30 protein-coding genes and 2 pseudogenes are annotated in these 42,166 nt (G+C 66.7%); 19 read left to right on the top strand and 13 right to left on the bottom strand.

Annotated elements, in window-relative coordinates:
- The first annotated feature begins 313 nt into the window (after nt 1-313).
- The gene (locus tag ACFW3D_RS28455) at nt 314-1,015 is read left to right on the top strand and encodes an alpha/beta hydrolase (RefSeq protein ID WP_500508593.1); all 702 of its coding nucleotides are present in this window, start codon (nt 314-316) and stop codon (nt 1,013-1,015) included.
- Nucleotides 1,016-1,300: 285 nt separating this feature from the next.
- Here the strand turns inward: ACFW3D_RS28455 and ACFW3D_RS28450 are convergent.
- Nucleotides 1,301-1,504: pseudogene (locus tag ACFW3D_RS28450) on the bottom strand (alpha/beta hydrolase); the annotation flags it as partial.
- Nucleotides 1,505-2,162: 658 nt separating this feature from the next.
- Between ACFW3D_RS28450 and ACFW3D_RS28445 the strand changes: the two are divergent.
- Nucleotides 2,163-4,313 (top strand): protein kinase domain-containing protein, encoded by a 2,151-nt coding sequence (locus tag ACFW3D_RS28445; protein WP_500508592.1) that lies wholly within the window; start codon nt 2,163-2,165, stop codon nt 4,311-4,313.
- Nucleotides 4,314-4,539: 226 nt separating this feature from the next.
- On the opposite strand, the gene ACFW3D_RS28440 is transcribed toward ACFW3D_RS28445, so the two are convergent.
- Entirely contained in the window at nt 4,540-4,698 is a 159-nt protein-coding gene (locus ACFW3D_RS28440; RefSeq protein ID WP_500508589.1) for a hypothetical protein, read from the bottom strand.
- Between the two features lie 365 nt (nt 4,699-5,063).
- On the opposite strand from ACFW3D_RS28440, the gene ACFW3D_RS28435 reads away from it, so the two are divergent.
- From ACFW3D_RS28435 to ACFW3D_RS28405, 7 genes and pseudogenes are all read left to right on the top strand, one after another.
- Complete coding sequence (locus tag ACFW3D_RS28435) at nt 5,064-5,642, top strand: RNA polymerase sigma factor (RefSeq protein ID WP_500508587.1); 579 nt, start codon at nt 5,064-5,066, stop codon at nt 5,640-5,642.
- Nucleotides 5,639-7,474 carry a sensor domain-containing diguanylate cyclase gene (locus ACFW3D_RS28430; RefSeq protein ID WP_500508584.1) on the top strand — a complete coding sequence of 612 codons (1,836 nt, stop codon included), beginning with the start codon at nt 5,639-5,641 and terminating at the stop codon, nt 7,472-7,474. Before ACFW3D_RS28435 ends, ACFW3D_RS28430 begins: the two co-directional genes overlap by 4 nt.
- A gap of 227 nt (nt 7,475-7,701) precedes the next feature.
- Nucleotides 7,702-8,835 (top strand): hypothetical protein, encoded by a 1,134-nt coding sequence (locus ACFW3D_RS28425; RefSeq protein WP_500508582.1) that lies wholly within the window; start codon nt 7,702-7,704, stop codon nt 8,833-8,835.
- Nucleotides 8,836-8,973: 138 nt separating this feature from the next.
- Nucleotides 8,974-9,072 (top strand): annotated as a pseudogene (locus ACFW3D_RS28420) (transposase); the annotation flags it as partial.
- Nucleotides 9,073-9,514: 442 nt separating this feature from the next.
- Nucleotides 9,515-11,236, top strand: coding sequence for a hypothetical protein (locus tag ACFW3D_RS28415; protein ID WP_500508580.1), 1,722 nt, complete (start codon nt 9,515-9,517; stop codon nt 11,234-11,236).
- Nucleotides 11,237-11,350: 114 nt separating this feature from the next.
- Nucleotides 11,351-12,730 carry an AlbA family DNA-binding domain-containing protein gene (locus ACFW3D_RS28410; protein WP_500508577.1) on the top strand — a complete coding sequence of 460 codons (1,380 nt, stop codon included), beginning with the start codon at nt 11,351-11,353 and terminating at the stop codon, nt 12,728-12,730.
- Between the two features lie 459 nt (nt 12,731-13,189).
- Nucleotides 13,190-14,920 (top strand): SIR2 family protein, encoded by a 1,731-nt coding sequence (locus ACFW3D_RS28405; protein WP_500508575.1) that lies wholly within the window; start codon nt 13,190-13,192, stop codon nt 14,918-14,920.
- 70 nt (nt 14,921-14,990) lie between these two features.
- On the opposite strand, the gene ACFW3D_RS28400 is transcribed toward ACFW3D_RS28405, so the two are convergent.
- Together ACFW3D_RS28400 and ACFW3D_RS28395 are read right to left on the bottom strand one after the other, a co-directional pair.
- Nucleotides 14,991-15,803 carry a DUF8758 domain-containing protein gene (locus ACFW3D_RS28400; protein ID WP_500508573.1) on the bottom strand — a complete coding sequence of 271 codons (813 nt, stop codon included), beginning with the start codon at nt 15,801-15,803 and terminating at the stop codon, nt 14,991-14,993.
- An 89-nt stretch (nt 15,804-15,892) separates the two neighbouring features.
- On the bottom strand, nt 15,893-16,579 hold the full coding sequence (locus tag ACFW3D_RS28395; protein ID WP_500508571.1) for a DUF488 family protein, N3 subclade: 687 nt from the start codon (nt 16,577-16,579) through the stop codon (nt 15,893-15,895).
- A gap of 105 nt (nt 16,580-16,684) precedes the next feature.
- On the opposite strand from ACFW3D_RS28395, the gene ACFW3D_RS28390 reads away from it, so the two are divergent.
- A complete protein-coding gene (locus ACFW3D_RS28390) occupies nt 16,685-17,146 on the top strand; it encodes a GNAT family N-acetyltransferase (protein ID WP_500508570.1) in 462 nt (153 codons plus the stop codon).
- 14 nt (nt 17,147-17,160) lie between these two features.
- Here ACFW3D_RS28390 and ACFW3D_RS28385 read toward each other — a convergent pair whose 3' ends face one another.
- Nucleotides 17,161-18,786, bottom strand: a complete 1,626-nt coding sequence (locus ACFW3D_RS28385; RefSeq protein ID WP_500508567.1) for a hypothetical protein — start codon at nt 18,784-18,786, stop codon at nt 17,161-17,163.
- A 174-nt stretch (nt 18,787-18,960) separates the two neighbouring features.
- Between ACFW3D_RS28385 and ACFW3D_RS28380 the strand changes: the two genes are divergently transcribed.
- Complete coding sequence (locus ACFW3D_RS28380) at nt 18,961-19,917, top strand: endonuclease VII domain-containing protein (protein WP_500508565.1); 957 nt, start codon at nt 18,961-18,963, stop codon at nt 19,915-19,917.
- Nucleotides 19,918-20,420: 503 nt separating this feature from the next.
- Here the strand turns inward: ACFW3D_RS28380 and ACFW3D_RS28375 are convergent.
- Genes ACFW3D_RS28375 through ACFW3D_RS28365 form a run of 3 tightly spaced genes read right to left on the bottom strand, consistent with a single transcriptional unit; the run spans nt 20,421 to nt 24,512 of the window.
- Nucleotides 20,421-21,461 carry an ATP-binding protein gene (locus tag ACFW3D_RS28375; RefSeq protein WP_500508564.1) on the bottom strand — a complete coding sequence of 347 codons (1,041 nt, stop codon included), beginning with the start codon at nt 21,459-21,461 and terminating at the stop codon, nt 20,421-20,423.
- A 1-nt stretch (nt 21,462) separates the two neighbouring features.
- The gene (locus ACFW3D_RS28370) at nt 21,463-23,862 is read right to left on the bottom strand and encodes a transposase family protein (protein WP_500508562.1); all 2,400 of its coding nucleotides are present in this window, start codon (nt 23,860-23,862) and stop codon (nt 21,463-21,465) included.
- Nucleotides 23,859-24,512, bottom strand: a complete 654-nt coding sequence (locus tag ACFW3D_RS28365) for a TnsA-like heteromeric transposase endonuclease subunit (protein ID WP_500508650.1) — start codon at nt 24,510-24,512, stop codon at nt 23,859-23,861. The genes ACFW3D_RS28370 and ACFW3D_RS28365 overlap by 4 nt, the downstream gene beginning before the upstream one ends.
- 313 nt (nt 24,513-24,825) lie before the next feature.
- Here ACFW3D_RS28365 and tap point away from each other — a divergent pair, with 313 nt between their 5' ends.
- Nucleotides 24,826-26,865, top strand: a complete 2,040-nt coding sequence (gene tap / locus ACFW3D_RS28360) for a telomere-associated protein Tap (protein ID WP_500508648.1) — start codon at nt 24,826-24,828, stop codon at nt 26,863-26,865.
- Between the two features lie 66 nt (nt 26,866-26,931).
- Here tap and ACFW3D_RS28355 read toward each other — a convergent pair whose 3' ends face one another.
- Nucleotides 26,932-27,990 carry a TniQ family protein gene (locus ACFW3D_RS28355; RefSeq protein WP_500508560.1) on the bottom strand — a complete coding sequence of 353 codons (1,059 nt, stop codon included), beginning with the start codon at nt 27,988-27,990 and terminating at the stop codon, nt 26,932-26,934.
- Between the two features lie 47 nt (nt 27,991-28,037).
- On the opposite strand from ACFW3D_RS28355, the gene tpg reads away from it, so the two are divergent.
- From tpg to ACFW3D_RS28340, 3 genes are all read left to right on the top strand, one after another.
- Nucleotides 28,038-28,610, top strand: a complete 573-nt coding sequence (gene tpg, locus ACFW3D_RS28350; protein ID WP_500508559.1) for a telomere-protecting terminal protein Tpg — start codon at nt 28,038-28,040, stop codon at nt 28,608-28,610.
- A 235-nt stretch (nt 28,611-28,845) separates the two neighbouring features.
- Nucleotides 28,846-30,588, top strand: coding sequence for a hypothetical protein (locus ACFW3D_RS28345; RefSeq protein ID WP_500508557.1), 1,743 nt, complete (start codon nt 28,846-28,848; stop codon nt 30,586-30,588).
- A gap of 27 nt (nt 30,589-30,615) precedes the next feature.
- Nucleotides 30,616-32,460 (top strand): hypothetical protein, encoded by a 1,845-nt coding sequence (locus tag ACFW3D_RS28340; RefSeq protein ID WP_500508554.1) that lies wholly within the window; start codon nt 30,616-30,618, stop codon nt 32,458-32,460.
- A 666-nt stretch (nt 32,461-33,126) separates the two neighbouring features.
- Here ACFW3D_RS28340 and ACFW3D_RS28335 read toward each other — a convergent pair.
- Nucleotides 33,127-33,669, bottom strand: a complete 543-nt coding sequence (locus ACFW3D_RS28335) for a hypothetical protein (protein ID WP_500508552.1) — start codon at nt 33,667-33,669, stop codon at nt 33,127-33,129.
- 235 nt (nt 33,670-33,904) lie between these two features.
- Complete coding sequence (locus tag ACFW3D_RS28330) at nt 33,905-34,585, bottom strand: hypothetical protein (protein ID WP_500508551.1); 681 nt, start codon at nt 34,583-34,585, stop codon at nt 33,905-33,907.
- Between the two features lie 551 nt (nt 34,586-35,136).
- Between ACFW3D_RS28330 and ACFW3D_RS28325 the strand changes: the two genes are divergently transcribed.
- Nucleotides 35,137-35,715 (top strand): restriction endonuclease, encoded by a 579-nt coding sequence (locus tag ACFW3D_RS28325; protein WP_500508548.1) that lies wholly within the window; start codon nt 35,137-35,139, stop codon nt 35,713-35,715.
- Between the two features lie 131 nt (nt 35,716-35,846).
- Here the strand turns inward: ACFW3D_RS28325 and ACFW3D_RS28320 are convergent, their stop codons facing one another.
- Nucleotides 35,847-37,475: a serine/threonine-protein kinase gene (locus tag ACFW3D_RS28320; protein WP_500508546.1), complete on the bottom strand. Its 1,629-nt coding sequence runs from the start codon at nt 37,473-37,475 to the stop codon at nt 35,847-35,849.
- A 365-nt stretch (nt 37,476-37,840) separates the two neighbouring features.
- The gene (locus ACFW3D_RS28315) at nt 37,841-38,365 is read right to left on the bottom strand and encodes a hypothetical protein (protein WP_500508544.1); all 525 of its coding nucleotides are present in this window, start codon (nt 38,363-38,365) and stop codon (nt 37,841-37,843) included.
- A 205-nt stretch (nt 38,366-38,570) separates the two neighbouring features.
- On the opposite strand from ACFW3D_RS28315, the gene ACFW3D_RS28310 reads away from it, so the two are divergent.
- The 3 genes from ACFW3D_RS28310 to ACFW3D_RS28300 are packed head-to-tail and all read left to right on the top strand — an operon-like array spanning nt 38,571 to nt 42,062.
- Nucleotides 38,571-39,173 carry a helix-turn-helix domain-containing protein gene (locus tag ACFW3D_RS28310; protein ID WP_500508542.1) on the top strand — a complete coding sequence of 201 codons (603 nt, stop codon included), beginning with the start codon at nt 38,571-38,573 and terminating at the stop codon, nt 39,171-39,173.
- Between the two features lie 22 nt (nt 39,174-39,195).
- Nucleotides 39,196-41,352 carry a hypothetical protein gene (locus ACFW3D_RS28305; RefSeq protein WP_500508540.1) on the top strand — a complete coding sequence of 719 codons (2,157 nt, stop codon included), beginning with the start codon at nt 39,196-39,198 and terminating at the stop codon, nt 41,350-41,352.
- Nucleotides 41,352-42,062, top strand: a complete 711-nt coding sequence (locus tag ACFW3D_RS28300; RefSeq protein WP_500508537.1) for a helix-turn-helix domain containing protein — start codon at nt 41,352-41,354, stop codon at nt 42,060-42,062. Before ACFW3D_RS28305 ends, ACFW3D_RS28300 begins: the two co-directional genes overlap by 1 nt.
- Nucleotides 42,063-42,166: the final 104 nt, after the last annotated feature.

Genomic DNA, 42,166 nt, shown 5'->3' with positions numbered 1-42,166 from the left:
GCGGGCACAGGCCGCACCCGGCGGGCACAGGCCGCACCCGGCGGGCACAGGCCGCACCCGGCGGGCACAGGCCGCACCCGGCGGGCACAGGCCGCACCCGGCGGGCACAGGCCGCCCCTGCCGCGTCAGCCCAGTCTCGAGCGCAGGTTTCGCCCAGAGAATGCGGCCGCCTCCAGGTCGCAAGGTATGTCGGACGGACGGACATGAAGCCCGGATCACTGAGCATGGCCAAGCGTGGGATGACGCGCTTAACGTCCAGGAGGGTCACGCACGGCCCGGTATGTTTTGTCCTCCACGCTTCCAAAGGCGCATCATGACCAGCACTGACCGCAGCACATCCACCATCCTGCTCGTCCACGGCGCCTGGCACGGCGCCTGGTGCTGGGAGAAACTCGTCCCCGAGCTCACCGCGCTGGGATGGCACGTGGAGACGGTGAACCTTCCAAGCGCCTCGGCCGACGCAGGGAACACCGCCGGCATGTACGACGACGCACGCGTCATCCGCGAGCGTCTGGATGCCCTTGAGGGGCCGGTGACCGTCGTGGGTCATTCCTACGGCGCGATCCCCGCCACCGAGGCTGTCGCCAGCGCGTCCAACGTGGCGCGTCTGGTCTACCTCTCCGCTTTCATGATCGATGCGGACGAGTCCATCGACAGCCTGAGCGGCGGCAAGGTCTCCGGTAGCGGCGCCGTAACGCTCGACGCGCACGGGCACTACGAGGACCCGAAGACCGCCTTCTACTCCGACGTGGACCCGCAGGACGCCGACCACGCCACCAAGCAGTTGGTCCTGCAGTCAGCGCGTTCCTTCTGCGAGCCGCTCACCACTGCCGCCTGGAAGACCGTGCCCTCGAGCTACATCATCACCGAGAACGACACCGCGCTGGATTCCGGCTTCCAGGAGGCCATGTCCGCCCGCGCGGAGCGTATCTACCGCTTGGCCTCGGGACACTCCTCCTTCCTGTCCCGGCCCGCACAGCTGGCCCAACTGATCGACGCCGACGCCCGCCAGTGAGCAACGCACAGTCGGGCCTGCGGCTCCTGGCAGCAGCCAGCCCGGCTGTGCTGCCACGCGGTTGTCCATAGTGGTAAGCCGGCTCGGCGGGTGGACGTCGTCCACCAGACGACCAGAGGCCGACAGCCGACTCCCCGGGCTGACGTCCGGCAGATCCCCAGGCGCAGCCCACAGGTCCAAGCCCCATGACACCTGCAGCCCTCGCCATTGTTTCTAGTAGGAGGCGTCCCGCACTTGCGTGGGCCAGAACGGCCTCGCGCAGGGTGTCGAGGTCTCGGCCCTGCCTCACTTCAAATGTCGGATGAAGAACTGGGCCGCGGCGTCTCCCGCGAACTGCAGGAGGCCGGTGTGCCCGCCCATGCTGGCGTGCAGGGACTTCTCCTTCGAGCTGAAGGCGTCGAACAGGTTCAGGGCCGCCTGCCGGTCGTTCCCTTCATCGTCCCACTGCAGGAGGACATGCAGCGGAATGGCGACCTGGCGGGCCTGCTGTTGAAGGACTGGTCCCCTCCGCTCAACGCCCACCCAGGTCGCGGGACCCGTGGTCGGGGGTAAGACGCTAGTTGAGTGGCCGTCGCTGTCAGTGCCAGCCGCTAGGGTGCCGCTACCGCCTCACTAGGGAGCACCCATTGGCTGTCAGTTACCTGTGTAGTTGCAACATCACCACCGCTATGACCTCGTGTACGGCAGTTTCATGGGTAGCAAGTTGTAACCGTCTGGCCTGCAGTGATGTCACCCCATGATTCGTGATCATGTGATCTACGTGCGGTGCGTTAAGTATTTGGAGAGTTGTTGCAACTTCAGCGGTAAGTCATTGGCGAATAGCCGCTTGGTTGAGGACCCGGGTCGGCGGAGTGGGTTGGTGCCTTCAGTACGATGCGGGGCGTTCTCCGCTTCGCTTGTAGTGGGTCGTCATGCCGATCGCCCCTGCTCGCTGTAGGTCGGCCCTGTTGCCGATGTGACGTCACAGATTGCCGGTCGATGGGCGGTGCCGCGCCTGGGCCGGACCGGTTGGAGTTCTCCGGGTGGTGCCAGAAGGTTGTCGGGGTGGGTGTGCCATGTGGCTGGCGCTTACGGCTGTCTCGCGTTTGGCCACCAGCAACTCTCCATGGCTGGGGCGCCTTTGTGTCCATGGTCTAGGGTGTGCCCCGTGACTGATCGGGTGGAGTGCACCGATGCTTACGGTGGGATTCCCGAAGCTATCGGGCCGTACACTGTGGAACGCCAACTCGGGGCAGGCGGCATGGGTGTCGTCTACTTGGCGTCGTCGCCGACTGGGCGCCATGTCGCGTTGAAGGTGATCCGACCGGACCATGCGGAGAAAGCCGGGTTCCGTAGTCGGTTCACGCGCGAGGTTGCTGCCGCCCGTTCTGTCAGCGGAGCCTTCACCGCCTCCGTGCTGGATGCTGACACTGAAGGCGACTGTCCCTGGTTGGCAACGGAGTTCTTCGATTCGCCAACATTGGACGTATATGTCCGAACTCGTGGGTCGCTTCCGAATGAGGACGCTTGGGCGCTCGGCTACGGACTGGCAGAAGCGCTGAAGGACATCCATCGGGTCGGAATCGTTCACCGCGATCTGAAGCCCTCCAACGTGATAATGGCTGCTGACGGCCCGCGAGTGATCGACTTCGGCATCTCCCGCGTACAGGACTCCACGCAGCTGACGACGGACGGCCGGATCGTCGGAACTCCTCCCTACATGGCCCCGGAACAGCTCCAAAGCGCGGCCGAGGTCGGGCCGGCCGCAGATGTGTTCGCGCTGGGCGCGGTACTGGTGTTCGCCGTTGCGGGCCATGGACCCTTCGATGCCGAGAACGCCTTTGCCACGGCTTACAACGTCGTCCACGAGGCCCCAGACCTCTCCGGGGTGACCGAGCCGTTACAGTCGATCGTTCGTCTCTGCCTGAAAAAGGATCCGCAGGATCGGCCTACACCGGAAAGGCTGTTGCACCTGCTGGCGTCACGTCGGGAGCGGCGGCAGTTTCAGGTGGCAGAACGCGGCCGCGCTCTCGGCAAGAACCGACGCAGACGCGCTGTCGCGGGTTCCGTGGCGGTGGTGATCCTGGCTGTCGCCACCGCTGCGGTGATCGCCAACTCCCCGGGCAAAGTAGGTAAGGGCTCCTCGACGAGCACCCTGTCGGCGACGCCCACTTTGAGGAAGCCCGCGGCAACCACGACGCTCAGGGAGCCAGCGGCGGCGCTGCGGCCAAGTGGCTGGGGCACCTGGAACACTGATCTCCCGCGAGACCCGAAGCATGCGATCGAGTACAGCGGCGCCCCGGTCTGCAAGCCGGCGGTGGGAGACGTCGTGTGTACAGACAGCCGTGCGCTCTACTTGCTTGACGGACGCACAGGACGCATTGTGTGGCATGAAGAGCCGCTGTGGAGCGTTAACGTGGTCGGTGTATCTGCACGCACGGGCGTTGTCATCATCGACGTTCCGCACGGAGGAAGCGACCCCGGAAGCGACCTGCGGGGCATCCGCCTGAAGGACCAGAAAACCGTGTGGACGCTGCCGCACAGCGGGGCCAACTATTCCTTCCTTGGGGAGCTCAACCCCTCGTGTATAGTCCTCGCCTCTGGTAGCGACATGTTGGCGGTCAATCCCATCGACGGGAACACATGCAAGGTGCCGACGCCGCTTGGGGGAATTCCGGTTGCGGCCTCCGATGACCGCATGCTCTTCGTAGATGACGGCAAGGATGAATCCCGCAGCGGCATCCTGTATCACGTGAACGTGCGAACCGGTAAGACGGTTCAGACCGGACGAATACCGCGAAACCGCGTTCCCCCCGAAATTGTTCCTGGGCCTACGAATGGCGCGCCAACGAACTACCTTGTGCAGACCACCCCGCTCGAATCCTCACCGGTGCAGTACACCTCCCTCATCCACCTGGATAACCAGACTGGCGCCGCCACGAGCGTAACCCTCCCGAGTCATCTGACCGGCCCGGTGGTGATGGCAGAGGACAAGCTCATCGTGCTGCGGGCTGACGGTCGAGTGACGGCCGTGAATGCTCAGCAGGGGAGTGTTTCGTGGACAAAGGACCTGCCCTGGCCAGCGGTCCAGGAAGGTTCCGGTCCGGTGGTCGCCGGAAACAGCGTCCTCGTTCCGCTGCTCGGAGGCCGCGTAGCTGCCCTGGACGCCGCCACGGGCCGGGTCATGTGGATCAGCGCCGCGCGCAACGATCCAGGAGAAGCCCTCGCGGGTGCGTCCCAGTGGATCGTCACCCTTGGCAGCCGCGTGCTGGCGGAGACAGACTCGGGTAGGATTTACGCCTTCCAGCCACCGAAGTAACATTCGAGTTCGCGTACGGTGACGTGTAGTGGTCGGCGACCACAGGGTTGTCGGTAGGCTCCTCGAGTTAGAGCTCGTAACACGATCTTTGTGTCGGCGTTGCGGCCGGCCGCGCCGCCGCGCAGGGTGGCCCGCTCCGGGGGCGCTCCTTCCGTTGGTAGTGCAGCCGGGCTTGGGCCGACCTCCATCGAGGTCGTGGCTTGAGGCGCAGAGGCAACTGCCTCAGCTATGCGCTCGGACGCTTTCTGTAGTAGGCGCTCACGGTTCTGGCCAGCTTCCGCTGGATCCCCCTGAGGATTCTGAGAGTGGCGTCGTCATCCGTCCCTGTGGTGATTGGCCACTCGACGCCCGAGCCGACGAGGTCGCGGACGAAGACGATCTCCACGGCCAGAAGAGTCCGCGCCCAGTCGACCAGCTTGAGCGGAACATCGTCCGGGACAGGACTTTGAGCGCGAAGCTTCCGGCAGACGGCTGGCGAGCAGGGCAGAACCTGCAGGAGGCCTGCGGCCAGAAGCCGCGGTAGTCGGCTGTTCGGGATTTCGGCTCGCAGGGGTACCCGTTTTCGCTGCGTTGAGGGACCAGGTATGTGACGGGCCGTTAAGCGGAGCCCAAAGGAGGCGCCACGATGCCTGAACCGGTCCGGTTGCTCAGCGAGGGCGGCGCGGGAGCCCGCTATGCGCGGCGGCTCGCCGGATGCGGTTCGGTGCCGGCGCCCAGGCAGCCGGCTCCGGGAACGGGGGATAGCGGACATTGAATAGTGCCCAGCCGCAGAGGGCGGCCGATGGTCACGCGGATCCGCGTGCGGTGCTGTATCGAGCGCAGCACGAGAGGCTGTTCAGGTACGTGACACGCCGGGTGCGCGACGAGAACGCCGTCGCGGACATATGCCAGAACGTATGGAAGGCCTACTTTCACCGTTTCGACCGATGGCAGCCCTACGACGACCTTGCAGCGCCGCTGTTCGTCATCGCCCAGCGACGGATCGTGGACTGGTACGAGGAACAGAACCGGGCTGCTGACTTGCCGGGAGACGAGATCCTCACCGAACGCCTGGCGCAGCTCACGCAGCAAGGAGCTGACACCTGGGGTCCCGTTGACTCACGCCTGGACTTGGGACACGCGCTGGACAGGCTGACACAACGCCAGCGAGAAGCGCTGTGCCTGCGTTACGTCGACGGCCTGGACCGGACCACGGTGGCCAGGCTGATGGGGATCAGCGTCGACGGCGTGAAGAAATTAATTGCCACAGCGGTCAAAGAATTGCGGAAAATGCCAGAACTTGATGGTTATCGGCAGACGGTCACCGCGCGCGGGGAGGTGCGCAAGTGAACCACGACGATCGGCCCGACCGTAGCCACCCGGTCGAGAGGCTGCTCGCTGCCCTGGGTGAGGATGGCCCGGGTTTCACCGACGCGGAACTCGACGACGGCTTCGCCAGCGTGATGTCCGCACTCGACGATCTCAGCCCTCCGGATCAGGAAGCCCTTGATGTCCTGGCTGTCGGTGCCGAACTCGGGCACGACGCGCTTGCCCTGGGCATCGAACACCTCGAGCGCGACGACCTGCAAAGGGCCGCCCATTGGCTGCGGATCGCTGCCGACTACCACGTACCCGGTGTCGAGAGGCTGCTTCATCGACTTCGTCAGCTCAGCGAAGGGGTTCGCCCCGACCCGGTGCGTATGATCCCGGACCCCGAAGAGAGATTCGGCGCTTCGCCGGGATCCCTTGCGCGGCTGCACGAAGCCATCGCCAAGCTACACGCCGCCCAGAGCCTCGCCGAGACCTTGCAGACGGTCGCCGATGGGCTGATCAGTGGTCTGGATTACGGGCTGGGTGGTGTCAATCTCGTGCGACCGGATGGCAATCTGGTCATCGCCGCTATCGGAGGAAGTGAGGCTGCCGAGGCCCTCATGATCGGACGCGCTGGACCACGGGAGCAGTGGGACCGACGTCTTTCCATGGGCCAGGAATGGGGCAGCTTGCGCTTCATCTCGCATGAGATCGGCTGGACACTGGACGGCGACGGCGTGCCCTCCTGGACAGGCGGCGGCCCCGCCCCGCAGTCACCCGAACATTGGCATCCCGAGGACCGGCTCATCGCCCCCATGTACGGCACAGACGGCGAACTGCTCGGCGTGCTGTCGGTCGACAGCCCGCGCGACGGACTGCTCCCCGACGTGTGGGATCGAGAAGCCCTGGAGATGTTCACCTTCCACGCGGCCGTTGCCATCAGCAACGCCCGACTGCGAGCAGACACCCAACGCACCCTGGTGCGCCTGGAGTACGAGCGGCAGGCCCTCACAGCAGGCGGATACAACCTCCAGCCGACCATCGAGGACGCCCCTCGCGGCGTGGCGGTAGCCGAGATCGGCGAAGGACGACGCGGCAAACTGAGCCGTGTCAACGACACTCTCTGCGACCTGCTAGGCCGGCCCGCGATCTCGCTGAGCGATTTCTCCTTCGAGGACCTGGTCCACCCCGAGGACTTGGACCTGCTCCTGCGCATGCCCTCGGACGCCGGCCAGGCCGAAGTGCGCCTGTCACACCGCGACGGCAGCTACATCCCGGTATTGCTCAGCACATCCGTCGTCACCCACGGCACCGAGGCCTCCTGTTACCGGCTCACCTATGTGGACGATCTCAGCCCACAAGCCCAGTCCGCCACGGTCGATGAACTCACCGGCCTGGCGAACGGCACCGAGCTACGTCGTCGGCTGACCGAGGCCTGCCAGATGCCGCACGACGACCACGCTGAGGCGCGGACCGCAGTGCTGGTCTGCGGCCTCAACGACTTCGCCGCGGTCACCAGCCGACTAGGCCGGGAGCCGGCGAACATCGTGCTGAGGGAAGTGGCCGGAAGACTGCAGCGCGCCGTACGCAGCGGCGACATCGTCGCCCGCCTGGGCGACGAAGAGTTCGCGGTACTGGCAAGCGACTGCACGCGAAAAGGGAGCCAGGAACTCATCGCCCGCCTGAACGCGTCACTGGCTCCACCCATCCGCCTCGGCAAGGGCGCGGTACGCGTCGGCGCCAGCTTCGGCGTGGGATGGGTGACACAAGGAGCCAGCCCCGACCGGATCCTTCACAGCGCCGACCAAGAGATGTACTTCCAACAGACGCTGTGGAAGACGACCTGCCTGGCACGAGTGCATGCCGGCTGACGGCCGTATACAACGTCCGGCAGAACACCCCCGTACGCCGGTCCTGATCCTCGCAGGGCCAGGACCGGCCTCGGACCCGAACACCGAGCAAGGCGCGGTAGCCCTGAAACCGGCTACCGCCCGGGACAACGCACCCGGCTGCGTCCACCCCTCTACTCCCGTGACGGGCAAGGGGCGATACCAACGCGCGTCTCGTAGTGCACGACTGACATGGAAGTGGGGAGCGGATGACACTGGAACTGCGACGCCAGGGACTGGTCGAGGACGACCTCGTCTTCTTCGCCATGCCATACGAGCTCAAACAATTGCCCGACGGCCGTACCGAGAACTTCGACGTCCTGTACGAAGGGCACTTCAAGGACTGGCTCAGCAACTGGGGGCTACGCGCTGAACGCGCCGATCGGGTCTGCGGCACCACAGAGAGTGTGCTGGGCGTCTCATGGTCTGGAATCGACCGGGCAGGGATCGTGGTCGCTGACCTGTCGGTGCCCTCCACGTCGGTTGCCATGGAACTGGCATGGGCACTGTGCCTCAAAAAGCGCCTTGTGGTGATCGCGCATGAGGGAGCCGAGGTCCCCACCAACGTACGCGGGCAGCTTCGTGTCGTGCGGTGGGAGTGGAGCTTCAAAGGCTTGGCCGACTTGCGGACCCGCCTGCACGCTGAACTCCATGACGTGCGCTGGCAACGGCGGGAACCGGAGATGGACCTGCGTCCTTGTGCGCCAGCCAGCCTGTGGGCCACGGCCAGTACGGAGGAGATTTTGCAGGGCGGTACCCGGGTGCGCGACCTGTGCGATATGCGGCGCAGCGCGGAACACCACGCGAGTGACAAGGGTTCCCCGAACCTCGTCCCGCTCGGAACGTCGCACGGACTTGCCGGAACGGGAACCTTCGGCTCCTTCTTCTACCAGGACAATGTCCTGGTCCTCACACAGCAAAAAGACACAGACCCCTGGGACGTTTGGGAACGCACCTATCAGCGGGGCAGTAGCTTCACCGCAACCGTCTGCGAGATCAACAGCAAAGGCGTCTGGGTCGCACTGCCAGGCGGAGGACACTCTCGGGTACGCGACGACGAGGCTGAAGGCCTTCAAGAACATGACGAGGTGCCCGTCGTGATCCGTTGCGTCGACCGGGCGCGTCGGCGCATCGACATAGCGTGCGCGAGCCGGTCGGCGGCCTCAGCAACAGCCACCCCTTTTCGTCCCCGCCGCGACTCCTCTCCGAGGGCCGATACCCCCACGCTGCAGAGCACTACGGCGCAGGAGCGATCTTCCCTGCACGTCGTTCGCCTCTCCCCGGCTGGAGCGGTCCCCACGACACTCCCGACCGCAGACGATACGCGGCCTCCCCGGTCCTGACGGTCGAGCAACCGGACCGGGGACAGCTCAGGAATCCAGCACGTCGGTCACCTCAACGCCGTCAATAGAACCTGCCCTCCGCCGCCCGCAGTTGCAATCCAGGTGGCCCACGGCCGGGCAGGCCCGTGGACGGACCAGATGATCGAGCGGTTGGTGACTCGGGCTCAGGCCGAGGGGCTGCAGGGGCTACTTCAGCAGTTGACGAAGCGACCGCCGGAATCCGCTCTGGAAGGCGAGAAGCGTCACCGCTCCAGACCTGCCGCACTCCCTTTCCGCCGGCTCGCACCCCACCCGACCGTCGGCCTCTCACAGGCTGCGGGTCCGGGGCGTCGGGGGCCACGCTGGCCCGCTGTGGCCCATCTAAACAACCGCCCTGGCTGCTCCGCAGCCCCACACACCCAATCGGGTCACATGTTGCCGCAGGTGGATGGCCGTAGGTGAGCGTAGTGAGATCATCCGCTCGATCGGGAATTTGCATTGTCCGTGTCGGCCGCAGCAGCTCGGCCCGGACCGCTTCTCGTCCCGCGGGTCTCGGATGCCTCTGCCGCGGCGTCGCCCACGCCCTCCTCGATGACCAACAGGTCCAGGGTGTGGCCAGTCCCGCTGCAGGACTGGTTTTCAGGAATGAGCGGTGTGCGGAGCCCTAATGGTGAACGCTCTGTCCTGGAGGAGGTTCATCATGGGTGAAGCGTCCCGGAGGAAGAAGCAGCGCGGGGCAGTCCCGTCGCCCCAGCGGCGTAGTCGAGGGCTGCAGCCGCCCTCGCGCGAGGAAGCCGAGCGCGCGTTGGAACGCTTGATGCGGGCCAACGCGCCAGGAAAGATGAGCCTGGCCGGCGCCTACGCCTTCGGCTACGGCGTGCTGGGATTCGCACAGACCCAGGACGAGGAACCAGACTGGTACCAGGGACTCGACCCTCTCGACGCCCTGTTCCTCGGGACCGCATTCCCGGGCAGGTTCCGGGACGAATACGAGTTCGCCAATGCCCGCAACGCCTGGCTAGAGCTGCTGCGCGGCACGGTGCACTGGGCCGGGATCGAGGGCTTCGTCCACGAAGTTGTCGCTGCGAGTGAGGAGCACGATCTCCCCGTCGATGACGGACAAATGATGATGCTGCTCCACGGGTACCTTGAAGACATTGGCCTTGACCAGCGCAAACTGCCTCGCGACCTGCTCCCCGCAACAGCGTTACATGCCGCTCGCGCCATCTATGGCCCATCGCGCGATGCTCAACTACCTGCTGCGCCGGATGATGCATCGGAGCAGGTCGCCCAGTTCTGGCACAGCACCACGGTCGAACTGCCCCACGACGGAACGGCACTCGATGCTCTGCGCGAGGGGATCAATCTCCTGGACGAGGCGGGCCTGCCCGTCCGTGAGGAGGCGGCCCTCCTGCTTCCCGCGCTATACCTCGCGCTTGTGGCTGCCGACGACGAAGACCTGGAGGAGGCAGGAGCCCGCGCGGCCGCCTGGGCCTGTGGCCTTCCCGAACACTCGCCTCTGCTCCCCGTCGTCGATCTGCTCCTGATCGCCCCCGACCGTGGTCTGGCGGTCGACGAAGTCCTCACCCGCCTTCTCGTCCTCCCGGCGAGCACCCAGCCAGTGGCACCCGAGGACCGGCTCTGGCGCAGTTCCCCGGGGCGAGCACTGACCGACCTTGCCTTCGGCCTTGGGTACGCTCAGGTCGTCACTCGAGATGGCACCATCACGAGGATCAGTCAGGATGCCTCGGCTGCTCTGCAGGCGCAGGTACGCGCATTCGAAGAGAAATTCGGGCGGCCCCCGAGCGGTGACGACCCGATCTTCTTCGACCCCGACGCAGACTCTCCGCAGACGCTCTCCCTGGCAAAGGTCGAAGAAGAGGGTACGGCCCTGCTCAAGACGCTGGGTCTGTCGCCCTCGTGGATCTATGCCTATCGGCAAACCGACGGTCTGCTTCCGCAGCCAGACGGCACGTTCCGCACCGAACGGGACGCCGCAGAATGGCAGGAAGCCCTCGACAGGTACACCGCACTCCACGGTGATCAGGGCAGTAGTGAAGAGGACAACCTGCCCCTGCTCCGAGCCCAGCTCATCTCCGGCCAGCTGGTGACCGCCGCCAAAGACCCCCAGTACGGCGCCGCCCTGGTGCAGATGCTCCACAACGGCAGCGGAAGCGACCTGCTGAACGCCTACCTCCACCAGGCAGCTGACGAACTGGCCGCCCGATTGCGTGCCGAGCCTGCACTGCAGACCTTGGCACGTGAATACGCCAGAGCCTGGGGCGGCTTGCCGTACGACGAACGCGTTCAGGTAGCAATCGGCGCCCCCGACTCGGCGACCGCGGACACAGCCGTCCTTCTCGTCGCCGCGGTCGCAGCCATTGGTCTACCCCCGGAACCAGACCGGCAGGGCAGAGGCTGATTGCTTGCCTCACGACCGTTCGGCGAAGGTGATGGTCAGGCGGCCGCGGGTGCTGAGACGGACCCCGCCGCAATCCCCTCGCGGCGAGTGGCTGGGTCGGCTACCGTCCCGGACATGCTGTATCGCTCGCGGCGCCTGGAGGCGCTTCTTGGTGGCCCTCTGGATGCTGTCACCTACGCCGATCTCATGGCTTTGGTGGACAATCCGGAAGCGGCGGAGGCCGAGGACCTGGACTTCAAGCAGGAACTGCTCGCGGACACCGAGGAGAAGAAGGCGGAACTGGCCAAGGACGTGGCGGCCTTTGCCAACCATGTCGGCGGGGTGCTGGTCGTCGGCATGGCCGACGCTCGAGGGATTCCGTCGAAGGTGATGGATGCCGACGTCTCGGATCGGCTGCGGCGTCACCTTCAGCAGGTTGTTGCCGCCAACACCGCGCCGCCGGTCCGTTTCGACATGCGGCCGGTGCCGAATCCCGATCCGACTGCCGACGGGCGGGGTTTCCTCCTGATCGCCGTACCGCGCAGCCCGCACGGCCCTCACGCGGTCACCGCTCCGCTGGCGAAAGCGACCAAGGAGGCTCTGCGCTACCCGCGCCGCGCAGCCAGTAAGACCGACTGGCTTACCGAAACCGACGTCGCCACCGCCTATCAGCGCCGCTTCACCGCCAGCGCGGACCGCACGGACCGCCTGGCAACAGTGGAGCGCGAGCTCCTCGCCGCGCTGCCGCCCAGCAACCAGCCGCACTTGATCGTCTCGCTCACCCCCGAGGTGCCCGGCGACATGACGATCAACCGCCAGACCTTCGCCCGGTATGAGCAGGAGCTTCTGGACACCAAACTCTTGATCCAAAGCCAGTCGGCGTTCGACAGGGTCCGTATCGGGTCCCGCCGCCTGATCACCACCGGCGGAGACCCGAACGGCTACCACTACAGCCATTGCGACCTGCACCGCGACGGATCAGCATCGTGGGCGCTGCACGTGGCACCGCACACCAGCACTGTCGATGGCACGGAGTTCTGCTGGACCGAACCCGACACGGTCGTGTGGTTGCTGATGTCGGCCCTCCATGTGCTGGCCCTCCACGCTCGCGACCGGGCGGGAGCGACAGGCACTGCCCTGGTCGAGGCCGCTCTGGTGGAAGCTCCCCACACGCATCCGGCAGGGCCGCCCCGACCGCAGATGGTTCCGATGCTCCCCCTGCGCATTGACGGCATGCGCATCAACGGCAGCCATCGACTCCCGCTGAGCACGCAATTCTGCGCCTACGCCGACGGTGATGCCGCGGCGCTACTGGACGACCTTGCCGAAGAGGGACCAGCCCTCGTCCAAACCACCTCCCTCCTCGCGGACGAGATCGTCCAGGCGTTCGGCATCACGGAAGCTCCGCCGATCACGCGATCCGGCAAGCTCCGGCAATCCGGCTGGGGCCTCCAACTGCGAACACACATGGCGAAGTGGGCCAACGACCACGGGATTGAAGTTCTGTCGTCGTAACTGACCAGCTCACGCCCCCAGGCGTCGTCTGGGGCGAGTGGAGCGTGCCGCCCGGCGCCTTGGTCAGCCATGCGCTGCTAGGGCGCACGCACGGTTCCGGCCCCTGCCCGACGGAAAGTCGGGCAGGAGCCGGATATTCGTAGCGGGGGCGGGATATGAACCGCGCGACCTGTGGGCCCAGCGAACCACCGAGCTGCTCCCCCCCCCGCGCCGGTACGCCCGCCCTAGTTACTCGGGCTGGCAGGGCCGGGTCTACCGCTGCTACATAGCCTGCGCCTTGCCAGAAGGCTGTCCATAATCCGATACGCGTCGACGCGACAGCCGACCCTCATGCGGACCCGAGTCGCCACTATGGCGAAGGCCTAGCCCCACACTTTTCGTCTATCTGACGTAAACTGAGAGAAGGGCAGGCTGATCGGCAGCCGGAACCTCGCCATGTTGATGCCTGGAGGATGACTGATGGAGACGATGGAACCGCATGTACGGCTCGCGTTCGCCATGCACGCTGCGCCGGGCGCGTTTGCAGTGCTTCTCGGAGCCGGTGCCTCGATCGGTGCAGGAATGCCTTCTGCTTGGGATGTGCAGCAGGACCTCATCCGGCGCATCGCCGCCGCCGACAAAGCTAAGGAGATCGGTGACCCGCACGCCTGGTATGAAGACCGATTCGGTCAACCAGCCAGCTACGACAGTCTCCTGGCCGCCTTGACCAGCACCCCATATGAACGCCAAGCGTTGCTGAGTTCCTTCTTCGAGCCCAACGAACAGGAGCGGGTGGACGGACGCAAGCAGCCCACGGCTGCACACCACGCCGTTGCCCGGCTCGCAGCCGCCGGCGCGGTACGCATCGTGCTGACCACAAACTTCGACCGACTCGCCGAGACAGCGCTGCGTGAAGCCGGCATCGAACCCACCGTGGTGGCGCATCCCGACGACATCGCCGGCCTGGCTCCGCTGCACACCATCCGCTGCCTGGTCGTCCACGTGCACGGTGACTATCTCAACCCCACCAGCATGCTGAACACGCCAGAAGAACTCGAGCGGTACGCACCAGAGGTCGACGCCCTGCTGGACCGCATCTTCGACGAGTACGGCCTGGCCATCGCCGGCTGGTCCGCCACATGGGACCCAGCCCTGCGCAACGCTTTGTCCCGATGCCCAACCCGCCGCTTCGCCACCTTCTGGGCCGACCCCCGCTCCCTGTCCACCACCGCACAGGACCTGCTGACCCGCCGGGCCGCCACCCACGTAGCCGCGGACGCCGACACCTTCTTCGGACAGACCGCCGATGCCGTCGACGCGCTCGCCGACATCGCCCGGGAACACCCCGTCAGCGTTGCCATCGCCGTAGCCTCCGCCAAACGTGCCCTGTCCGGCACCCAGCAGGCCATCTCGCTACACGACACCCTCCGCAAAGAGTTCACCCGCATCGCGGCCCTCCCCATGCGCCGGGGCCCCTGGCAGGTGGCTGACGAACGAACCGAACACGCCCACCGGCTGAAGACACTCCAAGCGGAGTCCGAACGCCTGCTCGCTCTCGTGGCCACCTGCGCGTACTGGGGCACCAACGAGACAGACCGATGGTGGATCGGCGACATCGAACAACTCGCAGAACCGAGCCGGGACGGCGGTTTCACCTCACTCCTCAACCTCGTCCGCGCCCCCGCCGTCATGGTCACCTACGCGGCAGGTGTATCCGCCCTGGCAGCCGAACGTTGGGGGACGGTGGTCCGCGTCCTGACCGAACCCCACACGCCGGATCGTCGCCGCGAGGGCAGCGCGGACCCGGTTGCCGTCCTCCTCAGCCCGTACGAGGTGCTCAGCGAGCAGAAGTCCGCCGAACTTCTCTATCAGCAGCTGCAACCTGTCTTCACCGACCACCTGGCACTCGGCCAGGCCGCCTACACCGATGCCTGGGAACGCTTCGAATACTTGCGGCTCATCGCCCGCTACGCGGCAGGGCACAGCCTTGACGGAGCCCCTCACATACGCCGGACCGGAGGACTGGGCGCCTATCAGCCCCTACCGGCCGCCTGGCTCGATCGGCAGATCACCCGCGCCGACGCTGATCATCCGCTGTTGCTGGGCGGCTTCCTAGACGGCGATGTCAAACGGCTGGGAGAAGCTCAGCAGCAGCTCGCCGCCGACTTCAGCGACTGGGCCAGCCGGGTGGCGTGGGGGACGACGCATTAGGGTTCGTCGGTGGGTGGCCCTGCATCGAAACGAGATGCTCGCCAACGTGGCCCCGCCGACGGGCACACCCTTACAGAGAGAACAGGTCGTCCTGGGCGTACTCGGTAACCTTCCGTTGGGGACGGGCCAGACCGAGGAGCATGAAGGTGCGGGGGCGGGCGGCGATGTTCCCGACGAACGCGTGGACGGCCCGATCAGGGGTGAACATGCGGGTCAGCCACCGCTCGAGCAGCTTCTGCCGCACCTGGTGCACGCCATAGGTGCGGAGGAATTTGCGGTAGGACTCGCCTGCCTCCCAGTCTTTCAGGTGCATGTCATGTCCGGGACACTCCGCATCCGCGCAGGAGAACCTGTAGCGCAACTGCACCGGCACCCACTCCAGACGCTTCAAGTCCTGCTCGAAAAGGTCCATCTGGTCAGTCAGGGCAGACTTCGAGTCGGGCCACGGCTCGGCGTCCGTCAGCTTCAACCCGGGCGTGGCAGGGATATGGAAGAGTCCCAGCGAGGTGCCGCGAATCTCCTGGTCGCGGCGTATCGCACACAGGGACGGTGCCACCAGCGGCCGCAGATACTGCCATCGCCGGACCCAGCCATCGGCGGGGGAGAGCTGCTCGATGACTTTCAACGTGTCGAGGATCGGGCGCAGGCTCTCCGGGCGCCGGTCATTCCGGTGCGTCTCGACGTCGACTTCGATGACGGAGTACTTCGCAAACTTCGCCTGCTGCTCCAGCAGCCGGAACGGCACCGGGAAGAGCCGCACGTGCCGCGGCTGACCGAGGTCGAGGCGGACACCGGCGACACAACTGGTCTCCCGGTACTTGGCGGACAGTTCCGGATAGGTCTTCACCGTGATCATGATGCGAGCCCGTTGCCGTTCGCCCACCGTTGCCTCCCCAGCCCGATGTGACCCCTGAAGGCCAGATTGGACGCAACAGCGCGGTTTGTTAAGAGGGCCTGCTCGCGGCGGAACGCTCAGTTCAGAGCGGTCACCGTTACGTCAGCCTGCCGCAGGACCTCCTCGACGACCACAGTGCGGTGACAGCGCTCGGCATCCTGCTCGAAGCACAGCACCGCCACACGCGATGCCTGGGCACGCTCGGCAAGGCTGGCAAGTTCTGCGACGGCCTCCTGCGACTCCAGGAGACCCCTGAACCGTGCCCGCCCCTCGGTCAGACGTCCTTCCCAGAAGGGGGCACGGTTGTCCTTGGGATTCCCCAGGGCCCGTAGATGCACATACTCGATCCCCGCCCCGTTCAAGGCCTCACGCAGTCGCGTCTTGCTGAAGCCCGGCTTGCGGCTGATCGGCGTCAGCCGTACATCCGCCACAGCGTCGATCTGCGTGTCCACCAGGGCCGTAACAAACGATCCGATGTCCCGGCCCTCATAGCCGGCTGACCACAAACCGTACGTCGGCTGAGCTGCACGAAACAGTTCATCCAGACTGATCTCCAACGCCCCAGCCAGCGCCCCCACGGTGAAGAAGCCCGGCTGAACAGCACCCTCACTCTCCAGGCTAACCAGAGTCCGCGTATGCAGACCTGCCTCCTTCGCAAGCCGCTCCCGTGTCCATCCGCGCGCCTCACGCAACGCACGTACTTGTCGAGCCAACTCCTGCGCCCGAACCCGATCCTGACGGCTTGCTGCCGGTCGACCTGCCATGGGCGGGGATCCTAACTTCCATTTGAATGGAAACGCGAGTCAGCACGCCGCAACAGCGGGAATCAACAGGAAGGGACCGCGCCTTCCACCGTCTACCCTGGCGGAATGACGCTTGAGGTCGCGCCGCTGACTCACACGCACGTGGACGCCCTCCACGAGCTACTCGTCACCGAGGGCTGGACCAACCTAGCGAGCGAGGTCGAGCGCGGCGTGCAACCGCCGAGGGCGCTTCGGTACGTGGCCCTGGCCGACGCCGAGGTCGTCGGCTTCCTGGAAGGGACCTTTTGGGACACCAGCGAGTTCGCCTGCGGTGCCTACCCTCCGCCGCGGGCACGAGTGTCGTACATGCTCGTTGCACCCCGGGCTCGACGGCGAGGAGTTGGGAGGGCCCTTCTCCACCAGTTCGTCGCAGACGCCCAGGACGCAGGACTCCACAGCGTCGCGCTCTTTCCCGACCCCCGTGAATCCGGGGACAGGCTAGCCTTCTTTGCCGCCTGCGGACTGGAGCAGGTAACAGGCGAGCAGCTTTGGGCAGCGCCACTGACGACTGCGACTGACCTGACCTGATGCAACATTGAACCCTAAGCGTCTCCTTTCTCGCCCGACTGTGCCTGGTCCTTAGGGGCGCTGAAGGCCGACCAGTCGATTCTGCTGATGACCCAGGCAGGCACCGACCACACCCCATGAGAACCTGGCAGACCGGCCCCATACGCCGATACCCGGTACGCGTTGGGGCCTTGGAAGCCTTCTCGACTGCCACCCCACCATGAGTCCGGGTCGTAGGTACACCTCACCTCGACCGACTCGTCCCGCTCGAGCTCATCTCCGGACTGGACGCGGTGCCAGAAAGCCACCTTCATCCTCCAGGCGCTGCTATCACGCTTCACGTCCACATGGACCTGGCCGTGGATGCCGCGGATCAGGCCAGTCAGGTCCGCGTTCGCATAGCCGACAGAAGCTAGATTGAGGTCGAGCCCAGGCACACAGGCCAGCGCCTCAGCAAGGGCGCTGACAGCGTCGTCGTCATCGTCGTATGCGTCCCTAACGAGCATGGCGGTTGCATCTGCCTCGGCCGCCACTGCGGTGATCGCACCATCGGTGAAGCGGAAGCTGAGTTGCGCCCGGACCAGGATGTTGTCGTACGGGATCACGGAGACTTCGGGGTCGCCGCCGTTGTAGAGCGTTTGCACCGTTGCTTCGCCCTCTGCCAGGAAGAACACCTTCGCATAGGCGACGTCGTGCTTGGGTGGCCCGAGTTCGCCCGGCCGTGACCGGCCCGGGTAGTCGTTCTCCGGGGAGAGGACGTCATCTGGGACGTCGTGCTCGATCCTGACTTCGTCAAGGCCTGCGAGAGCCACGAGCCCTGTCACGCTGGCTCCATAGACGCTGAGACTGGTGCCGTCACCGTCGGTCTCGTTGGTGATCGCGGTCTCCAGCCCCACGATGCGACCGATGTCGAAGCTGGTGCCATCGCCGTCGAAGCCGACGGCGGGCAATTGGTTGAGGAGGTAGCGCGCGATGGACGACTGGGCGTGTCCGTCATCGACGGTGACGTCGAACAGCGTCGCCGGCAGTTCCTTTAGTTTCCGTATCAGCGGCAGTTGCTTGCCCCATGCCTTGAAGGCCGCTTCCACGTCGGTGTCCGAGGACACGATGAGGATCTCTTCAGAGGATGCGAGGGCCAGTACGTCGCGCAGCCATGCACTGTCGCTTGCACCGGTCTTGACTGCACTGCCCGGCTTGCCGCTATCGCCCTTAAGTTTGGCTGGGCTGCGTTGGAGGACCTGGTCCTTCAACGCCTCGGCGGCGCTGCTTCCCGTCAGCGAGATGATTCTTACGTGCGGGACTGTGCTCAAGTTCGCTAGCACAGTGTCGATGACGGCCTCCCGGCTACTGTAGAGCGCTCGAGGCACCTCAGTTTCCAGGCCGGCGCGTTTCATGCTGTCGCGCTCCTGTCGCCCGGCGTTCTTGAGCGCCTGCCAGTCACGAGACACATGTTCGGCCCACTCCCAGGCTACGGGCTCTGGCACCCATGTCTCGATGCCGATTCCGGCGAGGCGGGCCGCTAGCCTCGTCAGATGCTCGATGTCTGGACGGGCTTTGCCATAAGCGTTGGCATCGAAAACGACAGCCTTCAAACGCTCTCGGACCGGCACGGTCAGCCGGAGGTGGGCGTCTTCAGCAGGTCCCGAGACAGCACGCGACATGTACCGCATCGTGCCAGACCGGCACGCTCTCCGCAGCCACTCTTGCCGGTGAGGAGTTCCCTACGACTGGGGTTGGATTCCCCACACGCATCCGCACTGCGACCACTAGGATCTTGGCCCTACCACCGGAGAGATCAGCGGGTCCGACCTCTCCTATGTCTCGGGACAGTGAGCATGACAGAGAGACTGCAGGCGCTTTGTAGCGAGGGCGATGGCAGAAGGGTCCATAGCAAGGGCCTCTGCCAGGCCTGTTATCGCCGGATGCGTCGGAACGGCACCACGGAGAAGCGGGGGCCGAAGATCTTGACATTTCAGGTGATAGCCAACTACACCGTCTTCTCAGCCAGCGGTTGCCAGTTGTGGAGCGGTACCACTGACTCCACGGGGTACCCCCGCTTCTACGTTACAGAGGGGCAGAAGTTGGTCAATGTCCGCCGCTGGCTCATGCGGGAGCTCGGGCATGACATCAACGGCAAGCATGTCGAGGACACTTGTGAAAGCAAGGCGTGCATCCTCCCGGACCACTTGGTCGTCGTAGAGCCCCACACCACGATGAAGACGCAGGCGGGAAGGCAGCACATGCGGGCAATCGAGCGCGGTGACGTCTGCGAAAACGGGCATCCGTGGCTCCCGGAGACGACGTACTTCTACCCGGAAAGGAGTTCCTTGGCAGGGAAGAAGGTTTGTAAGATCTGCCGGGTCAACTGGAACCGAGCGCGTCAGGGGCTTCATCCGGTCGACTCGATAGGCCCCTGGAACCGAGACAAGACCCACTGCCTGAAGGGGCACCCCTTCGATGACGAGAATACCCTCGTCAAGCCGGACGGCGCACGCGGATGTAAGAAGTGCAATAACGACAGTCGGCGTCGGGCTATGTACGGTACAGAGCCCGAAGGCTTTCTTCGGCTGCTGGAGGACCAGGACAACTGCTGCGCTGTCTGCGGCGTGGGGTTCGCCGACGACAATAGACCCCATGTTGATCACGACCACTCATGCTGCCCCGGAAAGAAGTCATGTGGAAAGTGCGTTCGAGGCCTCCTATGCAACAACTGTAATAACGGGCTTGGCCGGTTCAAGGATTCCGTGAACTACCTTCGGGCCGCTGCTAGCTACCTGGAGTCCTTCCAGTAGTTTCGGGTCTCCCGACGTCTCCTCCGCAGACACGTTTCGGCTGTCGCACCGCTTTGGGTCTGCTCGACGTCCTCCCCGACACCTTTGACAGGCTTCCCGAGAGCTTGGACGCGGCGTCCAAGAGGAGCGTCGTCAATCGCATTGAGCAATCGGTGATGCAGCGTGACCGGCGGGCCGCAAACGTCGCAGGCCCGCGGTTCCCGGAGCCGTCGTGCGACGAGGACACCCACTATGTCGGTGCTGCCGTCACCAGGAGTCAGCAGGGGCGCCGTTGGCTGTCAGCCCGTTGGAGAGCATTGAACGCCACATCCGATTACGGCATCGGCTGCTCGCTGGCCGGCCAGTTTTTCCAGTGTCTGCCGGTCGCCTCCATCCGTTGCGCGCCGGGCAGAGGGCAAGTGCGACAAAGTGATTGCATGTTCGACAAGCTCCAGGGTCCGTGAGGCTTGGGACCGCGGCCTGTTGCGTCAACTGTCTCGCGTCTCGCCTGAACCTCCAGGTGCTCAGATTGAGATCACGCGGCCGACGGTGAGGGTGTCGAGGAGTTCTTCGGTGATGCGTTCTTGTTTGGTGAGCATGGCCTGTTGTGCGGCCTGGCTGATCAACTGGGACAGGGCTCGTAGGTAGCCCTTGCTGCGCAGGTGCAGGATGGGGGCGAGCTTGGTCAAGTCGCCGGGCTCGTGGTGGAACAGCCGTAGGTCCTTTTCGAACTCGTTGACGATCCGGCGGAAGCGATCTTTGCCGGTCTGGTCGTAGCCCAGGCGGCTGGTGACCAGGACCGGGTGGTCACCCCACGGGTCCTCGTTGTCCTCCAGCTTTGTTTCGCGGTCGCGGAGCATGGGGTCGACGATGGAGCGGCTGCCGCGGCCGCAGTACACGAACGTCGCGCCGGTCTCGTCGCTGATGTGTTCCAGGAATGCGAATGACTGCTGCACGTCGGCGCCGGGCTGGAGCCGGTCGATGCCGTCGATGAGGACGAGCTTGGTGCCCGAGTGCCGCATCACGTGGCAGATCGACCGGGTCGGGTCGGCTCCGCCGTCCCGCTCCAGGCCGAGGAAGTACGCGAACGCCGCCGCCCAGTTCCGGGCCCCGCCGCGGCCTTGGGCCGGCACGCTCAGCGCGATCACCGGGATACGGTTCTCGTCCGGCTCGTACAGCTGGTTCAGGCGAATCTCGTGGTGCCAGCCGATGTACTGCATCAGCGTGGTCTTGCCGGTGCCGCGTGGGCCTTCGATGACCACCCCGATGCGGCCTGTGTCTCGCTGCGCGTTGGCCTGCAGTTGGATCTTGACCACCTTCAGCGCGGCGTTGATGGCCGGGGTACGGACCGGTCGCATCCGGCCGTGGAACAGGAACCGCGGGTCGTCAGCGGCGAGTTCGATGTTCAGCGGGGCGCAGTCGGCCAGGTTCGGCGGGTCTGGGAACCGGTTCACGGAGGCACGCCAGTTGCTCAGCGTGTCCCGCCATTCGGGCTCTGGAGGCCTGCGCCGTGTCGGCCCGTCGACCAGCCCCCGGACGGTCGCTTCGTCGATGCGGTCCTTCACTTCAGTCCTCCTCGAACTGTTCGATAGAGCTGAAAACTTCGTCGGTTGTCACCGCTGGCCTGGGCGGGGACGGATCTGTGGTGTCGTCGGCGGCTTCGTCTTCCAGCGGCGGCAGGTCGTCGAAGTAGGTGTCCTTGAATGACGCCACCGCCTCGGGGCTCCAGGAAGCCCCGGCACGTGCCGCGGCGGGGGAGAGGAACAACGGGTCACCGCCCGGCGCCCGCCGGGAGAGGTCTGCCGGCCCGGGCAGCGTGTACATGCCCGCGTCGTCCAGGTCCAGCACACCGCCCGGAGCGCTCCGGGCAGAGTCCTGGCCGTAGGGGTCGAACACGCGCGGGGCTGGTGCGGGCAGTGCCGGGCCCCAGCCGTCCGGGACGACCGCGGCCGACGCCTCGTCCGGGCCGCGGCCGGCCCGCTCGAGGAGCTCGGCCAGGGCCTGGGCGATCGCCAGGTCGTCGTCCTTGCGGCCGCCGCGTTCCACGTGCTCGGCGGTGGCGATGTCCCACAGGTACTGCGTCCACGGTGCCCCGATGAGGTGCTGATGCCGGAAGGCAGCCTCCACCCAGGTGTTGTTCTCGTGGTCGTACAGCCACACGTGCTCCGGCGCGTACGGGTTGTACCGCAGCTCCCAGCCGCCGCGCCGCTTGCCGCCCAGCCCGGACCGGCGGCGCCGGTAGGGATCGAGCTCACCCTTGGCGTTCTCGTACACCCGGTTTTTGAACGTGATGCCTTCGTCGGTGACCCCGACCCAGGCCGTGGGCAGCAGCCGCAGGTAGTCGTCCCGGCCCAGCGGGACCGGCACATACCCGGCGACCTGCACGTACGCCGAATACATCTGGTTCGGGGTCAGTGGCGGCAGGTTCGGGTCGTACGGGTCACGCAGCTCGTCGTGCGGGCGGCTCTGCCAGCCCAGCGCGATCCACTGCTGCAGCAGGTTGTCGAGCTCGGCCAGCGTGAACAGCACCTCGCCGTCCAGGGTCCGTGCCCGGCGGGAGATGTCGTTGCCGGTGTAGGTGTTGACGTGCTGACTGAACAGCGACTTGATCGCCCCGAAGGTCCGCTCGACGATCGCCTTGTCGGTCGGCGTGCGCCGCCTCGCCGGCCGCAGCGAGATCCCCAGGTACTGGCACGCGTCGAAGAACGCCTGGCCCGCGAACACCGACCCGTGATCGATGACGATCACATCCGGGATGATCACCGGCCGGGCGGCCGCCTGCGCCATCCGCGGGTCGGCCTCCAGCAGCTGCTCATACGGCAGGTCCGAGGCACTGGCGTGAACCTGCGGGGAGAACCCGGCCCGCATCGGCGCCGGCACCAGCCCCTGCGCCAGCAGCAGGGAGGCGTCTACCGCCTTGGTGGCGCGGGCCCCGGTACGGCTGGACGCGATCAGAGCCAGCCGCTGCTGATTCTTCCTGCGTCGCCCACGCGCTGTCTTCGGGCGGATGATCGCGGCGATGATGGACCGCGTCGCCACATCCACCATGGCCGTCAGCTCCACCGACGTGGGCTGCCCGTCGTCGCCGAGGACCTTCACATCCAGGTCCGTGGAGTCGATCTGCACCAGCTCACCCGGCGCCAGGGCGGTCGTCACACCGAACGGCGGCCCCGGCCGGTTCGAGCGGTCCATCCGGCGCCGCGTCGGAGCCCGCAGATCCTTCACTTTGATGCCCAGCCGGTCCAGCAGCTTGTACAAGGTGGTGTCCGGCGGCACCGTGACCGTGTCGCCGTAGCGGGTACGGACCTCACGCCGCAGCAGCACGAACAGCCCCGAGGCGGTGATCGCGGACTTCCCCGACCGGGCGTCGATGAGCGCCAGCAGAGCGTCCACCACCCGCGGATCGTTCCGCCCGTGCAGCGAAGGGGTGCGGGTGCGCCGCTTGTCGACCAGCCCCCAGATACCGTGCTTGTGGTAGTCCAGGCGTTTGCGCTGCACGGTGTGCCACGACACGTCGAAGTCGAGCACCGCGTTCAGCTCGGCGGCCTTCGTCTTGTACCGCTCGATCAGCGTGAACGCATCCGGGTCGTAGCCCGGGCGCGGTGTCGCGTCCTCCGGCTGCCCCGGCAGCAGGCCGGTGTCGATCTCCAGGACGTGCCGCTCCCAGATGCGGGCCTCACGGGCCGCGTCGCTGTTGATGCCCTCCAGCCGCGCCCAGTCAGGCAGGGCCTGGCGTGCGACGGGCTGCCCGGCCGCATCCAGCACCGCGAAGTCGGCAGCCGAGGCCAGCAGCGGCCACGCCAACTGCAGCAGCGGAAACTCACTGCCCGGCCGCGGAGCAAGACGTACCGACAATCCATCGAGGTCCAGGACCGTGTACGTCTCGCCTAGCCAGCGCACCGTGTCGCCTTCGGCGAGTACCCCGTGATGCGCACGTGCCGCCCGCGGCCGCAGCGGCCCGCTCATGACGCATCCACCGTGAACGGACGCTGCATGGCCTCTGGGCCGCCACTGCCACGCCTCACCACGGTTCCCGGCCCCAGCGGCGTACTCCAGTCAACGGTCAGCTCATGTCGCCACAGCAGGTGATACAGCCGCGGCAGCACCTGCAACGCCGGCGCCGCTACGCCCTGCACTCCCTCCAGCAGCGGCCGCGGACCGTCGAAAGCATGCAGCAGAGCCTGCTCGATGGCGCGGCTCCCGTTGCGGGGATGCCGGTACCGGGAGATCCACCGCAGGTTGGCCAGCGCGGTCTTGTGCGGCAACCTGGGGGACCCGAACTCCCAGCCAGCCTGCTCGCAGACCAGTTTCAGCACGTCCGCCTGTTGCTGCCAGCGGCTGCTGGGGCCCGAAGCCGGCGGACAGCTGACCACCACGGTCTGTCCTGCCGCAGTGCGGGCGAAAAAATCGGGCACGAAACGCCGGGTCCTGCCGCGCTCGGTCCACTCCAGCCGCGCTGTCCACGCCGTGAAGTTCACGACCTTCGGATTGAAATCCAGCAGCATGGCCACCGACAGCCGGTCCAAAGACCGGCACCCCACCAACTGCCGGGTCGTCGCTGACCACCACCAGGTGACGATGCTCCGCTCCGACGGATGCCGCGACGGCTCCCACACCGGTCTGCCACTCAGCACGGACGCATTGGCGGCCTGATCGACAGGGACACGGATTTCTCTACCGGACCGGTCCCGGTGAACGATCCGTAGATCCTTGACCACGCGCCCGCTCTCCACTCATGCCCCACCCCAAGAGGCGCCCACCGTACGTCAGGGGATCGATTGTGTGATCGATTCCCGGTCGCTCTGCGACAGACTATCCCGGCCCGTTACCCGGCCCTCTTCCGGGCTGTGACCTCGTAAAACACCCCGCCGACGGCCCGCAACAGCACCGCCATTACATTCACCAACTGTGAACGACCCTACGGCCGAGATGTTCGCCCGCGTCGATGCTCTCCTGGAACACGTCGCTACCCGCCTACCGGAACCAGGCGAACGCCGCCGGCTACGCCAAGACGCCGCCCTGACCCTGGATCAAGTCGCCAAGGTCATGGACGCCAGCGCGGACCTGGTCGAAGCGTGGGAGAACGGACTGGTCGAGCCCGACGGAGCCCAGCGCGCCGCCTACGCCCGGCTCCTGGACGGCCTGCACGCCCGCGAGCAAGCCCGCCCCCAGGGCACCACCAGCCCAGCCGCACCCGCCTCCGAGGTCCCGCGCAGAACTACGCCCCCTGCACCGGCGACTCCTGCTCCCACCCGGTCACGGCGGACCGCACCAGCCGCAGCGTCCCGCAAGCCCGCCACCACCTCCGCGGCCAGAGCAGACGAAGCCTTCCCGGCCGGACCCCTTGCCGTGATATCCCACGACGAACAGCTCCTGGCCCACCTGACCGACGGCACCGCCGTGCCCTGCCCCGCCGTCACCCTTGCGGACCTGCTGCACTGGGGCCTGAACGCCGGCCTCGGCCAGCCCCGCCTGGCCACCTACGGCCGACCCGCCGACCCGCTGCTCGTCCTCACCCCCTCAGCAGCCAACTACCTGGGCCTGCCGCTCGAAATCAACGACCGCGCCGCACAGCAACTGTCCGCCCCCAGCCCCCACCACACCGCCCTGGCTGCCGCCGGATGGAAACTCACCCAAGCCGGACTCGGCCCCTGGGCGCGCATCTACCAAACCCCGCACGACAACCAGCGCCGCTCCATCCAGCTGGCCATCCTCCCCTGGGGCGCCCTCACACAAGGCGGCTGGAACCCGCCGCCCGACCTGACCCCGGCCGCCCTCGCCACATGGCTGGGCACCTACGCCGAACGCGTCCTGACCCCGCGCGGCAGCACCGCCGTGTGCGGGGAAGCACTCATGACCGTCCTACGGCCCCCCACCCGCCCTGCCGCCAATCCCGACCCCAACGCGCCCGCCAAGCGCTACATATCAGGCGACAGCCCTGGCGCCCTGTGGGCCCCGCTCGACCCCGCACCCCCAGAAGCCCACGACGCCCACCCCCTCGCGCAGGGCCGCACCCCCGACCAGGCTCTGGACGAAGAAGCCTGGGACTGGACCCGCTTCCCCACTGCCGACGAGACCGCGCTGTTCCCGCACGTCGTCGGACTCGACACCAACATGGCCTTCGTTGCTGCCGCGACCAGCCTCAGCGTCGGCCTCAACAGCCCACCCCACTACGTCGAGAACCCCGCCTTCGACGCCAAAACACCCGGCAGCTGGTACTGCGACCTCACCCACATCCCGCACGACCCCCGCCTGCCCTCACCCTTCACCTCCACCGGAACGCCCCCCACCCAGCCCGGCTGGTACACCACCCTCACGCTCGCCTACGCCCAAGAACTCGGTGCCACCATCCAGCCGCGTGCGGCCTACCTGCGCCACGACTCCGGCCGCTACCTCGACCCCTGGTACAAACGCCTCCGCGACGCCTACCTCGCCACCATGAACGACCTCGGCGTCCGAGAAGACCTGTCCGCCGGCGAGTTCCTCGCCGCGATGAGCCGTCTCAAGACCGCAGACCCCGCGCTGCTCGCACTGGCCTCCGCCATCAAAGCCACCGGCAAGGGCGGCATCGGCAAACTCCGGGAAGGCCCCCGCGACCCCCGTCGCGCCCCCTACGAACCCTGGCCCGCGCTCAGCAAACCCACGTGGCGCCCCGACATCCGCGCCACCGTCATCGCCCGAGCCCGCACCAGCATGCACCGCAAAATGCGCCGCACCGCCGAGGAAACCGGCCTCTACCCCCTGGCCGTCCTCTCCGACTGCGTCATCTACCCCGCCACCAGGCCAACCGCCCTTGCCGTCGTCCCCCTCACCCCCAACGGCAGCGGCATTTCAGGCACCTTCCGTCTGGGCGTCAACCCCGGCTGGATGAAAGAAGAAGGCGTCCAGTCCATGGACTGGTACCAGCACCTCCTCACCGACGACCTCAACCCGGCAAGCCACATCAAAACCCACCCCCACACGCACTGACCGGCAACGCACCCGTGAACGATCAGCCCCACCCCTGCCCTCGCACCCCAGCACGGCCTGCGGGCTTCACCACCGCGAGGCGCTCGTCATCGGCGAACCCAGCCGCCACGGCAGACACGACACCGCCTCCAGCTCACCAGCCGCAACCTCCCGATGCGGCTCCAGCATCCGCAACGGCACACTGCGATAACCCGACGGCCGCGGCGGCAACACCAGCCGCTGCACCACCGGCATCGTGTTGCGGTGCTTCACCAGCCACGCCCGCAAAGCACGATCCCCACCCGACTCCATCTCCTGCTCCATCCCCAGCCGCTGTCCCACCCACCGCACCCAACGCCCCGTGGTCCAGCCCGCAGGACCATCCGCGAAACTGCGCCCTACAGCCCGCTGGCGCTCCCGCACCGTCATCGCCTCGGCAACCGTCATCGCCTCCGGATAGACCAGCATCGGCACCGCCCACAGATCCTCACGCGTCACTCCCAGCGCCCGCTCCCGCTCGCGCCATACCCCCTTCGACGCCATCTGCCGGCACTGCCACCAGTACACGGCCACCTGCACCGCATCCGCGACCAACGCCTGGCCGTACGCACCGGTCTTCCGCTCCAGGCGCAGCCGGCGCTCATGAGCCCCGGCAACTTCCGGTATGGACTGCACACTCAGCTGCACCGTGCCCTGAGCCTGCCCCATCCATCGCTGGTGCCGCAGACACACCAGCCCCGCCTCCCGGTCCACACGCCACACAGCGACGCCATCTGACCGTCCGGCCACACACAGGTCACACGCGCGCACCGGCTCACGGCCGGCCGGATACTCCCGAAGCTGCACTTGCCGGCGGGCCCGCGCCGAGATCGAGGACTGGGAAAGCGACGGCAGAGCCTGCTCCAGCCGCCTGGCCGGCCACCCCGTTACCTCTGCTAGCCGCTGCTTGGCCACCGGCCCCAGCCACACGTCAGCCTGCCGCGGATCCACCTCGGTCACATCCCGAGGACCACCGATGTGGCGAGACAGGTCACCAAACGACCAGCCGTTTTGTCCCGCCAGCCGCACCAGGAACGAAGCCGTCGACTCGCCAGCGATCAAAGCAGCTCGCCGCGGCAGCCGGGGCAGCACGTCTCGAATGATCACGGTCTGATCCTGCCATCACCTACTTCGTCCCCAACGAAAACGAAGCCATGACGATCGACTACAGCGCCACCACCGTCCAGGAAGCACTCGACCTCGCCGACGCCCGGCACTGGACCCAGCAGCCGCCCCGATCTGACCGGGCACGCCTACGCTTTCTGCTTCGGCGCAACGGCCACGATCCCAAGGCGCTTGCTGCCCGACTCGGTACCACCGCCAACACCCTGGAACAGGCACTGCAACAGCGCCGGATCGGCGACCCCCAGCTCCAGCGATCTGTCCAACGCGAAGTAGTACGCCTCTGGCAGCCACGCGTCCGCCAACAAGCCCATGCCGCGATCATCCGGCACGACGGAGAGATGACGATCGCCTTCCGGGCATGGTTCGGCTTCACGGTCGCTGCAGGGTCAAGCGACGACCCCCGCCTTCGCTTCCTGACAGTCCAGCTCAAGAACCCCTACCCGCGACTCCTCTTCGACGCCCGGCATCGCCAAGCCGACGAGCAGGAGTTGCAGCGCATTCTTGCTGACGCCCTTGCCGTGTCCTACTTCAAGCATGCGAGGACGACCACCCTCCAATCGGTCAGCCTTACCAACATCGACTACCTGGAGTTCTACTACTGACCGCGAACCCAGCGATTTCGTAGGCCATCGGCCCAAGTGGCACCGTCCACAACCCAACGCCGCAGGCTGCTCCGCCCCTGTGGCCGGAGTGAGTTCCGGGTTCATCCGCGTGAAGCCTGTCCGCGTTTCGATGCCACAGTGACAGGGGTGATGGAGGCATACGGATGTGAATACACCGATTTGCGGAATCTCGAGGCGCAGGCAACTTTGCTCGCTAACGTGGGGAGCCGACACCGTGACGATGGGGGGCGCCATGGGGACGGATCCAGGAGTTGCCAAGGAAATCATTGCGTTCGGCGCGGCCGACGACGGAAGGAAGGCTGCGCGCATCACGTATGACGTGCCCCTTCCTGGACAGCAGCGGGGCCGCCGCATTCTCAAACTTGACGGGCTTGACGTTGCCGACACGAGCTGGAACGACGGCGCCAAGGGGTCGGGCGTCGATCTGGTTGCCGAGGTAGGCCTGTGGCAGTCCACGGGCGGCGCATTCGTTTTCGACGAGATCAAAGCGAAGAGCCTGTTCGTACGCCTCGCCCGTGCCCAGGGCATTCGAGGTGACCGGATCACGTCGTTCGAAGCAACTCACACCCCCGCTGCCCCGCCTATTCCGGCACTTCGCTCCCCGGCCCGGACGGCCGGACTGACTCCGGTGGATCCGGAGGTGCTGGGACCGTGGGGCCTGCCTGAACTGTTCGAGCAGTTCCGTGATCGGTTGCGAGAAGGCAAGCTGCTGATACCTCAGGCCAGCCCGTCCGGTGAGGCTGCCGACGGCACCGAGCAGACCCCCGACGAGGAACGATTCGAACCGGCGCTGTTCCTCGTCGAGCATTTTGCCCTGAGTTCCTTCGCCGGTGACTACGGTCTGGGGCGAACGGTCAAGACCTACACGCTGCTACCCGGCGAACAGGTGACCCTGAGGATCCGCAACTGGCGATCCAGCGAGGCATCGGTCAAGGAGTCCTCCAGCGTCTTCGACAGCGCATCCGAGGAGGCCCGCAGCCGGTTCCACAGCCAGGTCGTCAACGAAACCACGGACAAGGCCTCCCAGTCCAAGAGCGAGGAATGGCACGCCGAAGCCAAGGTCTCCGCCGGCTGGGGATGGGGATCGGCCAGCGTGTCGGGAGGCGGAAGCGGCCAATACCACTCCGGCCGGGAGCAGTTCGCCAAGCAGGTCAACGACGCATCCCGCGAACACGCGGCCGAGTCATCCAGCAAACGCGACACCACCGTCACCTCAAGCAGTGAGCACACCGACAAGACGGAGAACGAGGAGAGCACCGAGCGTGTCATCCGGAACGTCAATCTGCGGCGCGCACTGAACTTCGTGTTCCGGGAACTCAACCAGCGCTACACCACCAAGGTCCACCTCACCGAGGTGACGGTCGGCTTCACCAACGGCCAGCCCGGCAGCTGGCGAGAAACACCGCTCTCCGGCCTCCACGGGTTCCTGCACTCCCTGCTCGAACCCACCACCGCCGACGCCGTCGCCCAGCACATCCTCGGTCTGGTCAGCATCGTCTTCGACCACAGCGACACCCCCCTCCCTGTGCTGGAAACCTTCACCATGTCCGACGACGGCCAGTCCTGGACCAAGGGCGCGGCGACCATCGATCAGCAGACCAAGAAGTTCCCCGCACCATCGCCTCACCTCTCCTACCGCTTCAACCGCGCACCCCTCGGCCAGGACGACGAAGCCGACCAAGTGCCCGGCGTGGTGCTGAAGAAGGACGAGATCGTTCTACGCACAGACAGCGTCGTCGTTGAAGCACTCCTCGGACAGGCCGACGCCCTGGACGTATATGCCATGGCCAGTCAGGAAGCCGACGCAGAAGCGAAACTCCTGGCCAACCGGCAAACCAGGGCACTCATCGAAGCCCTGGAGGGGATCGCGGACGGCAAAGAGCGCCTGGCAGCCCTCGCTGCCCTGCAGCCCACCAGCGACGCTGTGCGGATTCGCCTGGACGGCCAGTCCGGTTAACCCCTTCCCGAAGGGCGGAGCGACACCGTGGCAGTTCCCAGCTCGCAGCCGTCACGGCGCGTGGAGTTTGAGCCCGACTACATCACCGGCACAGTCGAGACCACCACGGCCGACGCCGTACTCCAGGACGCTGCGGCACGCGGCGCCCCGGTGACCGAATACCCGCAGGACGTCTGGCAAGAGGAAGTCATCGTCGCCGGCCCGATCGCCGGCCAGGAGGCCGGCGCGGCCCACGCCCCCTACCCACAGCTCCTCGACCCACCGCTTGTACCCGCAAAAGCCCCACCCAGCGTCTTAGCGCCGCCACCGTACAGTGAGCTACTGAGCGGTCCCCGCCTGCCAGCTGTGACCCCGGACGTTGCTGCGTCAAAGGAATCTCCCGCCAATCCGGTCTACACCCAGATCGCCGAAACCGCGCGGCGAGGCCCCGGTCCAGGGCTGGGAAGCCTCATGGAGGTGGTGCTGCGAGACTGGCCGAGCAACGACGCCGGTCTGGCCCAGCTACGCCAACAACTCGACCGCGACGGCCTGCTCCAGCAATTCTTCGACTTCGCCGTGTACGACGACGTCTGGAACCTGTTGGTGCAACGCGGGGTCACCGCCGACATGCTCCTCGACAGCGTGACCGCCTACGATCCGCGCTACAGCATCGACCTCTTCGCCGGATTCCTCACTGGTGCAGGCGCTCAGATGCTCAGCATGCCCGCAGACCTCCTGCAGGCACTACAAGCAATCACCGGATCCATCTGGGACCACACGCTTGTCCAGGACACCAAGCAGTTCACCGCCGCCCTCCTCAAGCTGTTGACCGAACCACAGATCGCCAAATCGCTCGGTGAACAGTGGTTCCAGGACTGGACCCGCGCGCTGGCCCGCCGGCAGTACTTCCTGGCCGGCGCCGAACTCGGCTCGGCCGTCACCTCGGTGATCGACCTGGCCCACTCCCTGGTCGAGCTGCCCGGGCAGCTCGCAAAAGCAGGCCGTGCCGCTACCGCTGTCGGCCGAGCGCTTGCACGAACCAGCGTTCGCTCCATCGTCCAGAAGCTCTCACGCGTGGACCTTGCCGCGGTGAAGGCAGCGCTGACACAGCGGCTGGCCCGCTGGACCACCCCCTCGGGGACGGCATTCGAACGCGCCGGCACGGACCTCGTGGTGACCTCCCCTTCCGGGGAAGTACTGGGACAGCTACCCTTCGCCGACCTGACAGAGGCCGAGATTGATGCCGCACTTGCACGGCTCGACCAACTAGCGGCAGCGAACATCGGGGAGGCAGCAGCCCAACTCGAGACCGCGATCGATCCGCTAGAAGGCCTGCGAATGGACCAGCTCACCGAGTACGTCGCCCAGCAACTTCCCAGCCAAGGACCGATGACACCGCAACTCGGAACGCGCCGCCACACCCTACTGTTCGAACTCCTCGAGGCCATCACCGCCAAGAGCGCCCCTCAAATAGCACACCACATCGACACTCCCTTCCGTCAAATGCCCGGCATCAATGTGCCGCTGCCCGATCAGAAGGTGGCAGACTTCCTCAAGGCCCGCGGCATGCTCGACGAGTTCCGCACTCTGGGCTCCGACGTACTAGACAGCGTCGTTGGCGATATCAGGCCGGATCTGATCAGCCTTGACACCGTCACCGGCCACGCCATCGTCTGGGACATGACCTCCATCCCCCGAAAGCCACACCTGACGAAAACCATGCTCGCTGCCCTGATCCTTTCCGAGGCATCCCCGGGGTACATCCGGATCGCTGAGAGCTACCACGGTGACATCTCCGCGGCGATCCGAAAGGGAAGCCTGAGCTACGAGCGTCAACTGGCCCGCATCCGACGGGCTGCGGAGGCGGTACAGAACGGCGAAGGTGACAACTGAGAGCCCTGTCGCATGGTCCGCGACTGACCTCCCAAAACAACGAAAGAAGGTCTCCTCCTCCGCAGTGACCTACCACGCGGTGCGCCGCTGATCCGGCCATGAGCGAATGCCCCGACAAGGAGCTGTTCCCCGAGCCGCACCCAGGTGTGGTCGACATCGTGCTGGTTGGCCCGGTCGAGCAGGTTGCGTAGGTACGGGCATGGATTACTGCACGGGCCGGAGGCGAGGGCGGCGGCAGCATGCAGGTCGTCGCTTCTCACGCTGACACCCCAAGAGTCTCCGGGACGTATGCGCGAGCCGGGAGCGTAGACCCGAGCCGGATCCGGGCTTCCTGACAATGATCCACCAGCCCGGCCTTCGCGGGCCCCCGGCGGTCCTGGCCCATGTCGGCATGGGTAACCTCGCTGATGGCCGCATGGCCGGTGCGCGGATGCCATTCGGATAACCCGTCCGTGCAGGGCCAGGTCCCCTCGAGCGATCGCGGGGGCCTGGCGTCATGCCAGCCCCTCGCTCTGACCCACCCCGCCGGCTGCTACTGCGGCGGCCGGCTGCGAACCGCCGCTTCACAGTTCGCGCGGGCACCCGCATCCGTGGGACCCGGCTTGCAGCAGCGATGCCAGAGGCCGACCTACAGGCGCCGGCCACCGTACGCCGCACAGTGATCCTTCACGGGGCCTGCTGGCCGGCAGTGTGACCCGGGTGGCCAGCGAGGCCATCCGACGGCTGCTCTCCACCCGGGGCGGACGCGCCCTGCCCCTGCTCTTGCCGAAGACGCTCAACCACCTCACGGAGCTCCGTGGCGTACCAGGACAGTCGCCGCTCGAACTGCAGGCGAATAGGGGGACTCGTCTCATACATGGACCGAACGAGAGAGTGCCAGGCCGCACGGTTGCGAGGACTCACGTTGTGGGACTGTTCCATGATCTCCTGGAAGTAGATGCAGTAGAGCTCGGCAAGCGAGGCGATCCTGCTCGCGTCCGGATGATTGGCCGGGACCGGCGCATCGTCAAAGAAGAACGGCCGCAGGTGCGGGTACTCGATCAGGGTCAATTTGATCTGGACCCCGATGCCGTACGTCGCCTGGCGGGCGGAGGAGCGTAAGCCCTCTGTCAGGTGCCGCAGTTGCACCACCACGCTGACCAGCCCGACAAGTGCCACCGCGCTTCCTATCACCGCGGCGAAGGCTTCTGCTTTATCCGTCCACTGCACAGCGAATCCCCATCCTGCCCGGGTCATGCGCTGCTCATGACTTGCCGCAGACCCAACGGACTTCAAATGCCCCTGGGTGGCGGCTCGTCCTGCCAAGGCACCCGCGAACGGCGTATCCAGGGGCTCAACTATCGAGCAAGCAAGAGGGAGTTGAGAAGAAGCAAACTGGGCCAGGGCCGGCGGATGTCACGCCTGTGGCAGGAGACGCACCGCCTCCTGCCACAAGGGCTTGAGGTCAGGCCGATGCCGGGACGGGCTCTGCGGCCTCGGACGATGCTGCCTCCACCGCGTTACCGGCGCCGGTCGCGGGCGACGCGACAGGGCTGTAGAAGACGCTGCCCTGCTGGCGGGCACGCTCGGCGAGGCCCTTGGCTACCAGCGACTCCAAGGTGTTGCGCACCACGGGGGCGCTCGGCGTGGCGCGATCGGGGTGCTGCTTGGCCAGGGCGTCGACGAACTCGCTGACCATACGCGGTTCGCTGCTCGCGGCCAGTATGTCCACGACCAGGCTGCGCAGTGTCGGCTCCTTGCTCGACCGCGAGCTGCCGGGCTTCGGCTTCCCGCCGTCCTTGGGAGACGTCGTCTTCTTCCCGGTTTTGCGGGCCGCCGGCTCACCGGCCGGCTTCTTCCGCCCGCGCGGACGGGGCACTGGCTGGACCGCCGGCGTCACCTCCGGCTCGTCGGCCGAAACGCCGGCAGACGTTTCACCGGCCGGTTGCTCCGGCGCAGCCGCGTTTGGCGCACCGGCCACCGTTCCCTGCAGTTGGGTCAGCCACGCCCACTCCTGTTCGAGCTGAGTCAGCCGGCTCTGGAGGTCCGCCAACTGCACGCGGACCTTTTCCTGCTCGTTGGCGTTGTTGTCCAGGTCCTCTGCGAGACGCGTCGCATACCGGTCCTGAATGGTGTTGTTGGACACGACAGCCGCTTCCTCGAGTATCGGGTGTTGCTGCCGGATAGTACCTACCCGAGAGTCAATGTGCGTTGTTGCCGTATGCGAACACCTCATATCGAGCCTCCCAGGGCAGCCTTGTTGTGCCCCGCGGAGCGGTATGGAGGGCATTGATCAGTGTGGGCAGCGTCCTTGGAACAGCAGCCTCTTGCCGCCTTTCCCGGCCCTCCCCCACTGAGCTGGTGGCTTGAAGTCGGATGGGAATGGAGCTGGTTGGCCCGATGCATCACCGGAAGAGAAACGGCCCGGTGACGGGCTGAGCTGATTTCGGATGCCCTGATCTGGACGAGCGTCACACCCGACGAAAGCGGGCACTGAAACACGCGAGCATCCACGAGATCGGCCGGGCACACACGCAGAACCGCATCCCCGGACTACACAGCACAAGCCTCTCCACCAGGGGAGTCGGCGCTGTCTCGAAGCCGTGGTCAGCCCAGTCGTGCCTGGGATAGACCGGGACTGGGATGGGGAGAGGAGCGTGAGGGGCGCGGAGCCGGCGCCGGGGGAGGGGACGGGTCATGGTTGTGGTCTGGGTGGTGGTGGCGTTAGCCGCTGTGGTTGCAGCTGTGGTGGTTGCCGGGCTGGTGCGGGCGGGCCGCCGGGAGGCTGCTGCCGAACGGATCCGGCTGGCTGAACAGGCCCGCGTACAGGCCGTTCAATCGCTGGATGCGGTCTGGCGGATGAACGACCACGAATTCGAGGAATACGTGGCCATGCTGTGCCGCCGGGACGGCTGCACCAACGTTCGGCGGGTCGGCGGCGCGGGCGACCTGGGCGCCGACGTCATCGGCTACCTGCCCGATGGCCGGAAACTCGTGATCCAGTGCAAGCGCTACGCCCGGCACCGTTCGGTCGGCAGCCGCGACATCCAGACGTTCAACGGGACGGCTCGAGCGGAGCACGGGGCAGACGTGCCGGTCTTCGTCGCTTCCTGCAAGTACACCCGGCCAGCCCGAGAGTTCGCAGCCAAGCAGCAGTTGACGCTCATCGACATTGACCTACTTGGCTTCTGGAACAGCGGGACTCCGTTGACTTCGTTTCTCAGTCTGGACATCAAACGCTCCGGTACCAGCCGAAAGCTTCATCCAGAGCTGTGACCGTGCACCGTGCCGATGCAGGCGCGGGCGAGATCGGAGTGGTGGTTGGCCACGGGGATACCACGATGTCTGGGGCGGCGCCGGATCGTCCGGCACCGCCCGACCCGTCGGGCAGGAGAAAGGGCTCGGAGCTAGATTGTGCAGGATTCGATCGACGTGGCTTCGCCGTAGGTCTCTATGGACGCGTCATCGTCGGTCTTGGGCCAGACGATGATGTAGCGGCCGTAGGGCCACGTGGCCGGCTCAGTCTGGAGGCGGTGGAAGAGGACCTGGCAGGCGTGGGCACGCGCGGTGCGAGTAAAGGAGGCGACGTCCGCGTCCGTCCAGTCGGGAGCGAAATTCGAGGCCACGTAGACCGTTTGCTTGGGGCCGTTGAACGTGACGAACACGTTGGCTTGCGGTCCCCATTGGTCCAGTTCCCGCTCGGTACGGCTGGTGATCTCCCGGGCGACGGCCTGCTCGTCCTCGGTGACGGGATCGCGGGCGGCGAGCCAGTCGTCGATGATGGGCTGGGATTCGTCCGTCGCCGTGTAGGCGGGCCGGGGCCGGGCGGTGGTGGAAGCTGCCAGTGCGGTGGGGGTCTCACTCGTGGAGGCTGCAAGGTCCGCGGCCGTCGCTGAGGGCGTGGCGGTGTGACTCGGCGATGCGCTGGCGGGCGCAGCCACCTTCTCGTGGGATGCCGAGACAGTTGGCGTGGTGGTGACGGCGGCCGAAGCGTAGAAGGGGTGGGGGCTGAGGGCAGCGTACGCGCCGCCAGAGGTGAGAGCGAAGGCGCTTACTCCGGCGGTGGCCATCAGGATCAGGCGGCGACGGGACCGGCGTCGCTGAGCGAGTGTCCATGCCGGATCGTCGACGGTGGGCATGTCCCAGTGCGCGGCAACAAGATCAGCTACGAGGGTGTCCGGGTGCTGACTGTCAGCGGCCAGAACATGGGTGGCCTGGGCGGCGAGCAGGGCCGTGCACTGTTCGGCCAGATCACCCGCCGTGGGACGGTCCTGGGGCTCCTTGGCAAGAGCCTGCCCGACCAGGGACCGCAGATCTGCAGGTATGCCGTCCAGGTCGGGGTCCTCGGACAGCACCCGGAAAGCAACGACGTCGGCCGCGCCGACACCGAAGGGCAGACGCCCGGTCGCGGCATAGGCGACCAGGGCACCCCAGGCGAATACGTCCGCGGCGCTGCTACTGACCCCGATGCGGTACTGCTCCGGGCTGATCCAGCCGGGCGTACCGGTCATGACACCGGTGCGGGTGACGGCTGTGCCGTCAAGCGCGTGAGCAATGCCGAAGTCGAGAACCCGCGGACCGGCGTCGGTGAGAATGACGTTCGCCGGCTTCACATCACGGTGGACGACCCCGGCCTGGTGTACCGCCGACAGCCCAGCCGCCGTGCCTGCCGCCAGTGCGTACAGCCGCGCCCCGGTGAGGGGGCCGGCCACGCTGATGTGCTGGTCGAGAGAGGGGCCAGGTGTGTACTGGGTGGCCAGCCACGGAGTGCTCGCGTTGGGGTCGGCATCCAGCAAGGGCACCAGGCACGGCCCGGTCACGCGTCTGGACAGGTCTACCTCGCGTCTGAATCTGGACCGGAATTCGTCATTGCCGGCGTAGGAGGCATGGATGACCTTCACGGCGACGCGGTGACCGTCCGGGTCGAGCGCTGCGTAGACGACACCCATGCCGCCGGCGCCGAGGCGGCCGACGATCCGGTAGCGGCCTATTCGGGTGGCGTCTCCAACCTGGGCAGGACCTATACGCGACGACACGGAAACCTCCAAAATGATCGCAAAGCGCCGGGTGTCACCAAAGAGGCGGACCCGCGAGGGCGACGCTGATCTTAGGAGCCACGGCCTTGCCCTTCACCCGCGGGACGGCTGGGGCGGTCAGAGCATTCGCGGGCTCTGAAACCAATGGCCAAAGCGGGGCAGTCCATACCTGACTGCCTAGCCGCGCCGTCCCAATGATCTGCAACTACACCCGGCCTATGGAGCGGATCAGCTATGCGCCGGTTGTCCGCTCCGGGCCTTTTTTGCACGGGCGATGGCCGGCGGTCGATTGGGCGGCTCCGCCTGGCAGGCCGCGGCGGGAAGGTCTGTCCTTCGACACGATCTGTTTGCGGTGTGCGGGCTCGTCAGCTGCTCCAGACAGGGTCGTCTGGGGCTGGCCTGCCAGATAGCCGGGGGAGTGGCTCCCCTGCCAGGGACAGGCGACGGCGAGAGGCAGTGATGAAGTCGCCCTGGGCGGCGATGATGCGCGAGCGCAACGCGATCCAGTCGTCATTGGGGGTCAGGCCGCGCTTGACTGCGATGTGGACACGCCAGATCTGCTCGTCCAGGGCATGGGCCGCCTCTGCGATGTCCTTGTCGGCGACGAGATTCACCATGCTCAAGGCTTCATTCCACGGTCGCCAGTCGATGGTGGTCGGCACGACGATGCCTTGTGGGACGCTTTCGGGGCGGGACGACTCCATGTCGCTGAGATCCACCAGAACCGTGGACGACTCCCGCAGCACCTGCGCGCAAACAGCCGCTTGCTGTTCCCGGACCCAATGCCGGTCCTGAGCGCGTCTGCTGACCATGCTGCCGACGAAGACACCGATCAACGTGGTCGCCACTGCTCCGCCGGGCGCCGCCAGCATGTTCCATAACCCGCTCATGGACCCAGTTTGACGGTGCGCGCTCGTGGCCGACAGGGCGCGCTCGGCTCTATCCGCCGATCTACGCAGGTCACCACGGCCTGCACGACATGCGAGGTGTGACGTGGCTCCAAGGGCCTGACGGGGCAGCAGGGTTGGTTTGACACAGTGTGGTGTTCGTCACTAGCTTCTATCCGTCATCAGATATCGGAGTTGGGTTGTAAGAGTGTTGTTGACGACGGGGCAGGCCGCGGCGGAGCTGGACTGCGCGGTGACGACGTTCCGCCGGCTGATCCACGCCGAGCTCCTGCCAGGGCTCTCGCGGCGGGGGGTGCGGGTGATGGTCCCGCTGGAGACGGTCCAGGCCCTGCGTGACCGCGCCCAGGCTCCCTTGGAGCGACTTGATGTGGCGGAGATAGCAGTGCTGCGCGTGGACGTCGCCCAGCGCGCTCTGGAAGAGGACCGTGAGTGGATCGGCTTTGCCGCGTCGCTGTCCCCGCGCGATCTGCTGGCAGCACTGCGCGGCTGGTGGCGGTGCGACGCGGCGAGCGTCGCGGCCGGGGGAGTGCTGCCGGTGACCCTGTCCGGATATGTGGTGGCGGTCCTGACCGGCCTGGATGTCTACGAGAGGGACCACGGTGGACGGCACGGCTTCCCCGAGGCGGTGCTGGCCGGGTATCTGACCGACCTGGCGACCCCGGTGAAACAGCTCACCGCCATGTCCGCGAAGGACCGTGAGGTGGCGGATCTGCTGCTCGGCACCCGCCTGCTTTCCGACTCCGGCGGGGCGATCGCCTACGTCCATACCGGCTCCGGCCTGGTCAACTGATCTGTCTGCGTGAGGGAATGTGATGGATTCCAAGACCTACACCGCCGCTCTGGGTGAGCTACGGACCCTGCGCGATGAGATCAAGAAGGCGCAGGCCGCCCTGACCAAGCTCACCGCCGCACGGGACAAGCAGATCACCGCGATGGCCGGCTACGACAAGGCCAAGGCCGAGCGGATCGCGCCTGCGGCCGGGCTGAGCGTCGCCGACGTCGTAGCGATCGCCCCCGCCCTCGCCCCAGAGGGCCTTGCCACCGCGGCTGCCGCAGCCGAGCCCGACACTCAGCAGGCGGCTGTCTCGGAGACGGCCACGCCGACTCCGGCGGCTAGCGAACCGCAGACGCCTACCGAGGCTGCTGCCGATCCGGCTTCCGTTACCGAGCCTGCTGCCGTTGCGGGAGCCGTCGCCCCAAGCCTGCCGCGTCCCGCTGCCCCCGCCGAGCCGCAGCCTGCAGCCGCAGCACCGGCTGTCCCCGATGTTGTCGCCGAGCCGCGGGTCCTGCCGTCGATCCCCGCGGGTCCCGATGGCGACCGGTGGTTCGCCCACACCAGCGGACTTGCCTCTACCCGGCCGAACTTCACGCAGCAGGTCCGCTCCACCGTCTTCCTGGATGCCGCCAGCGGGATCCTGGTTCACCGCGATCAGACCCTGCGCCTGGAGCTGAAAACTGCCTCGGCTGGCGAAATCCTTCAGCAGGTCTTTCACGCTGTGCCGGAGAGTGTGGAGCGGATCTACATCACTGCCGGCGACCCGTGGCACCGTGACGCCGACCGCTACCCCTACCTGAAGGATGCCGTCGCAGCCTGGCTGAACGCCCCCGCTGACGGGTGGCGGACCGACACCGGTCGCGGCCGGGACCGGATGGCCGGGCACTTCGTCCACGCCCGTAACCCCGTCGGCCGCTACCAGCGCGAGAACGGCGAACAGCACGTGGAGATCCGGTCGGTGGGGGAGTGGTTCGACACCGGCACGGTCAGCCCCGCCGTCGTCCGGGACGCCTTCGTGCTGCTGTGGAAGGCCTTGCGGTCCCATTGGCCGGACGCCGTCGTCATGGGCTCCCCGTCGCAGACCGGCCGGGACCTGTGGACCCGCACCATCCCTGCCCGCGGTCAGTTCGCCGAGGGCTATCCCGTGCTGTCCGAGGAACTGCGCGGCCTGCTTCACGCCACCGCCGGTCAGGGCCGCACTGAACTGCTGACCCCGCCCGCCGTCCCCTCACAGTTGCCAGGCCTGGTGGAGTACGACCGTACCTTCGCCTACGCCAAGCACACCTGGAAGTCCCCGGTCGGTACTCCCCGTCGCATCACTGCTGCTACGTTCGCCGCCTGGCCGGAGAAGGATCAGATCAAGGCTCTGTTCGGCTGCGGCCACTGGCAGATCCGCGCCACCGTGCCCGACGGCTGGGGCCACGTCGGCCTGCTGCCCGCCCCCGCACCCGGAGAGCGCGCCTGGCACTACCCCCGCACCCCCGGCCACACCTTCACCACCTGGGCCGGCGGCCCCGAGGTCTACGCCGCCCTCACCAACCCCCTCAAGCCGTGGAAGATCGAAATCCTCGACGGCCTGCTGTGGGAAGACGGCAAGCCGCTCGACGACTGGTCGAAGAAACTCAAGGAATGCTGGTCCCGCCTGGCTGCCATCGCCGACCTCCACGCCGACGACCAGCAACGCCAAGCCGCCACCCTCGCCTCCCGCGCCGTGCGCGCCATCCTGCTGTACGGCATCGGCTCCTTCGCCCAACGCCCCCGCATGGTCACCGGCACCACCCCCCGCCACCTGGAACGCGACGTCCCCACAGACGCCGAAATCATCGGCTTTGACGACCACACCATCACCTGGCAACGCCCTACCGGATTCGCCCGCGACCCCTACGCCCACCCCGAATGGGCCGCCGCGATCTGGTCCGGGGCCCGTGCCTCCCTGCTGACCATGCGCATGCGCGAAGACGACACCCACGTCGGCGCCCTCCACGCACCCCCCGGCACCGTCGTCGCTTTCCGCACCGACGCCATCTATCTCACCCAGCCCCAACACTGGCCCTACCACGGCCAGCCCGGCGACTACCTCCTCAAAGGCCACCTCACCGGCCCCCTGGCCGCCCCCACCACCGAGGAAGAACTCCTCGCGCTCCGGGACGCTGGCCGCACCGCCCTCGCCGCCGCCACTGCGGGTGGTGCCTGATGCCGCCCCGCCGACGCCCCACGGCCCCGCAGCTCAACGACGCCGCACGCCTCGCCGACCAACTCCAGGCCGCCGGCTACACCAAACGCGACATCGCCCGCATCATCACCCGCGACCCCTCCCTGGTCTCCCAGTTCTACACACGCGGCAAAGGCGCAGCCTTCGTCCCCGCACTCACCCGCGCCCTCCAAGCTGTCCAAACCGGCGGCATCACCGACCTCGACGAACTCACCCGCATCGCAGCCCCCCTCATCACCCGCCGCACCACCCAAACCGGCGCCCGAGCCCGCGTCCGCAGCAAAGCCGTCCTCATCACTCCCACGGGCACCGGCACCGGACGCGTCGCCACCCAAGCCATCGCCTCTGGCTCCACCCGCCTACGACCCCTGATCGCCGAAGCCGCCCGCCAAGGACTGCGCCTGGCCTTCACCGTCCGCATGCCGAAAACCGGCTACCTCCACCCCTCGGGCAGCCGCACCGACTCACCCGGCATCCGCCGCGACGTCATCCAGCGCATCGACCACACCGAAGAACGCTCCTACGGCTCCGCCTCCACCGGCGGCTTCGACGCCGTCAACTTCGCCCGCCGCGTGGATGCTGCCGCGGGCGATGTCACCGCCGCAGTCCACCAGTGGCTTGTCGAGACCGGCCGTATCCAGGCCGACGCCCACATCACTCATCTGGAGATTCGCACCTGGCGCCCGCGTTGACGTTGCGTAGGGACTGTAAAAAGAACGGTGTAACTCCCGATCAAGGAAGAACACCTGATGAGCGACGTGACTGCCTCTGTCGAGGCGGTTGAAGAGGTTCGGCC

The sequence above is a fragment of the Streptomyces sp. NPDC058864 genome (assembly GCF_042742985.1).
In the GTDB taxonomy this organism is placed as follows: Bacteria; Actinomycetota; Actinomycetes; order Streptomycetales; family Streptomycetaceae; genus Actinacidiphila.
Note: the sequence above shows the minus strand (reverse complement) of the source record. Positions and strands in the feature narration are given on the sequence as shown.

Bases quoted from the DNA above. Each gene is read 5' to 3' on its own strand.
- ACFW3D_RS28455 (WP_500508593.1), top strand. From the start codon at position 314: ATGACCAGCACTGACCGCAGCACATCCACCATCCTGCTCGTCCACGGC.
- ACFW3D_RS28425 (WP_500508582.1), top strand. From the start codon at position 7,702: ATGACACTGGAACTGCGACGCCAGGGACTGGTCGAGGACGACCTCGTC.
- ACFW3D_RS28415 (WP_500508580.1), top strand. From the start codon at position 9,515: ATGGGTGAAGCGTCCCGGAGGAAGAAGCAGCGCGGGGCAGTCCCGTCG.
- ACFW3D_RS28410 (WP_500508577.1), top strand. From the start codon at position 11,351: ATGCTGTATCGCTCGCGGCGCCTGGAGGCGCTTCTTGGTGGCCCTCTG.
- ACFW3D_RS28405 (WP_500508575.1), top strand. From the start codon at position 13,190: ATGGAGACGATGGAACCGCATGTACGGCTCGCGTTCGCCATGCACGCT.
- ACFW3D_RS28395 (WP_500508571.1), bottom strand. From the start codon at position 16,579: ATGGCAGGTCGACCGGCAGCAAGCCGTCAGGATCGGGTTCGGGCGCAG.
- ACFW3D_RS28390 (WP_500508570.1), top strand. From the start codon at position 16,685: ATGACGCTTGAGGTCGCGCCGCTGACTCACACGCACGTGGACGCCCTC.
- ACFW3D_RS28385 (WP_500508567.1), bottom strand. From the start codon at position 18,786: ATGTCGCGTGCTGTCTCGGGACCTGCTGAAGACGCCCACCTCCGGCTG.
- ACFW3D_RS28380 (WP_500508565.1), top strand. From the start codon at position 18,961: ATGACAGAGAGACTGCAGGCGCTTTGTAGCGAGGGCGATGGCAGAAGG.
- ACFW3D_RS28370 (WP_500508562.1), bottom strand. From the start codon at position 23,862: ATGAGCGGGCCGCTGCGGCCGCGGGCGGCACGTGCGCATCACGGGGTA.
- tap (WP_500508648.1), top strand. From the start codon at position 24,826: ATGTTCGCCCGCGTCGATGCTCTCCTGGAACACGTCGCTACCCGCCTA.
- tpg (WP_500508559.1), top strand. From the start codon at position 28,038: ATGACGATCGACTACAGCGCCACCACCGTCCAGGAAGCACTCGACCTC.
- ACFW3D_RS28325 (WP_500508548.1), top strand. From the start codon at position 35,137: ATGGTTGTGGTCTGGGTGGTGGTGGCGTTAGCCGCTGTGGTTGCAGCT.
- ACFW3D_RS28315 (WP_500508544.1), bottom strand. From the start codon at position 38,365: ATGAGCGGGTTATGGAACATGCTGGCGGCGCCCGGCGGAGCAGTGGCG.
- ACFW3D_RS28305 (WP_500508540.1), top strand. From the start codon at position 39,196: ATGGATTCCAAGACCTACACCGCCGCTCTGGGTGAGCTACGGACCCTG.
- ACFW3D_RS28300 (WP_500508537.1), top strand. From the start codon at position 41,352: ATGCCGCCCCGCCGACGCCCCACGGCCCCGCAGCTCAACGACGCCGCA.